This window comes from Caballeronia sp. J97, from assembly GCF_905220305.1.
Classification (GTDB): domain Bacteria; phylum Pseudomonadota; class Gammaproteobacteria; order Burkholderiales; family Burkholderiaceae; genus Caballeronia.
Genome location: NZ_CAJMZL010000048.1, coordinates 1 through 40,506, shown reverse-complemented (window position 1 = coordinate 40,506; position 40,506 = coordinate 1). Strand labels below are relative to the sequence as shown.

General features: G+C 63.6%; 42 protein-coding genes. 19 read left to right on the top strand and 23 right to left on the bottom strand.

The genetic code is table 11. The annotated features are described in order from the left end of the window. Positions 1-162: 162 nt before the first annotated feature. From U4Y90_RS33990 to U4Y90_RS33965, 6 genes are all read right to left on the bottom strand, one after another. On the bottom strand, positions 163-642 hold the full coding sequence (locus U4Y90_RS33990) for an Lrp/AsnC family transcriptional regulator (protein ID WP_321801310.1): 480 nt from the start codon (positions 640-642) through the stop codon (positions 163-165). 4 nt (positions 643-646) lie between these two features. Then, on the bottom strand, positions 647-1,669 hold the full coding sequence (gene doeB, locus U4Y90_RS33985; protein ID WP_321801301.1) for a N(2)-acetyl-L-2,4-diaminobutanoate deacetylase DoeB: 1,023 nt from the start codon (positions 1,667-1,669) through the stop codon (positions 647-649). Between the two features lie 4 nt (positions 1,670-1,673). Beyond that, complete coding sequence (gene doeA / locus U4Y90_RS33980; RefSeq protein WP_321801299.1) at positions 1,674-2,900, bottom strand: ectoine hydrolase DoeA; 1,227 nt, start codon at positions 2,898-2,900, stop codon at positions 1,674-1,676. Positions 2,901-2,911: 11 nt separating this feature from the next. Then, positions 2,912-3,916 (bottom strand): cyclodeaminase, encoded by a 1,005-nt coding sequence (locus tag U4Y90_RS33975; RefSeq protein ID WP_321801297.1) that lies wholly within the window; start codon positions 3,914-3,916, stop codon positions 2,912-2,914. 4 nt (positions 3,917-3,920) lie between these two features. Continuing rightward, the gene (eutB, locus tag U4Y90_RS33970; protein ID WP_321801296.1) at positions 3,921-4,886 is read right to left on the bottom strand and encodes a hydroxyectoine utilization dehydratase EutB; all 966 of its coding nucleotides are present in this window, start codon (positions 4,884-4,886) and stop codon (positions 3,921-3,923) included. A 79-nt stretch (positions 4,887-4,965) separates the two neighbouring features. Beyond that, entirely contained in the window at positions 4,966-6,363 is a 1,398-nt protein-coding gene (locus U4Y90_RS33965) for a PLP-dependent aminotransferase family protein (protein ID WP_321801295.1), read from the bottom strand. A gap of 235 nt (positions 6,364-6,598) precedes the next feature. Here U4Y90_RS33965 and ehuB point away from each other — a divergent pair, with 235 nt between their 5' ends. From ehuB to U4Y90_RS33935, 6 genes are all read left to right on the top strand, one after another. Further along, a complete protein-coding gene (gene ehuB / locus U4Y90_RS33960) occupies positions 6,599-7,453 on the top strand; it encodes an ectoine/hydroxyectoine ABC transporter substrate-binding protein EhuB (RefSeq protein WP_321801293.1) in 855 nt (284 codons plus the stop codon). 50 nt (positions 7,454-7,503) lie between these two features. Next, on the top strand, positions 7,504-8,187 hold the full coding sequence (gene ehuC / locus U4Y90_RS33955) for an ectoine/hydroxyectoine ABC transporter permease subunit EhuC (RefSeq protein WP_321801292.1): 684 nt from the start codon (positions 7,504-7,506) through the stop codon (positions 8,185-8,187). Continuing rightward, positions 8,184-8,852: an ectoine/hydroxyectoine ABC transporter permease subunit EhuD gene (ehuD, locus tag U4Y90_RS33950; protein ID WP_415749443.1), complete on the top strand. Its 669-nt coding sequence runs from the start codon at positions 8,184-8,186 to the stop codon at positions 8,850-8,852. Before ehuC ends, ehuD begins: the two co-directional genes overlap by 4 nt. Positions 8,853-8,925: 73 nt before the next feature. Beyond that, positions 8,926-9,750 (top strand): ectoine/hydroxyectoine ABC transporter ATP-binding protein EhuA, encoded by an 825-nt coding sequence (gene ehuA / locus U4Y90_RS33945; RefSeq protein ID WP_321801290.1) that lies wholly within the window; start codon positions 8,926-8,928, stop codon positions 9,748-9,750. A gap of 76 nt (positions 9,751-9,826) precedes the next feature. After that, positions 9,827-11,389 carry an FAD-dependent oxidoreductase gene (locus U4Y90_RS33940; RefSeq protein WP_321801289.1) on the top strand — a complete coding sequence of 521 codons (1,563 nt, stop codon included), beginning with the start codon at positions 9,827-9,829 and terminating at the stop codon, positions 11,387-11,389. Positions 11,390-11,417: 28 nt separating this feature from the next. Beyond that, entirely contained in the window at positions 11,418-11,798 is a 381-nt protein-coding gene (locus U4Y90_RS33935; protein WP_321801288.1) for a DUF3175 domain-containing protein, read from the top strand. A 67-nt stretch (positions 11,799-11,865) separates the two neighbouring features. On the opposite strand, the gene U4Y90_RS33930 is transcribed toward U4Y90_RS33935, so the two are convergent. Continuing rightward, on the bottom strand, positions 11,866-12,048 hold the full coding sequence (locus tag U4Y90_RS33930; protein WP_321801287.1) for a hypothetical protein: 183 nt from the start codon (positions 12,046-12,048) through the stop codon (positions 11,866-11,868). Positions 12,049-12,322: 274 nt separating this feature from the next. Between U4Y90_RS33930 and U4Y90_RS33925 the strand changes: the two genes are divergently transcribed. Beyond that, entirely contained in the window at positions 12,323-13,642 is a 1,320-nt protein-coding gene (locus tag U4Y90_RS33925) for a PQQ-dependent sugar dehydrogenase (RefSeq protein WP_415749442.1), read from the top strand. Next, positions 13,643-14,101 (top strand): hypothetical protein, encoded by a 459-nt coding sequence (locus U4Y90_RS33920; protein WP_321801286.1) that lies wholly within the window; start codon positions 13,643-13,645, stop codon positions 14,099-14,101. A gap of 18 nt (positions 14,102-14,119) precedes the next feature. On the opposite strand, the gene U4Y90_RS33915 is transcribed toward U4Y90_RS33920, so the two are convergent. The 3 genes from U4Y90_RS33915 to U4Y90_RS33905 all read right to left on the bottom strand — a co-directional run bounded on the left by U4Y90_RS33915 (position 14,120) and on the right by U4Y90_RS33905 (position 18,571). Continuing rightward, positions 14,120-16,312 (bottom strand): hybrid sensor histidine kinase/response regulator, encoded by a 2,193-nt coding sequence (locus U4Y90_RS33915; protein WP_321801284.1) that lies wholly within the window; start codon positions 16,310-16,312, stop codon positions 14,120-14,122. A 140-nt stretch (positions 16,313-16,452) separates the two neighbouring features. Beyond that, complete coding sequence (gene nadE / locus U4Y90_RS33910; RefSeq protein WP_321801282.1) at positions 16,453-17,310, bottom strand: ammonia-dependent NAD(+) synthetase; 858 nt, start codon at positions 17,308-17,310, stop codon at positions 16,453-16,455. A 58-nt stretch (positions 17,311-17,368) separates the two neighbouring features. Then, positions 17,369-18,571 carry an ammonium transporter gene (locus U4Y90_RS33905; protein ID WP_321801280.1) on the bottom strand — a complete coding sequence of 401 codons (1,203 nt, stop codon included), beginning with the start codon at positions 18,569-18,571 and terminating at the stop codon, positions 17,369-17,371. Between the two features lie 353 nt (positions 18,572-18,924). On the opposite strand from U4Y90_RS33905, the gene U4Y90_RS33900 reads away from it, so the two are divergent. Both U4Y90_RS33900 and U4Y90_RS33895 read left to right on the top strand, forming a co-directional pair. Beyond that, the gene (locus U4Y90_RS33900) at positions 18,925-19,674 is read left to right on the top strand and encodes a crotonase/enoyl-CoA hydratase family protein (RefSeq protein ID WP_321801305.1); all 750 of its coding nucleotides are present in this window, start codon (positions 18,925-18,927) and stop codon (positions 19,672-19,674) included. 12 nt (positions 19,675-19,686) lie between these two features. Continuing rightward, positions 19,687-20,337 (top strand): phosphoribosyltransferase, encoded by a 651-nt coding sequence (locus U4Y90_RS33895; protein WP_321801278.1) that lies wholly within the window; start codon positions 19,687-19,689, stop codon positions 20,335-20,337. On the opposite strand, the gene mdeB is transcribed toward U4Y90_RS33895, so the two are convergent. Next, positions 20,334-23,042, bottom strand: coding sequence for an alpha-ketoglutarate dehydrogenase (mdeB, locus tag U4Y90_RS33890; protein ID WP_321801276.1), 2,709 nt, complete (start codon positions 23,040-23,042; stop codon positions 20,334-20,336). The two genes, U4Y90_RS33895 and mdeB, sit on opposite strands and share 4 nt — an antisense overlap. A 138-nt stretch (positions 23,043-23,180) precedes the next feature. Here mdeB and U4Y90_RS33885 point away from each other — a divergent pair, with 138 nt between their 5' ends. The 3 genes from U4Y90_RS33885 (at position 23,181) to U4Y90_RS33875 (ending at position 24,929) form a co-directional block, all read left to right on the top strand. Beyond that, on the top strand, positions 23,181-23,711 hold the full coding sequence (locus U4Y90_RS33885) for an Lrp/AsnC family transcriptional regulator (RefSeq protein WP_321801274.1): 531 nt from the start codon (positions 23,181-23,183) through the stop codon (positions 23,709-23,711). 158 nt (positions 23,712-23,869) lie between these two features. Further along, a complete protein-coding gene (locus U4Y90_RS33880; protein WP_321801272.1) occupies positions 23,870-24,682 on the top strand; it encodes a mechanosensitive ion channel family protein in 813 nt (270 codons plus the stop codon). 82 nt (positions 24,683-24,764) lie between these two features. Beyond that, a complete protein-coding gene (locus U4Y90_RS33875; protein WP_008353004.1) occupies positions 24,765-24,929 on the top strand; it encodes an FmdB family zinc ribbon protein in 165 nt (54 codons plus the stop codon). A gap of 4 nt (positions 24,930-24,933) precedes the next feature. Here the strand turns inward: U4Y90_RS33875 and U4Y90_RS33870 are convergent, their stop codons facing one another. The 9 genes from U4Y90_RS33870 to U4Y90_RS33830 form a co-directional block, all read right to left on the bottom strand. Then, entirely contained in the window at positions 24,934-25,836 is a 903-nt protein-coding gene (locus U4Y90_RS33870) for a LysR family transcriptional regulator (protein WP_321801303.1), read from the bottom strand. A gap of 187 nt (positions 25,837-26,023) precedes the next feature. Then, on the bottom strand, positions 26,024-26,707 hold the full coding sequence (locus tag U4Y90_RS33865) for an isoprenylcysteine carboxylmethyltransferase family protein (RefSeq protein WP_321801269.1): 684 nt from the start codon (positions 26,705-26,707) through the stop codon (positions 26,024-26,026). A 16-nt stretch (positions 26,708-26,723) separates the two neighbouring features. Next, complete coding sequence (locus tag U4Y90_RS33860; RefSeq protein WP_321801302.1) at positions 26,724-27,488, bottom strand: ParA family protein; 765 nt, start codon at positions 27,486-27,488, stop codon at positions 26,724-26,726. Between the two features lie 876 nt (positions 27,489-28,364). After that, positions 28,365-28,874: a DUF1269 domain-containing protein gene (locus U4Y90_RS33855; RefSeq protein ID WP_321801267.1), complete on the bottom strand. Its 510-nt coding sequence runs from the start codon at positions 28,872-28,874 to the stop codon at positions 28,365-28,367. Between the two features lie 84 nt (positions 28,875-28,958). Next, the gene (locus U4Y90_RS33850; RefSeq protein WP_321801265.1) at positions 28,959-30,080 is read right to left on the bottom strand and encodes an ABC transporter ATP-binding protein; all 1,122 of its coding nucleotides are present in this window, start codon (positions 30,078-30,080) and stop codon (positions 28,959-28,961) included. Between the two features lie 5 nt (positions 30,081-30,085). After that, positions 30,086-31,123, bottom strand: coding sequence for a carbohydrate ABC transporter permease (locus U4Y90_RS33845; protein ID WP_321801263.1), 1,038 nt, complete (start codon positions 31,121-31,123; stop codon positions 30,086-30,088). A 2-nt stretch (positions 31,124-31,125) separates the two neighbouring features. Next, entirely contained in the window at positions 31,126-32,271 is a 1,146-nt protein-coding gene (locus tag U4Y90_RS33840) for a sugar ABC transporter permease (protein ID WP_321801262.1), read from the bottom strand. Positions 32,272-32,325: 54 nt separating this feature from the next. Continuing rightward, the gene (locus U4Y90_RS33835; RefSeq protein ID WP_321801261.1) at positions 32,326-33,804 is read right to left on the bottom strand and encodes an extracellular solute-binding protein; all 1,479 of its coding nucleotides are present in this window, start codon (positions 33,802-33,804) and stop codon (positions 32,326-32,328) included. A 50-nt stretch (positions 33,805-33,854) separates the two neighbouring features. Further along, positions 33,855-34,583, bottom strand: coding sequence for a GntR family transcriptional regulator (locus tag U4Y90_RS33830; RefSeq protein WP_321801260.1), 729 nt, complete (start codon positions 34,581-34,583; stop codon positions 33,855-33,857). A 131-nt stretch (positions 34,584-34,714) separates the two neighbouring features. Between U4Y90_RS33830 and U4Y90_RS33825 the strand changes: the two genes are divergently transcribed. Genes U4Y90_RS33825 through U4Y90_RS33815 form a run of 3 tightly spaced genes read left to right on the top strand, consistent with a single transcriptional unit; the run spans position 34,715 to position 37,959 of the window. Then, a complete protein-coding gene (locus U4Y90_RS33825) occupies positions 34,715-36,013 on the top strand; it encodes an L-fuconate dehydratase (RefSeq protein WP_321801258.1) in 1,299 nt (432 codons plus the stop codon). Next, positions 36,001-36,876 carry an ATP adenylyltransferase family protein gene (locus tag U4Y90_RS33820; RefSeq protein WP_321801256.1) on the top strand — a complete coding sequence of 292 codons (876 nt, stop codon included), beginning with the start codon at positions 36,001-36,003 and terminating at the stop codon, positions 36,874-36,876. Before U4Y90_RS33825 ends, U4Y90_RS33820 begins: the two co-directional genes overlap by 13 nt. 54 nt (positions 36,877-36,930) lie before the next feature. Further along, positions 36,931-37,959 (top strand): S1C family serine protease, encoded by a 1,029-nt coding sequence (locus tag U4Y90_RS33815; RefSeq protein WP_321801254.1) that lies wholly within the window; start codon positions 36,931-36,933, stop codon positions 37,957-37,959. A 55-nt stretch (positions 37,960-38,014) separates the two neighbouring features. Here the strand turns inward: U4Y90_RS33815 and U4Y90_RS33810 are convergent, their stop codons facing one another. Then, complete coding sequence (locus tag U4Y90_RS33810; protein ID WP_321801252.1) at positions 38,015-38,305, bottom strand: hypothetical protein; 291 nt, start codon at positions 38,303-38,305, stop codon at positions 38,015-38,017. A 280-nt stretch (positions 38,306-38,585) separates the two neighbouring features. Between U4Y90_RS33810 and U4Y90_RS33805 the strand changes: the two genes are divergently transcribed. Then, complete coding sequence (locus tag U4Y90_RS33805; protein ID WP_321801250.1) at positions 38,586-38,759, top strand: hypothetical protein; 174 nt, start codon at positions 38,586-38,588, stop codon at positions 38,757-38,759. A 53-nt stretch (positions 38,760-38,812) separates the two neighbouring features. Here U4Y90_RS33805 and U4Y90_RS33800 read toward each other — a convergent pair whose 3' ends face one another. Further along, entirely contained in the window at positions 38,813-39,187 is a 375-nt protein-coding gene (locus U4Y90_RS33800) for a hypothetical protein (protein WP_321801249.1), read from the bottom strand. Positions 39,188-39,445: 258 nt separating this feature from the next. Between U4Y90_RS33800 and U4Y90_RS33795 the strand changes: the two genes are divergently transcribed. Beyond that, a complete protein-coding gene (locus tag U4Y90_RS33795) occupies positions 39,446-39,880 on the top strand; it encodes a hypothetical protein (protein WP_321801248.1) in 435 nt (144 codons plus the stop codon). A gap of 11 nt (positions 39,881-39,891) precedes the next feature. On the opposite strand, the gene U4Y90_RS33790 is transcribed toward U4Y90_RS33795, so the two are convergent. Then, on the bottom strand, positions 39,892-40,098 hold the full coding sequence (locus U4Y90_RS33790) for a hypothetical protein (protein WP_321801247.1): 207 nt from the start codon (positions 40,096-40,098) through the stop codon (positions 39,892-39,894). 108 nt (positions 40,099-40,206) lie between these two features. Here U4Y90_RS33790 and U4Y90_RS33785 point away from each other — a divergent pair. Continuing rightward, positions 40,207-40,506, top strand: a 300-nt coding sequence (locus tag U4Y90_RS33785; RefSeq protein WP_321801246.1) for a hypothetical protein, incomplete at its 3' end; no start/stop codon positions are given.

Genomic DNA, 40,506 nt, shown 5'->3' with positions numbered 1-40,506 from the left:
GACGCGAATTCGGGATTCCACGAGAGCCGTGGTGAACACAGCAGCAAAGTAAGCAAAGAAAGTGACTGCCGCCCCGCACAGGGGCAGTGCTAATAGACCACCGCGAATACGGGATCCAGCGAAAAAGCCCCCAAGCCCCCGCCCCCCGGCGACAAGAAAAACTCAACCCCCTTCATCGCCCCAACCCAGCCCCCCTTCCGCAACATCCTTCACGACCTTCGTGACGATATAAGTAAAGTACCTCTCGATCCCAACCTCTTCCACAAGCAACGAATCGATGAAACGCTGATAGTGATCGATATCCCGCGCCACGACGTGCATCACATAATCCACGCCCCCTCCCGTCGCATAACATTGCACGACTTCCGAAGCCCCCGCGACGCGCTCTTCGAAGCGCCGCATATCCTGCGCCGTATGACGCGAAAGCGTCACCTCAACGACGATACGGCTGCCCTTGAAAGCAGCCGTCCAGTCGATATCCGCGCGATAGCCCTTGATGAGCCCGCTGTCCTCGAGTTTCTTCACGCGCTCCCACGCAGGCGAGATCGACAGATTGACCTCCTCCGCCAGGCGCGATTTCGTGATGCGGCCATCCCGCGCGAGAATGCGCAAGATGGCCAGGTCGTAGCGGTCGAGCTTGATCAACTTACACGCTCACAGCAATGTTGCGTTCGACGATATCCGCAATCACCGCCACGGTATCGCCCGTTTGCACGAGGCCCGGAAAATGCCGCGCCGCAAGCAATCCGTCCCGCTTCGCACGATAGTCGACCGGCGCCGCGCCCGTGCGCGTGATGTCGTACACGCGCGCAAGCACATCGCCTGCCTTCACCATGTCGCCGAGATCGCGGCACATTTCGAGCAGACCCGTATGCTCGCTCGTCGTGTAGCAGGAACCATTCGGCATGTCGAGCAGTGTCGTCGTGCGCGCTTCGCCGCTGACCACTTCCTTGTCGATGATGCCCGCACACGCGAGAAAGCCATACACGCCGCGCTCCGCAATCGCGACGCTCTTCGCAGTCGAAGAGCCGCCGCCGCCCAGCTCCGTCGATACGAACACCTTGCCCGCCTCTTCGGCCGCGCTGTCATAAAGACCGACGCTGTCGAGCTCCAGCATGCGCATCGAATACGGCGCGCCGAATGCGCGCATCGCGGCTTCGCAACGCGACTGCTGCTTCGCGTCGTTCAGCACGTGAATCGCCGCGAACGGCAGGAAGTCCAGCGTGCGTCCGCCCGCGTGAATATCGAGCACGTAATCGGCAAGCGGCAACAGATGACGCTGGAAGTAATCCGCGATCTTTTCGGTTACCGTGCCATCGGGTTTGCCCGGAAAGCTGCGGTTCAGGTTGCCCGCATCGATCGGCGAAATGCGCGAACCCGCGCGAAACGCGGGATAGTTCATGAACGGAACGACGATCACGCGCCCATGAACATCGCTTGCCTTCAACGTCGACGCGAGCTTCGCCAAAGCGATCGGCCCCTCGTACTCGTCGCCGTGATTGCCGCCCGTGAGCAGCGCGGTCGGCCCGTCGCCGCGCTTGATCACGGTGACCGGAATCATCACGGCGCCCCATGCGGAATCGTTGCGCGAGTAAGGCAGCTTCAGAAAGCCGTGCTGCTCGCCCTCGGCGTCGAAATCCACGGTGGGGCTGATCGGTGACGCGCGCATCGTGCTACTCCTTCACGAACAATTTGCGAGGCGTGTTGCAGAAGGTCTCGACGCCGGTATCGGTAATCAGGATGCTCTCCGTGATTTCGAGGCCCCAGTCGTCGAGCCACAGGCCCGGCATGAAGTGAAACGTCATGCCGGGTTCGAGGACGGTCTTGTCCCCCGGACGCAAACTCATCGTGCGCTCGCCCCAGTCCGGCGGATAGCTCGCCCCGATCGGATAACCGCAACGGCTGTCTTTCTCGATGCCGAACTTGCGCAGCACCGCAAAGAACGCGTTGGCGATATCCTCGGTCTTGTTGCCCGGCTTCGCCATCGCAAGGCCGGCTTCAATGCCTTCGACGACCGCTTTCTCGCCTTCGATGAAGTGCTGCGGCGGCTTGCCCAGATACACCGTGCGCGAAAGCGGACAGTGATAACGCTTGAAGCATCCCGCGATTTCGAAAAACGTGCCCGCGTTTTCCGTGAACGTCGAGTCATCCCACGTGAGATGCGGCGCGGCGGCGTCGGAGCCGGTCGGCAACAGCGGCACGATCGCCGGATAGTCGCCGCCATAGCCTTCGACGCCGGTGATGCCCGCCTCGTAGATCTGCGCGACGAGATCGCTCTTCTTCATGCCCGGTTCGACCTTGTCGAGAATGCGCGCATGCATCTTCTCGACGATGCGCGCCGCGACGCGCATGTATTCGATCTCGCGCGGCGACTTCACCGCGCGCTGCCAGTTCACGAGCGCGGTCGCATCGACGAACTTCGCGTTCGGCAGATGCTGTGTCAGCGACGCATACGCCTTCGCGCTGAAGTAGTAATTGTCCATCTCCACGCCGATGCGCTTCTTGTCCCACCCACGCGCGGCGATGACTTCAGCGGACAGGTAATCCATCGGATGGCGCACCTGAGATTGCACGTAATGATCAGGATAGCCAATGATATTTTCACGGGACATGAACACCGTGCGCTTCGCGCCGTTCGCGTCCTGGCCGCGCCCGTACCAGACCGGCTCGCCGTCCATCGCGAGCAGCACGCACTGATGCACGTAGAACGACCAGCCGTCGTAGCCGGTGAGCCACGCCATGTTGGTCGGGTCGGTCACGATCATCAGATCGATGCCTGCCTTCTCCATCGCGCGCCGCGTCTTCGCAATGCGCGCGTCGTACTCGCCGCGCTCGAACGGGAGGCGTACCACGGGCGCCTCTCGTTCATCCGGCTTCGTCTGTTGCATGATTTCGGACATGGTCCCCTCTATCAAGCGGTCACATCGTTGTGGAAAATGGTTCCTGCCTGCGCTGCGCGCGCACGCTGAACCGCGAGCGTCGCTATCGCGGTGTCCTGTGCGCCGGTGCCGGTCAGATCGCACACGGTGATTTCGTCGTCGCTCGCGCGGCCCGGCGCCTTGTTCGCGATGACCTCGCCGAGTTCGGCAAAGGACCGACCCGCATCGATCACGCCTGCTTCGATCGCGTGATGCAGTTCGCCCAGCACGCGCACCTGCTGCAAGCGGTCGCACACGTAGCGCGCTTCGGCAAACACATCCGGCGCGATTTCGTTCTTGTGCTCGGCATCCGATCCCATTGCGGTGATATGCAGGCCGGGATGCAGATCGCGCGCATGAATCAGAGGCTCGCGGCTCGGCGTCGTCGTGATCGCGATGTCGGCGTTCCGGAGCGCCAGATTGACGCTGTCCGCGACGTCGCACGGCAAGTCCCGGCAATCGCGCGCGAACTGATGCGCGCTCCTGGCATCGCGCGCCCACACGGTCACGTGCTCGATCGCGCGCACCAGACGCAATGCCTTCAGTTGCAGACGCGCCTGCTCTCCCGCACCGATGATCGCCACGCGCTTCGCATCCTTGCGCGCGAGCCAGCGTGCCGCGACCGCGCCCGCCGCCGCGGTGCGCACCGCGGTGAGATAGCCGTTGTCGAGCAACACGGCTTCGGTCAGACCGGTGCGCGCGGACAGCACGAGCATCAGGCCATTCAGACTCGGAAGACCGAGCGAAGGATTGTTGAAAAAGCCTGGGCTCACCTTGATTGCGAAGCTCGAAAAGCGCGGCAAATAAGCGGTTTTCACGTCGACTTCGCCCGCGTGCTCGGGAATGTCGAGACGAAGGATCGGCGGCATCGCGACGGCTTCGGTCGCGAGCGACTTGAACGCGGCTTCGACTTGCTCGATTGCGTCGAGGTCGAGCGGCACGAGCTTGCGCAGTTGCGCCTGGCCGAGCAGCACGGTGGAGGTATCGATGTTGGACATGAGTTCAGGCCGCTCCGATCAGGCGGCGATGCGTTTCGATATCGATGTTGCTGCCGCTCACGACGACGACGATCGGCCCGTCTTGCGCCTTCACCGAGCCGTCGATCAGCGCCGCGATGCCGACCGCCGCCGCGCCTTCGACGACGAGCCGTTCCTCGCGATACGCGTGCACGATGCCGCGCGCGATGGAAACTTCGTCGAGCAGCACGACCTCGTCGATGAGATCGCGCGTCATCGCGAAGGTATGGCGGTTCTCGAGGCCGATGCCGCCGCCGAGCGAATCGGCGAGCGTATCCAGCTCATCGACGAACACGGGCTTGCCTGCCGCGAGACTCGCGTGCATCGCGGCGCCGCGTTGCATCGACACGCCGATCATCTTCACGCCGGCGCGAATGTTCTTCGCCGCGAACGCGACGCCGCTGAAAAGCCCGCCGCCCGACAAGGGCACGACGATGCTCGCCGCATCGGGCAGCGCTTCGAGAATCTCGAGGCCGATGGTGGCTTGTCCCGCGATCACGCGTTCATCGTCGAAAGGCGGCACGAATGCATACCCTTCCTCGCGCACGAGCCGTTGGGCTTCGACCTGCGCATCGTCCTGGCTCTTGCCGACGATGACGACGCGCGCGCCGAGCGCGGCCACCGCGTCGACCTTGTTCTTCGGCACGAGCGAGGACATGCACACCGCCGCTTCGATGCCGAGCTCGCGCGCCGCGTGTGCGACCGCGCGGCCATGATTTCCGGTCGATGCCGTGACGACGCGCTTGCATCCTTCCTCGGCGATCTGTGCGAGCGCGTTGGTCGCGCCGCGCAATTTGAAGCTGCCGGTAGGCTGCAGCGTTTCGAGCTTCAGATGCACCGGCACGCCCGCGACGCGCGAAAGCGACGGCGAATGGACCAGTGGCGTGACGAGCGCGCGGCCTTCGATGCGCTGGCGGGCGCGGTAGACATCGGCGAGCGTGAGTGCGGACATGTGCGGCTGAGTGCGTTGAAGCTGACGATGAAACTCAGTCTAATGTCCTAAAAAATCGTTTTCGATTGTCCTAGTTCATTTAGTTGAAGTCGTGCACGTGCGGGTACTGGCCGAAGACTTCGCGCATCGTTTCAATCGCGCTGCGGAACGTGCCTTCGCCGACTTCCGCGCCCACGCAAAGCCGCACCGCATTGGGCCGGTCCGCGCCGCGCACGAGGAAAGGATCGGGCGATGTCACCGCGATATTGCGATTGCGCAGCTCACGCGTGATACGTTCCGCTTCCCATTCGTCGGGCACGCGCAGCCATACCGACAGCGCGTTGGGATGACTGCCGAGCACGTACTCGCCGAGCACTTCGCGCACGACGCTCTGACGCGCCGCGAGCCGCTCGCGCTGAATCTGCACGAGACGCTGCGCCGTGCCGTCCGTGATCCAGCGCGCGGTGACTTCCGCAATGGGCGATGTCGCCATCCAGCAACTCACGCGCAGCACGCTTTCCGCGCGCAACGCGAGACGCCGCGGCACCGTCATGAAGCCGGTGCGCAGGCCGCTCAACACCGACTTCGTCATGCTCGTGCAATAAAACGCCAACTCGGGAATGAGGCTCGCGATGGGTGTCTGCGTTTTCGCGGGCAACGCGCCGTAGACATCGTCTTCGATCACATAGACGCCATAGCGCTCGGCGATGCGCGCAATCGCGCGGCGGCGCGAATCGGGCATCAACGCGACCGTGGGATTGTTCAACGTCGGCGTGCAGACGAGCGCGCTCACGCGCTCGCTGTCGCAGACTTCCTCGAAGTGCTCGGGGCGAATGCCGTACTCGTCGATCTCGAGTCCCTTGAGCGTAAACCCCAGCACGTTCGCCGAGCCGATCACGCCGTGATCCGTGAGGCTCTCGCACAGCACGGTATCGCCGGGACCGACGATGCTCGCCAGCGCAAGAAAGATGCTGTGCGCGACGCCGTTGGTGACGAGCAGCGTCTCCACTTTCGCGGGCATATTGAGCGACGCGAGCCATTCGACGCCCGCCTGACGATGACTGTCGAAGCCCGCGATCGGCCGGAACGCGCGTATCCACGGCTGATCCTCGATGGTCGAGAGGGTCGCGCAAACCTTGCGCCACATCGCGTCATGCTCGGGCGTATGCACGATGCGCGCGATCGAGAAGTCGACGACCGAGCGCTCGGCGGTGTCGAGCATGTAATTCGACATCGTTTCGGTCACGCGCGCGGTGACGAAGCTGCCGCGTCCGACCTCGCAACGAATCAGCCCTTGCCTTTCCAGCTCCTTGTATGCGTTCGTGACGGTCTGCACGCTGATCGCGAGATCGGCCGCCACTTCGCGCTGCGGCGGCAAACGCTCGCCCGAGGCGAGCGCGCCGCTTTCTATGTCGGCGGCCATCGCCTTGACGAGCCGCTTGTACTTGGACTGCACGCCCTGCACCGTGCGCACGGCGTCGCGCCATCTTTCATTCACTTCCCGCTCCTCGCATGCCTGGTTCCATGCGCAATAGTGGCGCAAAAGCGCGCGGGAAAATAATTGTCCTAGAGCAATCGGAACAAATATATGGCTTTGTATTCTGCGTCGGTGGCTGCAATGCGAGTGGCTTCAAAGCCCTGCGGAATAAGGGTTTTCTCTGCCTCTCGCTGTTTCGCCGCGATGGATTGCCCTCACTCGACCACGCTTGAAGAACCATTACTACGGGAACGATATGAACACGAAGCGACTGTCTGGAATGCTGGCAGCGGCGTGCGTCGCGGCAGCGAGCCTTGCCGCCCATGCCACGAGCGCAAGCGCGGAAACCACGTTGCAGCGCATCCAGCGCACCGGCGAGGTGCGCATCGGCTACGCGAACGAAACGCCTTTCGCGTACACGACACCCGACGGCACCGTGACCGGTGAATCGCCCGAAATTGCAAAGAAGGTGTTCGCGAAGCTCGGCGTGAAGAAGGTCGATGCGGTGCTGACCGAATGGGGCGCGCTGATCCCGGGCCTGAAGGCCGGCCGCTTCGATGTGATCGCGGCGGGCATGTACATCACGCCCGAGCGCTGCAAGCAAGTGGCGTTCGCGGACCCGCAATACCAGATACCCGACACGTTGCTGACGATGAAGGGCAACCCCAAGAACCTGCACAGCTATGCCGATGTCGCGAAGCAACCGGACACGAAACTTGCTGTGATGGCAGGAACGGCGGAGCTGGGCTATGCGCGCCAGGCAGGCATCAAGGATGACCAGATCCTTCAGGTTCCGGACACCACCGCGCAATTGCAGGCCGTGCGCGCGCGCCGCGCCGATGCGGCCGTCGGCACCGCGCTGACGATGAAGGGCCTCGCCGGAAAGGGCGGCTCGTCGGTCGAAGCGATCAGCCAGTTCAACGACGATCCGAAGCACACCGGTTATGGCGCGCTCGCGTTCCGCCCCGAAGACGCCGATTTGCGCGACGCCGTGAACAAGGAACTGCATCAGTGGCTCGGCACCGACGATCACCTGAAGACGGTCGCGCCCTTCGGCTTCGACAAGTCCAATGTGACGACGAAGAAGGCGCCGGAACTGTGCGCCGGTTAAACATCGATGCATAGCGACGCGCAACGTTCATCCATTTGCGAGGAACCGTCATGAGCGACCTCAATGAGCTTCTCCCCCTGATGATGAAGGGCACCCTCGTCACGATCCAGATCGCCGTCATCAGCATCCTGCTCGCGATCGTCATGGCGGGTGTCGCGACGGCGTTGCGCGCCGCGCCATACCGCGCCGTGCGCTGGGCCGGCAACGTCTATGTCGAAGTGTTTCGCGGCACGTCGCTGCTGGTGCAGTTGTTCTGGCTCTTCTTCGTGCTGCCGCTGCCGCCGTTCAACGTGCAGCTGACGCCCTTCACGGTCGCCATCGTCGGGCTCGGGCTGCACTATGGGGCATACGGCTCGGAGATCCTGCGCGGCGCGCTGCGCTCGGTGCCGGGCGGGCAATACGAAGCAGCGCTCGCGCTGAACATGCCGGCCGCGGCGCGGCTGCGCCGCATCGTGCTGCCGCAGGCGATGATCAACGCGCTGCCGCCCGCGACCAACCTGATGATCGAGCTGTTGAAAGGCACGTCGCTCGTCTCGCTGATCACGCTCTCGGACCTCACGTTCCGCGCGCGCCAGCTCGACGAAGCGACCTTCAAGACGGCGGAGATCTTCGGGCTCACGCTTCTCATCTACTTTGTGCTCGCGCAGGTGATCGTCGCCGTGATGCGCGTGTTCGAGCGGCGCGTGAGCAGTCATGTCGCGATTCGCCGCAGTGTTCCGAGGGCCGCATCATGACGTCGCTGGGTCAGCTCTTCGATGTGAAGTACGCGCTGCATATCCTGCCCGAGCTCGCGCGCGCGGCGACCTATACGATCGGCATCACGCTGGTCGGCTTCGCGATCGCGCTCGTGCTCGGCCTCGTGCTCGCGATCATGCGGCGCAGCGATTTCGCGCCGCTCGCGAAGACGACCGCGTTCTTCATCGAGTTCATTCGCAGCACGCCGCTCCTGATTCAGGTGTATGTGCTCTTCTATGTCGCGCCGCTCTATGGCTTCACGATGTCCGCGCTGACGGCGGGCACGCTCGGCATCGCGGTGCACTATGCGTGCTATGTGTCCGAGGTGTATCGCGCGGGACTCAACGGCGTCGCGCGCGGACAGTGGGAAGCATCGTGCGCGCTGTCGCTCAATCCGTGGCGCACGTATACGGGCGTGATTCTGCCGCAGGCGATTCGCCCGGTGATCCCAGCGCTCGGCAACTATCTCGTCGCGATGTTCAAGGACACGCCGGTGCTTTCCGCGATCACCGTCGTCGAACTGATGCAGCAGGCGAAGAACATCGGCTCCGAGACCTTCCGCTATCTCGAACCGATCACGATGACCGGCATCTTCTTTCTCATCATCAGCGTGACGTTCGCCTCGGGCGTGCGTCATCTCGAACGGCGCGTGAGGCTGCCATGATCGTCAAGCCTCGCGTATCGACCACTCAGACCCCGCTGGACGGCGCACGGTAATGCAACTCCAGGAGCAGCAGATGAAACGAGACCTCGACCCGGCGCTCGGCGCGGCAGCCGAAGCCAGCGCGAACACGCCGATGGTGCGCTTTCGCAACGTCACCAAACGCTACGGCCCGCTTACCGTGCTCGACGGCCTCGATCTCGATGTCGCGCCGAACGAGAAAGTGGCGATCATCGGGCCGAGCGGCTCGGGCAAGTCCACCTTGCTGCGCGTGCTGATGACGCTCGATCCGCTCACCGACGGCGTCATCGAAGTGGATGGGCAACCGCTCACGCACGAAATGCGCGGCGGCAAGCTCGTGCCCGCATCGCCGCGACATATTCGTCAGGTGCGCAGCAAGATCGGCATGGTGTTTCAGAGCTTCAATCTCTTTCCGCACATGACCGCGCTCGCGAATACGATCGAGGCGCCGATGAGCGTGCTCGGGCTGTCCAGAAAGGAAGCGACCGAGCGCGCCCGCGAACTGCTGTCGATGGTGGGTCTTGCCGAGAAGTGCAATCACTATCCGTCGCAGTTGTCGGGCGGTCAGCAGCAGCGCGTCGCGATCGCGCGCGCGCTCGCCATGCGCCCGAAGATCATGCTGTTCGACGAAGTGACCTCCGCGCTCGATCCCGAGCTTTGCGGCGAGGTGCTCAACGTGATCCGCCGTCTTGGCGCCGAACACAACCTGACGATGTTGATGGTCACGCATCAAATGGGCTTCGCAAAAGAATTCGCCGATCGCGTGTGCTTCTTTTCGCAAGGCAAGATCATCGAGCAGGCGCCGCCGCAGCAGTTCTTCTCCGCGCCGCAGCACGAGCGCACGCGACAGTTCCTGCGCGCCGTGACCGAGGCGCTTTGATCGGGCGTCATTTCGCGGTCCGATAATTGCTTCGCGCTCTCCGTATGGCCCGATGCTTCAGCCAACGGAGAGTGCGATGTCCCCCACCCTGCATAAAGTCGCGCGCTTCGCGGACCTTTCCGCCGAGCGCGGCACACGCGTGTGCGTCAAGGACAACGACGAGAACGCGAAGGCAATCCCCATTTTGCTCGTGCGCGATGGCGACACCGTGCGCGCCTACACCGCCGAGTGTCCGCATGCGGGCGGCCCGCTCGACGAAGGCGCGATCTGCAACGGGCGCATCGTGTGTCCATGGCACAAGGGCACATTCGAGGTGCGCGACGGAAGTCTCGTCGAACCGCCGCCTTTGAAAGCGTTGACGCGTCATGAGGCGACGATCAAGGATGGCGACGTGTACGTGTCCGCGCAACCCGTCGACAGCGGCGAGGCGACGAAGAAGCAGGGCGGCGCGAGCCGGACCATGCTCATCGTCGGCGCGGGCGCGGCGGGCGCGGCCGCATGCGCCGCGTTGCGCGAAGCCGGCTTCGATGGGCGCATCGTGCTCGCGGGCGGCGATGCGCGCGAGCCTTACGATCGCACGTCGCTGAGCAAGTTCACGCTGGCGGGCGACATGCCGCCCGACGACGTCCCGCCGCTCCTCGACGACGACTTCTTCGCGAAGCACGACATCGAGCGCGACGAGTCACCGGCGGTCCGTCTGGACGCAACGGAGAAGCGCGCCGAACTCGCGAGCGGACAGAAGATCGATTACGACGCCGCGCTCGTCTGCACCGGCGGCGTTCCGAAGCCGCTCACGATGCCCGGCGCGAATCTGGAACACGTGCATCTGCTGCGCACGCGCGAGGATGCACGCGCGATCCTCGCATCGCTCGAAGGACGCAAGCGCGCGGTGATCGTGGGAGCGAGCTTCATCGGGCTCGAAGTCGCTTCTTGTTTGAGGAAGCGACGGATCGACGTGACCATCGTCGCGCCGGGCAAGGTGCCGTTCGCGAAGCAATTCGGCGAACGCATCGGCGGCATGTTCAGGAAACTGCACGAAAAGAACGGCGTGACGTTTCATATGAATGCGCGCGTCAGTGCATGCCGGGGCGGCAACGCGGTCAGCGAAGTCATCCTCGATTCTGGCGAGAAGATCGCGGCCGATGTCGTCATCGCCGGCACGGGCGTCGAGCCGGCGACGTCGTTCTTGTCGGGTGTCGCGCTCGCGGACGATGGCGGCATCGACGTCGATGCATCCATGCTCGCCGCGCCCGCGCTCTACGCTGCCGGCGATATCGCACGGTTTCCGTTGCCACGCTCGAATCAGATCGTGCGCATCGAGCACTGGCGCGTCGCGCAGCAGCATGCGCGCGTCGCCGCCTACAACATGGCGGGCAGCGCGCTTCAGTATGTCGGCGTGCCCTACTTCTGGACGTATCACTACGAGAAGACTTTCGACTATCTCGGGCATGTCACGGAGCCGGACGGCATCGAAATCGACGGCGATCTGGACGCGCAGCACTTCATTGCCTATCTGATGAAGGATGGACATGTGGGCGCGGTCGTCGCGTGCGAGCACGATGCCGCCGTGTGCCGTCTCGCGGAAGCGATGCGCGAGCCGCTCACGCTCGCGCACGCGCGTCGCATCGCGGACGCGTGAGCATCGGAAGGAGCGTTGAGGCAAGGCTATGGCAACGAGCACGAGAACGCCAAAGAAAAAGACCTCGACCGGCAAGCGGACCGGCACGCGGCAGCGGCATGCGCTCGCGCACGCCCGCAAGAAACCGACGCGGTCGACGCATCGCTGGTCGCATCATGTGATGGAAACGAGCGATGCAATGGATATTCAGCGCGATATCTTCAAGACCGGCAACGCGCAGGAAATCGCCGACTCGCTCAAGCGATCGTCGGCGCGCAGCACGCGCCGCAAGGGTTCGCCGTTTCAATCGGCGATGTCGATGCTGAACTTCTATATCAATCGCGCGGGACGCAATCTGCCGAAGTCGCGCAAGAGTACGCTGGAACGCGCGAAAAAGCGCCTGCGCGAAGCATTCGGACGCAAGCCCTGAAAAAATCGCGCGCGGCCCCGCCGAAACGGGACCGCGCGCGTTGCTTGCTACCGCTTCGCGAACACGATCAAGGCTGACGTTGGCCGTCCTTCTGTTGCGGTTGCGGCTGATTTGGCTGCCGCTGGCCGCCCTGCTGATCCTGTTGCGGTTGCCCCGGTGATTTTTCTTGCTGGCCAGGCTGCCGCTGCGACTCATTCGACTGATTCGGAGACGACGGCTGGTTGCCCATCTGCTTCTGGTTTTCGCTCATGAAGTCCTCCTGCGGTGATTGAATCCGCGGCTCGCGCCGCATGATTAGCTCAGCATCCCGCGTACCAGAACCCGCATGCCCATGTGAAAGAAGCGCCGACTCCCGATCGCCGCAACGCGTGGGCAAAAACTGCCCGACGAATGCAAGCCTTGCAAGGCAATGAGGAACGTCGTTTGCTTCGGTACGAGACGGTGATGATGCAAAAGCCTCTGCCGACACATTCTGTGCGGCATAGCGGCTGAATTGCTCTCTCCTCTCTCGTCAGGAGTCACGCTTGAATTCGCACTCGAATCGTCGTGTCCGCAATGCCGCATTCGCACTTTTGCTCGCGAGCGGCGTGGCCGTCGCCGACGACTACCCGCAAGGCTTCGGCCCCGATCCGACCCTGCCCGCACCGCACAAATCGCTGCTGCCGACGGTCAACATCGCGCCGGCGAAACCGTGGGCGCAAGGACAAAAGCCCATCGCGCCCGCAGGCTTCGACGTGACCGCGTTCGGCTCAGGCCTGGAACATCCGCGCTGGCTCGCGACGCTGCCCAACGGCGATGTGCTCGTCGCCGAAAGCAACGCGCCCGCCAGGCACGACGAAAACGCCGGCATCAAGGGCTTCGTGATGAAGAAGGTGATGAAGCGCGCGGGTGCGGCGGTGCAAAGCCCGGATCGCATCATGTTGCTGCGCGATGCCGACGGCGATGGCGTCGCTGAAACGCGCACGGTGTTCATCGACAAGCTGCATTCGCCGTTCGGCATGGCGCTCGTCGGCGACGATCTTTACGTCGCGGATACCGATGCGATCCTGCGCTTCAAGTACGAAAACGGCGCGACGCAAATCACGACGCCCGGCGAGAAGTTCATGGATTTGCCGGCCGGCGACATCAACCATCACTGGACCAAGAACATCATCGCGAGCCGCGACGGCAAGAAGCTCTATGTCACGGTCGGCTCGAACAGCAACGTGGCAGAGAACGGCATCGGCGCGGAGAACGGCCGCGCCGCGATCATGGAAGTGGATATCGAATCGAAACAATCGCGGCTATTCGCAACGGGTTTGCGCAATCCCAATGGCATGTCGTGGGAGCCGCAAAGCGGCGCGCTCTGGACGGTGGTGAACGAGCGCGACGAACTCGGTAATGAACTCGTGCCGGACTATCTCACGTCGGTAAGAGATGGCGCGTTCTATGGCTGGCCATACAGCTATTACGGCCGGCATGTCGATGATCGAGTGAAGCCGCAGCGCGCGGATCTGGTGCAATCGGCGATCGCGCCGGACTATGCGCTCGGCGCGCATACGGCTTCGCTCGGGCTCGCGTTCTACGATGGCAAGGCGTTCCCCGAGCGCTATCGCAATGGCGCGTTCATCGGCCAGCACGGCTCGTGGAATCGCAAGCCGAGAAGCGGCTACAAGGTGATCTTCGTGCCCTTCGACAACGGCAAGCCCTCGGGACCGCCGGAGGATATCCTGACGGGCTTTCTGTCGTCGGATGGTCATGCGCTCGGGCGGCCCGTCGGCGTGGCGGTCGACGGCAAGGGTGCGCTGCTCGTCGCCGACGATGTCGGCAATACGGTATGGCGGGTCGCGCCCGCCGCGAAGTGAATGGCCGCGAAGAAGCCGCAAAGCCGCGCGCGGAGTCTGTTCGCGCTCGCGGAAAAACAGATCGTCGGGCTCTACGATGCGGGCGTGATGTCGCCGGCGGTGCTGCATCATGTCGTCGCGGCGTATGCGGATAGCGGCGTCGACTGGAACGAGGACGGCGCACTGCAAACCGTCGATGGACATACGGTGCACGAAGCCGTCGTGCTCGTCATGATGCCCGGCCGCGCGCTGAAGAATGCGCGCAAGGATTTCTTGTCCGTGGTCGACCATCTCGCGGGCAGCGAGCCTCGGACGCAAAACGAAGGAGCGCAAGACGACGAAGACCTTCTGAGTCAGTTGAGCGGCCATGCATCGCCTTCGCGTTCGAAGACGCGGGACGCGAAGAAGAGCACGCAAACTGCGGAGCCGAAGCGTGCTGGCTTCAACCCGCTCGTCGGCGCGCGAGCCGTGCGGAAGTAACGAAAGCGCCACGTGCGCTCAATGCGGCACGCCCGGTGCGATCAATGCCAGCAAATCGTCCATGTCGAAGGGCTTGGCGAGAATCGGCACGCCCAGATGCTTCGCGCGCTCCAGTTCGTCGGCATAACCCGTCATCAGCACGAGCTTCTGCGATGGCAGGCGCTGCATGATCTGCTCGGCCAGATCGATGCCGTTCATGCGGCCAGGCATCTGCACGTCCGACAGCACGAGGTCGAAGCCGTAGCCCTCGCCCAATAGCGCAAACGCGGCGTCCGCGCTCTCCTCGTGATGCACCGTGCAGCCGAACACTTCGAGCACCGCCGTCACGCCCGCCGCGACATCCGCGTTGTCCTCCACCAGAAGCGCCGACGTGCCCCGCAACGACGCCTCTCCATTCGACGCGAGCACGATCGATGTCGCGTCGACATCGGGCGGCACGTAGGCTTTCGATTCCCTCGGCGCCGGTCCATGATGGCGCGGCAGATAGAGCCGCACGGTCGTGCCAGAACCCGCCACGCTCGTGATGCGCGCAGTGCCGCCTGCCTGCTCGCACGCGGCGAGCACCTGCGTGAGACCGAGGCCCGTGCCCGCGACGCCCTGCTTCGTCGTGAAGAGCGGCTCGAACGCGCGTCTCTGAACCTGCTCGGTCATGCCTTCGCCGTTGTCGGTGATCGAGACGAGCACGTATTCGCCATCGGGGATATCCGTCTCCGCGCCGCGCACGCGCGCGTTCTGGCAGCGGATCAGAATACGCCCGCCGTGCGGCATCGCATCGTTCGCATTCACCGCGATATTCACGAGCGCGAGTTCCAGCTCGACCGGATCGGCCATCACGTTCCACAGATCGGGCGACAGCTCCAGCGTCACCATCACGGACGGATGCACCGACTTCTTCACGAGATCGAGCACGCTTCTCAGCCAGTCGGCGGGATCGACGAGTTCGTGTTTCAGCGGCTGCTTGCGCGCGACGCTCATCAGCCGGCGCGCGAGCGATTCGGCGCCGGCCGCGGCGCGTTCCACCGCGAGCACTTCGCTCTCGACGTCGTTGAAGTGCTTGCGTCGCGCAAGCTCCATATTCGATCCGACCACCATCAGCAGATTGTTGAAGTCGTGCGCGACATTCGCGACGAGATTGCCGAGCGCGCCCATGCGCCGCGATTGCCGGCTCGACGCTTCGATGGAAAGGCGCGTCGCGACTTCGGCCTGCCAGCGCTCCCATGCGGCCTGCTCGGCATCGAGGCGTCGAATGGAGAACGCGATCAGTAGCCACACCGCGATGCACGGCACCAGCGCGATCCCCGCGACGAGCGCGAGATTGTTGCCCCAGCGCGCTTCGACGGCGGAGGACGCATAACCGGTCGCGACATAGAGCGGATAGTCGCCCACGCGTCTGAAGGCGAGCAAGCGGTCGACGTGATCGATGCTCGAGCGCATGCGCATGCTGCCGTAGAGTTCGTTGTTGCGCAATGCGTCGGTAAACGGCGTGTTCATTGCAGGTTGCGTGCTGTCCGTGCTCGCCGGAAAGCGCGCGAGGATGTTGCCGTCGCGCCGATACAGCCCGATGACGACCGCGCGATCGCCGGACGCGAGCTCGCGATAGAAGTCGGTGAAATAGCCGCGCTTCAACGCGATCGACACCACGCCGAGGAACCGGCCGTTGCCGCCGATGCGCCCCATCGTGGTCGTGAACACGTCCGAGCGCGCCACCTTGCCGCGCAACGGCAGCGAGAAGTACGTCACGGGCGCGACCGCGCGCGCGGACTGAAAATCGTCGCGCTCCATAATCGATACGGCGGGCGACGGATACCATCGGCTGTTCGCGAGCAGCGCGCCTTTTTCGCCGAACACGGAAATCGCCGCGATCTGCGCGAGCGGGTCGCTCATGTCGTCGAGCGTGCGATGCAGCGCTTCTTCACGGCCCTTGATGAGCGCGTCGTCGCTGTCGCCGAGCAGATCGACGATGCGCGTCTCCAGTTGCTGATTCAGGTCGAAGACCTTCTGCGCATGCTCGTTGGCGACGCGCGTCAGGCGCTCGGTCAGTTCCTGCGCTTCGGCAAAACGGCGCTGATGATCGTAGTAGCCGTATATGCAAAGGCACGCGAGCGGAATCAGGACCGACGCGCACAACACCAGCAGCAACATCTTTCGCATCGACGCGAAATTGCGGGCGGGCAGCGGCAGATCGAGTGTCGCGGTCTCTGTGGAGTTCAAGCGTTGCGCCTTCGAGGAAGTCGACCGCTATATCCTAACCGGCGCGCGCCCGGAACGATATGACCAATGAAAATAGCGCCGGCCAGGCACGGTCGTTCGACGCAGCCAGTGCGTCAGCCGACGCAAGCTTTCATTCCCGTTCAGCGAAGCGCATGTCTGCGCCAGTCGTCGTAGGGCGTGACGGGCAGCGCGCGTTTGTGACGGGTCGCGTCGTAGAAACGATAAATGGTCGTGTAGACCTCGTCGGAAACATGCTTGCCTTCGAGAAAATCGTCGATGTCGTCGTAGCCGATGCCGTAGCTGTCTTCGTCGGGCTTCATCGGCGTGAGCGTCTCGAGGTCGGCGGTCGGCACCTTTCGCGCGACTTCGATGCCCGCGCCGAGCGCTTGTGCGAGCGCGCGCACGCGGCGCTTGTTCAGGCCGTAGAGCGGCAGCACGTCCGCACCGCCATCGCCGAACTTGGTGAAGAAACCCATCAGCGATTCGGCCGCGTGGTCCGTGCCGATCACGACGCCCGAATGCGCGGCAGCCACCGCGTATTGCGCGATCATCCGCTGGCGCGCCTTGATATTGCCGAGCACGAAGTCCTCGTGCTTCTCGTCGCGATACAGCACGCCCGATGCGCCCAGCGATTCGCGCATCGCGTCGGCGGCGGGCTTGATGTCGACGGTGAGCGTCTCGTCGGGCCGGATGAACGCGAGCGCGCGTTGCGCATCGGCTTCGTCGCGCTGCTCGCCGTACGGCAGGCGCATCGCGATGAAGCGCGCGTCGACGTTACGCGCGCGCAGACGTTCGACCGCGAGTTGCGCGAGGCGTCCGGCCGTCGACGAATCCACGCCGCCGCTGATGCCGAGCACATAGGTCTCGAGTTTCTGCGCTTCGAGATAATCGGCGAGAAAGGCGATGCGGCGTTCGCGTTCCGCGTCGAGATCGAAGACCGGTGGCACCTTCAGTTCTTCGATGATGCCGGGCTGGCGGGAGACGTAATCGTTCAACATCGTGTGCTCGCTTGGCTGCAGGACTTCGCTACGCTACCGCAAAGCGCGAGCCCTTGCGTCAGCCCGCCATTTCGCGGTCGGGCGTGGCCGAGATGCGATGGATCGCGAGATCCGCGCCATTGAACTCGGCTTCGCGATCGAGCCGCAGACCGACCGTCATCCTGATCGCGCCGTACACCGCCGCTCCGCCCGCGAGCGCGAGCGCCACCGCGCCCACGGTGCCGATGACCTGCGAGCCGATCGACACCCCGCCGATGCCGCCGAACGCCTTCTGTCCGAAGATGCCCGCCGCGATGCCGCCCCACGCGCCGCACATGCCGTGCAGCGGCCACACGCCGAGCACGTCGTCGATGCGCCAGCGGTTCTGCACGCATGTGAACATCTGTACGAAAAGCACGCCCGCCACTGCGCCGACGATCAGCGCGCCGAGCGGATGCATCAGGTCCGAGCCCGCGCATACCGCGACGAGCCCCGCGAGCGGTCCGTTATACGTGAAGCCCGGATCGTTGCGGCCCGCGAACCACGCGGCCAGCGTGCCGCCGACCATCGCCATCAGCGAATTCACCGCGACGAGGCCGCTGATCTTGTCGACGGTCTGCGCGCTCATCACGTTGAAGCCGAACCAGCCGACCGCCAGCACCCACGCGCCCAGCGCAAGAAACGGAATGCTCGAAGGCGGATGCGCGGCGATGCGCCCGTCCTTGTGGTACCGCCCGTGACGCGGCCCGAGCAGCAGCACCGCCGGCAACGCAACCCAGCCGCCGAACGCATGCACCACGACCGAGCCCGCGAAATCATGAAACGGCGCGCCGAATGCATGCGTCAGCCATCCCTGAATGCCGAAGCGCTCGTTCCACGCCACGCCTTCGAGCAACGGATAAATGAAGCCGACGATCACGCAGGTCGCGAACAATTGCGGATTGAACTTCGCGCGCTCCGCGATGCCGCCCGACACGATCGCGGGAATCGCCGCGGCGAAGGTCAGGAGGAAGAAGAAGCGCACGAGCGCGTAGCCGTTGTGCTCGGCGAGGATATCGGCGCTGTGCATGAACTGCACGCCATACGCGATGTTGTAGCCGATGAAGAAGTACGCGAGCGTCGACACGGCGAAGTCGACCAGGATCTTCACGAGCGCGTTGACCTGATTTTCGCGGCGCACCGTGCCGAGTTCGAGGAACGCGAAACCTGCATGCATCGCAAGCACCATGGCGGCGCCCAGCAGCAGAAAGAGAGTGTCGGTTCCGGATTGAAGTGCCTGCATGATTCGAGCGGTCGGTCTGAAAGAGGCGCTGATAAGGCAAGTTCCGGACCAAGTTGGCGCAGCCAGCATCGAAACGGTGCAGACGCCATGCGCGATGCGGATGAGCATGGTGCAACGTCGACCGGAAAGACATTTTTCGGTGCGCCCGATGTTGGTGCAATGCCCCGCCGCATTGCATCGAATGCACCTTCATCGAGCCAAAAATTTCAGCCCGATGGGTAATCGTAGGGCTATCGCAAGCCTGCGATCGAGTGCGCGCTCGCGCCATGCGGCGACTATTCTGGAATCTGGTCCGCGCAATATTGGAGTGGTCCGTGACCTCTCGCATCGAACGGCTCGGCGAGCATGTGCGCATGGAGTTGCATGCGGGCGATCTGCGCGTCGTCACGGTCGTGCTCGATCGGCCCGCGCGGCGCAATGCTGTCGATCGTTCCGTTGCCGACGCGTTGCGCGAGGCGTTCGAGCGCTTCGACGCGGACGATGCGCTCCACGTCGCCGTGCTGTGGGGCGCGGGCGGCACGTTCTGCGCGGGCGCGGATTTGTCCGCACTCGGCGACGATGCGCGTCGCAACGAGATCCATCCCGATGGCAGCGGCCCCGGCCCGATGGGACCGACGCGGCTCGCGCTGACGAAACCCGTGATCGCGGCGATCGCCGGTCATGCGGTCGCGGGCGGGCTCGAACTCGCGGCATGGTGCGATATGCGCGTCGTCGAGGAACGCGCGGTGCTGGGCGTGTTTTGCAGGCGCATCGGCGTGCCGCTGATCGATGGCGGCACGATACGGCTGCCGCGTCTCATCGGCATGTCGCGCGCGCTCGATCTGATCCTGACCGGGCGCGCGATCGATGCGCACGAAGCGCTCGCCGTCGGCCTCGCCAATCGCCTCGCGCCGCCGGGCGAAGCGCGCAGCGTCGCGGAAGCGCTCGCCTGCGAGCTGGCAGCGCTGCCGCAGGCCGCGTTGCGCGCCGACTTGCGCTCGGCGCGCGAGAACGCGTTCGATGCCGATCTCGCGCGGGCATTGCAGCGTGAAGGCGCGAACGGATATCGCGCGGTCTTCGATGAAGGTCTCGACGGCGCGGCGCGTTTCGTCGCGCGGGACTGAAAGGACAGCGACATGGACTCAGTGTTCGAGAACCGTAGGGCAGCGGGCCGCGAACTCGCGCAGCATCTCTTCGCTTATGCGGGCCGCGATAACGTCACCGTGCTCGCCCTGCCGCGCGGCGGCGTGCCGGTCGCGTATGAAGTCGCGCGCGCGCTGCATGCGCGGCTCGATGTGCTCGTCGTTCGCAAGCTCGGCGTGCCCGTGCAACCGGAGCTCGCCATGGGCGCGATCGCATCCGGCGATACCTTTTACCTCGACGAGCGCATCGTGCAATACGCGGGCGTCACGAAGGGCGAACTCGATAGCGTGATCGCGGAGGAGCGCGCCGAGCTTGCGCGGCGCGAGCGACTCTATCGCAGCGACATGCCGCCGCTCGATGTGAGCGGCCGCGTCGCGATCATCGTCGATGACGGCATGGCGACCGGCGCGACGATGAAGGCCGCGGCCATGTCCTTGCGACACGCGCAGCCTTTGAAGATCGTCGCGGCGCTGCCGGTCGCACCGCTCGATTCGGAGGCGCGCGTGGAAGAAGTCGTCGACGAGTTCGTCTGCGTGATGCGGCCGCATCGATACTTCGGCGTCGGGCAGTTCTACATCGACTTCGATCAGACGAGCGACGACGAAGTGCGCGAACTGCTCGATGCGGCGCGCAAGCATGCTTAACGAAGCCAGGGCGGTTCGTGGGCTTCCTGTGTCTTGCCGTATTTTTCGCGCGCGGCTTTCAGCGCTTCCTTGTCGATGACGCCTTCGTCCACGAGCGACTTCAGCGCGGCGATGACGATCGACACGCGATCCACTTCGAAGAATGCGCGCAACGCCTGACGCGTGTCGCTGCGGCCGAAGCCATCCGTGCCCAGCGTGACGTAGCGCCGCGGCACATGGGCGCGAATCAGTTCGGGCACGGCGCGCACATAGTCCGTCGCCGCGATCACGGGACCGCGCGATCCTTCTAGCGCGCGCGTGACGAACGGCACGTTCGCCTCGTCGTCATTCAAGCGCGCGAGACGCTCGCACGACGCGCCATCGCGATGCAGTTCCGTATAGCTGGTCACGCTCCACACGGCGGCATCGATGTTCCAGTCCTCTTTCAGCATCGCGCGCGCGGCGATCGCTTCGTTGAGAATCGCACCGGAGCCGAGCAATTGCACTTGTGCATCGGCATCGCCGCCGATGCGATAAATGCCGCGCAGAATGCCCTCACGCGTGCGGGCGGCGAGCGCACCGCCGGGCGCGGAAGGCTGCGCGTAATTCTCGTTGGTCACCGTGACGTAGTAGAACATGTCGTTCTGGCGGTCCATCATCTCCTGCATGCCTTCGTCGACGATGGCCGCGACTTCGTAAGCGAACGCGGGATCGTAGGCGCGGCAGTTCGGAATCGTCGATGCAGAAAGATGGCTCGTGCCGTCCTGATGCTGCAGGCCCTCGCCGCCGAGCGTCGTGCGCCCCGCCGTCGCGCCGATCAGAAAGCCGCGCGAACGTTGATCCGCCGCCGCGAAAATCAGGTCGCCGATGCGCTGAAAGCCGAACATCGAGTAGTAGATGTAGAACGGCAGCATCGGCAGATCGTGGACGCTGTACGAAGTCGCCGCCGCGATCCAAGACGACACCGCGCCCGCCTCCGAGATGCCCTCTTCGAGAATCTGCCCGCGCGTGTCCTCGCGGTAATAGAGCATCGAGCCCATGTCTTCCGGCTCGTACAACTGGCCGAGCGGCGAATAGATGCCCACTTGCCGGAAGAGATTCGCCATGCCGAAAGTGCGCGCCTCGTCGGCGACCACCGGCACCACGCGCGGCCCGAGCGTCTTGTCCTTCAGCAGACTGCCGAGCATGCGCACAAAGGCCATCGTCGTCGACATCTCCTTGCCGGATGCATCGAGCGCGAACTGGCCCCACGTATCGAGCGCCGGCGGAGTGACGCCCTGCGACGCCTTCGCGCGACGACGCGGCAGATACCCGCCCAATGCTTCACGACGCGCATGCAGATAGCGCATCTCCGGCGTGTCATCGGCGGGCTTGTAGAACTTGAGCTGCTCGACGTCATCGTCGGAGAGCGGGAGGCGGAAGCGATCGCGGAACTGCTTGAGATCGTCGAGATCGAGCTTCTTCTGCTGATGCGTCGTCATGCGGCCCTGTCCGACCGCGCCCATGCCGAAGCCTTTCATGGTCTTCGCGAGAATCACGGTCGGCTGGCCCTTGTGCGAAAGCGCCTTCGCGTAGGCCGCGTGCAGCTTGCGCACATCGTGACCGCCACGGCGCAAGCGGTCGATATCTTCATCCGACATATGCGCGACGAGCGCGGCGAGCTCGGGGTTCTGTCCGAAGAAGCGCTCGCGGTTATAGCGGCCGTCGTTCGCGGAGAAGGTCTGGAACTGGCCGTCGACGGTATGCGCGAACGCGCGCAACAAGGCATTGCTGCTATCGCGCGCGAACAGCGCGTCCCAGTCCGAGCCCCATAACACCTTGATCACGTTCCAGCCCGCGCCGGTGAACTGCGCTTCGAGCTCGTCGACGATACGTCCGTTGCTGCGCACGGGACCGTCGAGCCGTTGCAGATTGCAGTTGATGACGAACACGAGGTTATCGAGCTGCTCGCGCGCCGCGAGCGACAGCGCGCCGATCGATTCGGGCTCGTCCATCTCGCCGTCGCCGAAGAAGCCCCACACCTTGCGCCCTTCCGTGCGCAGCAGATCACGGTTCTGCAGATAGCGCATGAAGCGCGCCTGATAAATCGAGTTGATCGGGCCGATGCCCATCGAGCCGGTCGGGAACTGCCAGAAATCGGGCATCAGCCACGGATGCGGATACGAGCACAAACCCGGCCCCGCGATCTCGCGCCGATAGTGCTTCAGATGCGCTTCGCCAAGGAAGCCTTCGAGAAACGCGCGCGCGTAGACGCCCGGCGACGAATGCGGCTGAAAGTAGACGATATCGCCGCCGTTGTCGGCATTCGCGGCTTTGAAGAAATGATTGAAGCCGACTTCGAACAGATCCGCCGCCGACGCATAGCTCGCGATATGTCCACCGAGTTCGCCGTATGCGCGATTCGCGCGCACGACCATCGCGAGCGCGTTCCAGCGCAGCACGGCGGCGAGCTTTTCCTCGATGTCGAGATTGCCGGGATAGGGCTGCTGCTGCGATACGGGAATCGTGTTCGCATAAGGCGTCGCGCGCGCCCGCGCCGATTCGACGCCCACCGACAAGGCGTGCTCCGCGAGCCTGTCGAAGAGATATTGGGCGCGCTCGCGACCGACATGCGCGACGACCGCATCGAGCGCCTCCAGCCATTCGGCCGTTTCGCCGGGATCGGTGTCCTCACGTCCCTTGGCAATCGAAAGAAGCTGGGTAGTACCGCTCGACAAGTCGGTCATGGGGCGACTCCGCTTTAGCTGAAGGATGGTTCAAGCATATCCATTGATCCGCAGAATGTGCGTCCCATTTGGCTGCATCCGCGGTTTGCGGTAGTGTGTTTATTCTTCGAAAACGCCAGAAACCGGAATCTTTCGACTATGACGGCAAACGCCAGGCAGCGCCTCGACCGCATCGACATCGGCATACTGAATCAGCTTCAGCAAAACGCGCGCATCACCAATTCGGAACTCGCGCGGGCGGTCAATCTCTCGCCGACGCCCTGCTTCAATCGCGTGCGCGCGCTGGAAAAAGCCGGGCTTTTCAAGCAGCACGTCACCTTGCTGAATCCGGAAGCGCTCGGTCTTTCCATCAATGTCTTCATTCAAGTCAGTCTGGAAAAACAGATCAAGGACGCGCTCGCGCGATTCGAGCAGGCGATCAGCGAACGGCCCGAAGTGATGGAGTGTTATCTGATGACGGGCGATGCCGATTACCTGTTGCGCGTCGTCCTGCCGGACGTGGCCGCGCTCGAGCGCTTCATCCTGGAGCGGCTCACGAAAATGCCGGGTGTCTCCAATATTCGTTCGAGCTTCGCGCTCAAGCAGGTGCGTTACAAGACCGCACTGCCCTTGCCCGCATCCGGGCTGACGCTGCCCGACCCGAATGCCGACGAAGCAGAATGGACGTGATCGTTTCGCGCGAGCGGTCGATCCTTCCGATCAAACTTAAACGTTCCTGTAATTCTTGCGATGACGCGGTGCGTCGTCTATAACTCGTGTGGCCTACGCGGTATGTTTTCCCGGATCGATCTATTCCTTTGTCGAACTGCCACGCGCGCGAGAAAGACATGAACCTAGAAACCGTACGTGTATTCATCATGACACGAGGCGTCGACTTCGCGATCATGGTCATCGGCGCGATTGCGCTGTGGATCATCGGGCGATGGCTCATCAACCTCGTCACGAGCACGATGCGCAAGCTTCTTTCGCGCAACGGCCGCGTCGATCCGACGCTCGCGCATTACCTCGGCTCCATCGTCGGCGTCATTCTCAATCTGCTGCTCGTACTCGCGATTCTGCAGGTCTTCGGCGTTCAGACCACCTCGTTCGCGGCGCTGCTCGCGGGTCTCGGCCTTGCCATCGGCACGGCATGGGGCGGGCTGCTCGCGCACTTCGCGGCGGGCGTGTTCATGCAGGTGCTGCGGCCCTTCAAAGTGGGCGACTTCGTGACGGCGGGCGGCGTAACCGGCACCGTGACCGAGCTCGGCCTGTTCGGCACGACGATCACGACGCCCGACAACGTCGCAGCGATCATCGGCAATAACAAGATCTTCTCCGACACAATCTGGAATTTCAGCCTGCTGCCGCATCGGCGTGTCGAATTGACGGCGAAGATCGCGAACGGCGTCGATCCGCTCGACGCGATCGCGCGCCTGAAGGACGCGATCGCGAAGATCCCGAACGTGGCGACCGAGCCGCCGCCGGATGTCGAAGTGCTGTCCTTCACGCCGGAAGGGCCGCTCTTGTGCGTGCGTCCATACACCAACACGAGCGACTATTGGCAGGTCTATTTCGACACCAATCGCGCGATCATCGAAACGTTCAAGCAAGCTGGCTATCCCACGCCGGAAACGCCGCTCGTGCGCCGCGTCGTGAACTGATTTTCACGCGCGATTGCTGAACTAGAATGAGTGGAACCGGCGCTGCCCGCGCCGGATCACCGGTCGCGCGCGGGAGGATGCCATGCCGACTTATCAATACCGTTGCCAGGATTGCGGCGAGACCTTCGAGCACGCGGAGCACATCGTCGAGCACGCCACGGTGCAGCTCAAATGCCCCAAGTGCGGCAGCGAGAAAGTTGCGCACGCGCCCGCGCCCTTCGTCGCGAAAACCACGAAGAAGAGCTGAAGCGCTATGCCGCGCGGAATCGCACCTCATGCGACGGCAGGCCGCCCAGACCCTGCGCGACGTGATCGATGAACGCGCGCAGGCGCGGCGCTTCGTGACGGCTCGGCGGCCATAGAATCTGGAACACGCCTTCCGTGCGCGTATGCGTGCCGAGCACCGCGCGCAACAATCCGCCTTCGAGCGCGCCCTTGGCGACGAAATCCGGCACGCAGGCGAGCCCCAGGCCGGAGATGCACGCAGCGAGCACGGCTTCCATGTCGTTGAAGGTCAGCGTCGCATGCGGATCGATGGCGAAGGTGTGATCGTCGCGCGCAAAGCGCCAGGGCTCGGCGCGGCCGCTCACCGGCGAACGGAAGCGGATGCACGCGTGGCCTTCGAGGTCGGCGGGCGTCGCGGGTTCGCCGTGACCCGCGAAATAGGCGGGCGCACCCACGACGACCGGACCGTATTGCGCGAGCGGCCGCGCGAGCAATTGCGAATCGGCGAGACGTCCCGTGCGAATCACGGCGTCATAACCTTCCTGCGTGACATCGACGACGCGATCGCTGAAATCGATATCGAGTTCGATATCCGGATAGCGCCGCCTGAATTCCGGCACCAGCGGCATCAGCAGACGGCTGCCGAGCGTCGGCGCGCTGATGCGCAGCCGTCCGCGCGGCGACGAGGTCGAATGGAACAGCTCGCTTTCGGCTTCTTCCAGATCGGCGAGCATGCGTTTGCAGCGCGCGAAAAAGCGCGCGCCTTCATGCGTGAGGCCGATCCTGCGCGTCGTGCGATTGAGCAGTTGCACGCCGAGCTTCGCTTCGAGCCGCATCACGCTCTTGCCCACCGCCGAAGCCGACAGCCCGAGCGCGCGCCCCGCCGCCACGAAACTGCCCGATTCGGCCGCGCGCACGAACGCCACCATGCTGGAGAGACTTTCTGTCGAAGGAGGCGCGCCGGAGGAAGCGCCCGTCAGAGAGCCGTGCGAAGCCTGCGATGGAACGGTCGTCATATTCATGAGCTGGCGAGAAGTAAGGCGCGACGGATTGCGCCTTCTCTTGCATGAACGTCCGCGACGCCGATTTATTCCGTCGACTCGATGCAGCGAGCGCTTACCAGACGAATGGCACGAGCCGATAGCGCACGCGTCGCGCATACTGCGCATAGCCTTCGAGATGCGCGACGAGCTCGCGCTCCTCCATCACCGTGCGCCAGACGAGTCCCGCCAGCAGCAGCACCGAGAACGCAAGTCCCCACCACGAGCCGAGCACGAGCGCGCTCGCCGGAATCATGATGCAGGCGGCCGCATAGAGCGGATGGCGCACCACCGCATACGGCCCGCTCGAAATGACGCGATGCCCGCGCTCCGTCTGAATCTTCACGACGGGCGCGAGAAACGTGTTCTCGAGAAACACGCGCGCGACGAGCCAGAACGACACGGCGACGAGCGCCGATCCGGCCGAGGCGAGCCACAGCGGCATCGCGGACCAGCGAAAGCGGACGGCGTCGAGACCCATCAGGACGAGCCACGCGCACCACAGCATGCCCATCACGATGAGGAACACTTTGTCCCAGAGCGGTTGACCGGGCTGGATCGGCGAGCGCATGCGCTCCGCGAGCAAGGCGGGATCGCGCCGCGCGATGAGCACGGTCACCACGCCGCCGCCTCCGAACATCAGGCACATCCACGCCCAGCCCGCGCCCCATTCGAGCGTGCCTGCCGCGCCGAACAGCAACGCGATGAACAACGCGGCTTCGACGATGAATGAGATCGCAACTTTCGACGCGAGCCGCATGACGTGACGCGGCGCGTCAGCCGTTCAGTTCCTCGTGCAGCGCGACATACTCCTGGGCGAGCTTGTGACGCGGCTCGAAGTAGATCATCGGGCGCGCGTGCTGATGGCTCTCGCGAATTTTCACGGAGAGCGACAGATGCGAATTGAGCACGGGCAGATCCTCGCCGCGCAATTCGTCGACGAGTTGCTGCGGCAGGCTCGCGCGTGGCTGAAACTGGTTGATGACGATGCCTTCGACACTCAGATCCGGATTGTGATCGTGGCGGATTTCCTGAACGTTATCGAGCACCGAATAAAGCGCGCGGCGCGAGAAGTCGTCGCAATCGAACGGAATCAGACAGCGCTCGACCGCGATCAGCGCCGAGCGCGTGAAAAAGTTGAGCGCGGGCGGCGTGTCGACATAGACGGCGTCGTATTGTTGCAAGCCCTTCAATGCATCGCGCAGCTTGTAGATCTTGTAGCGCGATTCGAGCTTGCTTTGCAGCGCTTCGAGATTCGGGTGCGACGGCACGATGTCGAGATTCTCGAACGGCGTCGAATGGATGAAGGACTCGAACGCCGGTTCGCGAAAGCTATAGCTCAACGCGGATTCGAAGAAGCTCGCGAGATTCGGCTGCGCGTCGCGGGCCTGCGCGCCCAGCAGATATTGGCTCGCATTGCCCTGCGGATCGAGGTCGACGACCAGTGTGCGCAGGCCGCGCGAGGCGCTGATCGCGGCAAGATTGCAAACGATGGTGGACTTGCCTACGCCACCCTTTTGATTGAAGACCACACGGCGCATCGGGTTTTTCATCCTCGGTTTGTGAACGCTCGTTCTTTTACGCGTTCTGTCTGGGTCGATCGGTTCCCGGGGTGTGATCTTATCGCATCAAAATGACACGGGGTTTGGGTGGCTTGCTTGGGTGCTTTTCGCCGGATCGTGTGGTCGCGTCGGGCAATTGGCATTGCTTTGTGCGGGGCGGCAGTCACTTTCTTTGCTTACTTTGCTGCTGTGTTCACCACGGCTCTCGTGGAATCCCGTATTCGCGTCGGTCTATTAGCACTGCCCCTGTGCGGGGCGGCAGTCACTTTCTTTGCTGCTGCAAAGAAAGTAACCAAAGAAAGCAGCTCTCCCCATCCAAAGTACTCCACACCGGCCGCGGCACAGGCGATTGGCCTAATGGTCCACCAGTAGCGAGTGCCCTCACAAGCAGAACACGGCTTGGATCGCGCACGATCCGTCTCATCGCACAGCAATCCTTGCGGGTTCAGCACGAAATAGCGCCGGCCCGCTTCGCGGCCGACCGGTCCATCGGGTCTGCGTGTGCTTCTTTGCTAACGCTTCCATCTCACTGCATGCGCAGCCCGCTGGTTTCCCTTGTGGGCCCGGCGGCAGCGCGTAGCGCTGTGCCGATGCTCTTTTGTGCTGAACCAGTGTCCTTGAACGACTGGCTTGTCAGACCGTGTGCGAGCCAAGCCCTGTTCTGCTTGTGAGGGCGCTCGCTACTGGCGGACCATTAGGCCAATCGCCTGTGCCGGGGCCGGCGTGAGGTACTTTGGATGGGGATAGCTGCTTTCTTTGGTTACTTTCTTTGCAGCAGCAAAGAAAGTGACTGCCGCCCCGCACAGGGGCAACGCCAATAGACCACTAAAAAATCGGGATCCGGCGAAAACCCCATCAAGGAAACGCCGGAATAGTAGGATCGGCCCCTTCCACATCCGCCTCCGGATGATGACTCTTCACGAGCGCCTCGATTTCCTCGACGCGATCCTTCGGCACATCGACCATCATCAGCAATTCGCCGTCTTCAATCGCGTGCTCGAAACGCCGCAAGCGCGTATTCGGAATGCCCACGCCGATCATCGTCGCGGCCCAGGCGCCGAAACCCATGCTCGCGAGCGTCATGCAGACGACCGCGCCGCCCGCAATCGTCAATCCCGCCGGCGGAAACGCCATCGCGACGAGTCCGGCGAGCGCGCCCGTCACGCCGCCGGCAGCCGTTCCGCGGGCGAGCGCCGGCAAAAGATCGGTGCGTTGAACGAGCGTCGCCTGCGGCAAGTCCTCCAGCGGTTCATGAGGCCGCGCGAGCACATGAATATGCCGCCATTCGATTCGCTTCAGCAGCAGTTCGTCGATGATCCCCTTTGCGCTCGCCACACTCGGGAGCAAGAAATAGATGCGCCTCATGTCGCACCTCCCTATCGGATCTTTATAAATCCAATATAGACGACACGCACAGGAACGCTTTGCAGCGTGCGCAAACGCTTACGGTTATCCGACAGTCTGGCGAATGCGCGCGCCGTGCTCATCGAAGAAGTAGATGCGTTCGCGGTTCACGCGCACACCCGCAGCGCCGCCGATCTCGCCCGCGAACGTATTCGGCACCTTCACGATCATCTGTTGCTCGCCGACGTTCATCGTGACGAGCGAGTGATCGCCGATCAGTTCGACCGAATAGATGCGCCCCTGCCATTCGCCCTCACCTGGCGCGACCAGCGAGCATTCCTCCGGACGCACGCCGAGCGTCGCTTTGCCCTCGTGACGAATCGACGTCGCAAGCGAGACACCGGACGCATCGAAGCGTCCTTGCGTCAGCGCGCCGCGCAGAAAATTCATCGGCGGCGAACCGATGAAACCCGCGACGAACAGATTCGCCGGATCCGAATAGATGCGCGCGGGCGTATCGAGTTGCTGCAGCGCGCCCTTGTCGAGAACGGCCACGCGATGCGCGAGCGTCATCGCCTCGATCTGATCGTGTGTCACGTAGATGGTCGTGATGCCGAGCTCGTGCTGCATATGCTTGAGCTCCGCGCGCATGTGGCCGCGCAGCTTGGCATCGAGATTGGAGAGCGGCTCGTCCATCAGAAACGCCGCGGGCCGCCTCACGATCGCGCGCGCGAGCGCCACACGCTGACGCTGCCCGCCCGACAACTGCCGCGGCAATCGCGACAGCAACGGCTCCAGTTGCACGCTCGCGGCCACTTCACGCACGGCGGCATCGATCTCGGCCTTCGGGCGCTTTCTGACGATGAGCGGATATGCAATGTTCTCGAACACCGTCTTGTGCGGATAGAGCGCGTATGACTGAAACACCATCGCCACATCGCGGTCGCGCGGCAGTTGATGCGTGACATCGGTTTCGCCGACGAAGACCGCGCCTTCCGTCGCGGATTCGAGCCCGGCGACGATGCGCAACGCCGTCGTCTTGCCGCAGCCCGATTCGCCGAGCAGCACGAGAAATTCGCCCGCCTGCACGTCGAGCGAAAGGTCTCGCAGCACGCGCGTGTCGCCGAACATCTTGCCGACGTTCCTCAACGACACGCTCTTCGACTGGCGCGCCGCCGCGATCTTCGAGAGGCGAGCGTCGTCGACCTTCACCGCCTCGCTATCCATGACCGTCATCCTTTCACGGCTCCCACGAGAATGCCCCGCACGATGAAGCGCTGCAGCGTGAGCGTCAGCAACATCACCGGCAGGATCATGATGAGTATCAGCACCGACATGTTCCACCATTGCGGCCCGCGCGTCGCGTTCTGCGCGGCGACGAGCAGCGGCATCGTCTGCGCGTTCGCGGTCGTCAGAAAGAGCGCGAAGAGGTACTCGTTCCACGCGAGGATCAGCACGAGCAGGCTCGTTGCGACGAGTCCCGGCGCGACGAGCGGCAGCACAATGCCGAAGAGAATCGAGAAGCGCGTCGCGCCGTCGATCTGTGCGCTTTCTTCGATCTCGCGCGGCACGCCGTCGAAGAAGTCGAACATCAGCCAGACGACGATCGGCAGGTTCGCGGTCGCATAGGTGATGATGAGCGCGAGATGCGTGTCGAGCAGGCCGGCATCCTTGAAGATGAGATAGATCGGGATCACGGTGACGACGGGCGGCAGAATGCGCTGCGACACGACCCAGAACAGGATGTCATCGTTGTTCAGATGCCTGCGCGCGCGCCGCACGATCGGGCGCAGGGCGAGGAAGAAGAGCGCGAGCGCGACGGCCATCGCGATGCGCAGATCGACATGCCCCCATGCGACCGCCGCGATCAGCAGCGCGATCAACAGCACACCGAGACCGACCGCCGCGACCGGCGGACGATACGCGATGCGCGCGAGCGCATATGCGGCCATCGAGCCGAGAAAGACCGATGCCGCCGTGCCGCACGTCGCGATGATCAGCGAATTCATATAAGGGCGATACGTGTCCGGCCCGAGATCGACGAAGATGTAATGCCATGCATCGAGATGCGGCTTGAAGTCGACGAACGGAATGTAGAGCGGCCCCGTCGATACATCGACCGGCAGTTTGAACGAGGTTATCGCCATCCAGTAGAGCGGAAACAGAACGACGATCGACCATACGCCGAGCAGCAGATAAGCGATCGCCTTTGCGCCGATCGGCAACTCATCCAGACGCGCGGGCACGAACCAGCGTTTCAGCGAACTCATCGCTACTCTCCTCGCGCGCGCCGCACGACGAACTGGAAGAACGACACGCACGCGATCGTCGATACGAAGAAAAGCATGTACGCCACCGCCGATGCGCCGCCGAGATTGAGCGCGCGCCATTCGATGAATGCGTGCAGCGTCATCGATTCCGTTGCGATGCCGGGGCCGCCGTTGGTCAGCACGTTCGGCAAGTCGACGATCTTGAACGCCTCGATCAGGCGGATCAGCACGGCGCTCGCGGCCACCGGCGCGATCGACGGCCAGGTGACATCGCGAAACACGCCCCAGGCCGATGCGCCGTCCAGTTGCGCCGCCTCGATCTGCTCGCGCGACGTGCCTTCGAGCGCGGCGAGCATCACGAGGAACATGAACGGCACCCATTGCCACGTATCGCCGATCACGACCACGAGCCGCGCGAGCCACGGGTCCGCCGCCCACGCGATCTGCCCGAGGCCGAGCCACGACCAGATCGGGGCGAGCGGTCCGACCGACGTATCGGCCATCATGCGGAACATGTACGCGATGCCGACAGGCGTCACCATCAGCGGCAGAAAGAACAGCAGGCGAAAGAAGCGGCCGCCCGCGAGCGGCAGCGTGCATAGATACGCAAGCCCGAGCCCGATGAAAAATTGCAGCGCGACGCCGAGCACGACATAGAAGATCGTCACCATCAGGCTGCCTAGCGCGCCGCCGCCGCCGAGCGTATTCGCCGCGAGCCACACGAGCGCGAGGAATGTCGCGGCGGCAATCACGCGCCCGAGCGCGCCCATGATCGAGCGCCGGCCGCTTCCGACATAGCGATAGAACCAGAAGATCACCGCGAGCACCGCGATCGCGATGGTCGCGATGCTCACGATTCCCGGCGCACGGAACACGCCGGTGAAGTGATATTGCTGGCTGCCGGAGAAGAGCCGCACATAGTTGCGCAGGCCCGTGAAGGTCAGTTGATATCCGCCCTCGCCCAGCTCGAAACGCGTGAGCGAAAGATAGGCCGAAGTCACGAGCGGAAAGATCGAGAACGCGAGAATCAACAGCACGGTCGGCAGCACGAATACGAAGGGCGCCTGCCGGTCGAGCCAGTTCGCGACACGCGCGCGCGAGCCTCGCTCGTTTGCGACCGCTGCCGATGCATGCGACGGCGTATTCATCGAGTCTCCATGGTGAAGCGAGCGCGTCGCGCACCGGCGCGCTCGCCTTCCTCTTCACTTCGCGCCGATCGACGCCTTGTACGCGCGCAACTGCGTGTCCTTGCCGAGATCGTCGGTGATTTCGCTCCAGCCCGTGTCGATGGCTTTCATCGTCGCGTCCGCATCGATTTCGCCCGCGACGAAGCGCGCGACCGCCGTATCGAGCACGACCTGCTCATAGCGCTGATTTTGCGGAATGCGCAAATCGATGATCATGTTCGGGCTTTGCAGGCTCTGCTGAATCGCGCCGAGATACGACTTCGCGGCCGCGTCGCTCATGCCGGCTTTCTTCCATGCCGACATGTCCGTGAACTGCGAACGCCGGTAAGGATTGAAGCCCGATGCGCCGATCGTCACATCCACGTTCGACTGCGCCGGCTGACTCATGAACGAGAGGAACGCATAGGCCGCGTCTTTCACCTTCGGCTTCGCCTTCGCGTTGACGCCGCCCGACCAGCCGCCGAACGCCGCGAACGGTGCGTGATTCACGCCGTCGATCGCATACGGGCACCTCGTCTTGTCGCACGGCACGAGCTTGCCCGTGTCGCGGTCGACGACCTTGCGAGAGCCCGGCAGAATCACCGCACCGACCTTGTCGATCACCTTCGACTGTTTCGGATCGATTGCGAGCACGCCGACATCGCCCCAGTCGAGTGTCAATGCGCAATGACCGGAGATGAATGCACTGCGCGTATCGCCGACATCGAGATTGATTTCGTTGGGCGGCCCGTAGGTTGTCGATTCCTTGTAGACGCGCAGCGCTTCCTTGAAGCCGTCGTTGTTCACGAGCGACTTGAAGTTACGCGGATCGAAGAACGCGCCTTGCGCCGTGCCCTTCGATTGCAGATAGCCGCCCGCGATGGAGATGATCGCCCAATAAGCCTGCGCGTTGCGCTTCTTCGAAATGCACGAGCCCGCGACCGGCTTGCCGTCGCCGCCGAATACCTTGCCGTTGGCGGCCTTCGCGATGTCGAGGTAGTCGTCCCAGGTCTTCGGCGGCTCCTTGCCGAGTTGCTGAAGAATATCCGTGCGGTAATAGACCATCTGAAAATCGCCATCCAGCGCGACGAGATAGGTCTTGCCGTTGAACTTCTGCGAGAAGTCGACGAAGAACGGCATCACGTCGTCCTCCTTCAACGCCGCGTCTTTCGCGACGCGCTGCGTCAGGTCTTCGAGAAAGCCGCCTTTCGTGTAATCGACCATCCATTGCGGCGCGAACACGGCGGCATCGACGGAGTTCGTACCGGAAGCCCAGTCCGTCAATAGCTTCTGATAGAGATCGGAGAACGGCACCGTCAGCACGTTCACCTTCGCGCCCGTCAGCTTCTCGAACTCGGGCGCGCGGCGCTGCAGCGGCTCGGCGATCTGCGGACCGACGAAGGTCATCACGTTGACGGTCACGCCCTTGAAGTCCTCGGCCGCCATCGCCGGCGCTGCGGCGAGACATGCGGCCGCGAGCGCGGTCACCGCGCCCACTTGCTTGATCAGGTTCATCGTGTGTCTCCTCCATTGCGGTTGACTACGCTTCTTGTCTTCCTTGTCTCCTACTCCCTGAACAGGTCCGGTCTTTCAGCGGAGAAGCGCCGCAATTCCGCGACGACTTCATCCAGATGCCCATGCATCGCGCGCGCGGCGGCATCGCCATCGCGCGCGCGAATCGCATCGGCAATGCGCCTGTGCTCCGCGAGCGTATGTGCGTGGCGCTCGGGACTCGCCATCAGACGGCGCGCACGATCGAGCGCATTGCGCGATGCCGCGACAATTTCCTTCACGCGCGGCAGATTGATTGCATCGAGAAGCAGTTCATGAAACGCGAGATCGAGCAGATGAAACTCGCGGCGCAGACCTTGCTGCACGGCATCGCGTTCGCGTTCGAGATTAGCGTCGAGCGCATCGAGCGTTGTGTCGTCGCAAGTGGCGGCGAGCGTGCGCACGGTCTCCACTTCGAGTGCGCTGCGGATGAACAGATGCTGTCGTATGTCGTGCATGACGATAGGCATGACGCGCGTGCCGCGTTGCGGCAAGACTTCGACGAGGCCCACGGCCGCGAGCTTCGCCAGTGCGGACGAAACCGGAAAGCGCGATACGCCCATGCGCTCGCACACCGCGAGCTTGTCGATCATCATGCCGGGCTCCATCGCCAGATTGACGATGGCCGCGCGCAGCGCCTCCTCGACGGCGTCGGTGAGGCTGCCGCGCTCTGAACCGTGCAATCGGGGCAACGCGCGGTAAGGGTCGGCGGCGAGGCTGTTTTCATTCGTCGATGAGCTCACGCCGCCCTTGATTTCGCACTAACATGCTAGCAGGCTAGGAGGCGAAACAAGCCTTGTCAATGTCGTTTGCGCGAGTGCATTGCAGCATATCCGTACCTTCATGAAAGGCTCCGTTCAACGAGGAGATGAACATGACCCGCATCACGAAACTCTTCGTGCGCGATATCCGCTTTCCCACTTCGAGATCGCTCGACGGCTCGGACGCGATGAATGCCGCGCCCGACTATTCGGCCGCCTACGTGATCCTCGAAACCGATGCGCCCGGACTCGCCGGTCATGGCCTCACGTTCACGATCGGGCGCGGCACCGAAGTCGTGGTCGCGGCGGTCGAGGCGCTCGCGCCGCTCGTCGTCGGCAAGACCGTGGAAGACATTGCCGCGGACATGGGCGGCTTCTGGCGCGCGTTCACGTCGGACAGTCAGTTGCGCTGGATCGGGCCCGAGAAAGGCGTGATTCATCTCGCGACCGCGGCGGTCGTCAATGCCGTATGGGATCTCTGGGCGAAGAGCGAGCAGAAGCCCGTGTGGAAATTGCTCGTCGACATGAGTCCGGAGGCGCTCGTGAGCTGTCTGGACTTCCGCTATGTGACCGACGCCATCACGCCCGCCGAAGCGCTCGCCTTGCTGAAGCGCCTGCAAGGCACGCGCGGCGAACGCGAAAAGGAAATGCTCGCGCAAGGCTTTCCGGCCTACACGACATCCGCCGGGTGGCTAGGTTACGACGACGACAAGATTCGCCGGCTCGCGCGCGAAGGCGTCGCGGCGGGCTGGACGCATTTCAAGCAGAAAGTCGGCGGCAGTCTTGAAGAAGATATCCGGCGCGCACGCATCCTGCGCGAGGAAATCGGCCCGGACCGCAAGTTGATGATGGACGCGAATCAGGTCTGGGAAGTCGATGAAGCCATCGCGAACATGCGCCGTCTCGCGGAATTCGATCCGTGGTGGATCGAAGAGCCAACAAGCCCCGACGATGTGCTCGGCCATGCCGCGATACGCAGGCGCCTCGCGCCGATGATCGGCGTCGCGACCGGCGAGCATTGCCAGAACCGCGTGATCTTCAAGCAGTTGCTGCAAGCCGAGGCGATCGACTTTTGTCAGATCGATAGTTGCCGTCTCGGCGGACTGAACGAAGTGCTCGTCGTCCTGCTGATGGCCGCGAAGTTCGGCGTGCCGGTGTGTCCCCATGCAGGCGGCGTCGGCTTGTGCGAGTATGTGCAGCATATTTCGCTGTTCGATTACATCTGCGTTTCGGGCTCGCTCGATCATCGTGTCCTCGAATACGTCGATCATCTTCACGAACATTTTCTCGATCCCGTCGTCATCAGGAACGGACGATATATGCCGCCGCAGGCACCCGGCTACAGCATCGAGATGCATGCGGCATCGCTCGAACGATACGAGTTCGGCAAAGGAGAAGCATGGCGCGAATGAACACCCCTTCATGGCAGGACGTGGTTGCTCAAAGCGAACGCGCGCTCGCATGCGGCGCGCTGCGTTCGTTCGATACGGCGCAAAGCGTCATCGAAGACGGCGGCGTGCGCTTTCTCGTGCGCCAGGCCGCGAATCTCGCGCGCAAGGAGCAGGCATCGAAGCTCGCGGCGAAGTCCGCCGCCGATGCGGCGAGCGAATGGCGCGATCCGTTCTCGCCGTGCGAGGAAGCCTTGCGTGTCGGCGATATCGGCGAGCGGCACTTTCTGTTGCTGAACAAGTTCAACGTGCTCGCGCATCATCTGCTCATCGTGACGACGGACTTCGAGCCGCAGGAGTCGCTCATCGGCGAGGATGATTTCGCCGCGCTCCTCGCCTGCCTCGATCGCTTCGACGGGCTCGGCTTCTACAACGGCGGCAAGGTCGCCGGATCGAGTCAGCCGCACAAGCATCTGCAGATGGTGCCCCTGCCGCTCGATGGTCACGCATTGCCGATCGAAGCGGCCATCGAAGCGGCGCGCACGAACGGCATCTTTCGCGTGCCGCAACTCGCGTTCGCGCATGCGGCCGCATGGCTCGACGACGACAGCGCCGCCAACGTGCGCGCAACCTATCTGCAACTGCTGGATGCGATCGGCGTACAACCGCTCGATGTAATAGGGGTCGCGCATCAGGGCGCGCCCTACAACCTGCTCGTCACGCGCCGCTGGATGCTCGCCGTGCCGCGCAGCGTGTCGCATGTCGAAGGCGTCGCGGTGAATGCGCTCGGTTTCGCGGGCTCGCTCTTCGTACGCGATGACGCGCAACGCGACGTCATCGAAACGCTCGGTCCGATGAAGCTGCTCGCAAGCGCAACGATCTCTTGAAATCGGCTGCGGCGGCCCGCATGTCGGCTTCCAGACATCGGGAGTTCACAGCACATGGGAAGCCGGCCTCAATTCATCGACGATCTTGCGCGCGGCGCACAGAACGCCGCGCCCGCCGCCGCGCTCGACGATACCGCCCTGCTCGACGCCTATTCGCGCACGGTCATCGGCGCGCTCGAGCGCGTCCAGCAAGCGGTCGTGTTCATTTCAGTCGAGCGCCAGCTCGCCGACCCGCGCGGTGCGCGGCGCAACGTCGGCGGCACGGGCTCGGGATTCATCTTCACGCCCGACGGTTATCTGCTGACCAATAGCCATGTCGTGCACGGTGCGACACATATCGTCGTCACGCTCGCGGATGGCGCGCGCTTCGATGCGGATCTCGTCGGCGACGATCCCGCGAGCGATCTCGCGGTGCTGCGCATCGGCTCGCCGGAGCCGCTGCCGCACGTCGAGCTGGGCGATTCGGGCAGCCTGCGCGTCGGCCAGATTGCGATCGCGGTGGGCAATCCGCTCGGGCTCGCGCAAACCGTCACGACGGGCGTCGTGTCCGCGCTCGGCAGAACGCTGCGCTCCACGTCGGGCCGCATGATCTACGACGTCATCCAGACCGATGCCGCGCTCAATCCCGGCAACTCGGGCGGCCCGCTCATCAACTCGGCGGGACAGGTGATCGGCGTGAACACCGCGATCATTTCCGGCGCGCAAGCGATCTCCTTCGCGACCGCGATCGATACGGCGAAGTGGGTCATCATGCAGATCTTCGCGCATGGACGCGTGCGGCGCGCGTATATCGGCGTGGCGGGGACGACGACGCCGATCTCGCGGCGCGTGCAGCGCTTCTTCGAGCTCGCGTCCGCGAGCGGCGTGCATGTGATGGAGATCGTGAAAGGCAGCCCGGCCGCGCTCGGCGGATTGCGCACGGGCGATCGCATCGTCGCGGTGGATGGCATCGCCGTCGATAGCGTCGACGGCCTGCAGCGCGCGCTGGACGCATCGCGCATCGACAAGACGGTGAAGATCGCGGTGCTGCGCGGCACGCAGAAGCTCGATATCGACGTGACGCCGGTCGAGCAGACCGGTTGACGCTGCAGCGGCGCATGTCGTCAAGCCCATGCGCCGCCACGCACGTCGCTTCGCTTCATTTTCTGCTGCCGGTCTCCCGCGCCCGTTCCCCCGCGTGCCCCGTATCCCGTTCGCGCGCCTCGGCGAATGCATCCGCCAGGCGCTCGCGCAATGCAGCGGCATCGCGCCGCAATGGCTCGTTGGTCGACGCGACCATCAACGCATCGATGCGCCGCAGCCAGTACTCCGGCCGCATGACAGCATATCGCGTGGATTCGCCGCGCCCGTTCGTCGCGACGCGCTCCAGCTCCGCGATCATCCGCGAAATGTGCGCGAGTTCGTCCTGCGCGTGTTGATCGACGCTCACAGGGTTCTCCTCCCGGGTCCCGCGTCTCGATTGCAGCGCGGGTTCACCCATGCTAAACGGCACAGCCGAAAGGTTTATTCCAGCCGTGAAAGCAAACGAAGTCACGATGCGGTCCGCGCCTTGCGCTATCTGCGATGTCTCGACGGCTATGTGCGCTAACAGCCGGTCGCGCTCGCGTGGCTCCGGCTTAATGTGAAAGCAGCAGGCAGCGTTCGCGCGCACGGGCCGCCCCGTCGAACGACCCTGCCCTGTCGGGGAAGGTCCTAGAAAAAGGATTGCCATGACCACGCACAAGAAAAACCAGACGGCCATGCGCCGCGAAGCGTTCCGTTGCACGGGCGCACAACTCGATGCCATCTTGCGATTCGCCGAGGAACGCAAGCTCGATCATCAGCCGTTGCATATCGTCGTAGCCGAATACTGGCGCTATCAGGCGCACGCGAAAGCGGCCTGATCGTTCGTATTTCCCGCGGGTTTCGATGCATCGTCCGTGCGGGCCATGCGGCGCTATTGTCCCGAAAGCACCCGCTGCTTGAGCACCCAGATCGCGGTGGGCACCGCGTAATAGCCGCTGACATTGCCGGTGACGAGCTTGCCCGTCAACTGAATGCGCGCGTTCTCCGTGGGCGTCGCGTCGATGATCTGCACCGCCGACACGTTCGACTGTTGCCGCCCGCCTTGTCCCGTGCCCGCGCTCAGCACGCACACCGGACTCGCCAGCGAAAGCACCCACGCGGACTTCGCAGATGCATCGCCTTCATGCGCGGCCTGGCGCGTTGCCGTGCCTTCGAGCGTGACGACATCGCCGTCGTTATAGCAAGGCGCCGCCGCCGCGGAGCCAGCCATCAGCACGAGCAACCAAGCACTGGCTTTCGCAATCATGCGAACCTCGCGAAGAGCGCGTCGCAAACGCGCGGATCCGGGAAAGAAGTTCAGCTACTTTAGGTGATAGCCGTGGGGGTCGCAACCTGCGGCCAATGCGTGATCGCCGCCTCTCCTTTCAAAACCATCATGCGGGAACGCGCGTTGCTGAAGTTCTTCTGACGAATCGAAGAGCGCGGATCACGAATCGAACACCGCGCACGGATGACATCAGTTGCTTGGTCTGCGAAGCGCTGCGGACCAACAGAGGGGGCGACGATGAATCAGGTCATAGTTGGCGTGTTCGGTTCCTATCGGGACGGACACGACGCGCTACGCGCATTGCAACTCGCAGGCTTGCGGCGCGACGACGCGCATCTTTACCGGGCGGGACGCGGCGAAATCGACATCGATGCATTCCTGCCGCCCGCGCACGACGAGGACGATGCAGAATATGTCGCGCATGGCGAGCATCAGGGCGTGATCGGCGCGCGCAACCGGTTCGCGCCGCAGGAGCCGGTTCCACAGCGCCCAGGCACGCTGCCCGCCAGCGATGACGCCGCGCCGCAGCGCACCTTGCTCGTCATCCGCATCACCGATGACATCAAGCCGGGGGCCGTCGGCGAAGTGCTTCATGAGCACGGGGCGATCGCGGTGAAGGACGCGAGCGGCCACTGGCGCTTTTCGCCGTTCAGGAATCCGACTGGCGTCTGAGTGCGCGCGTGTCAATGCATGCCCGGGTGAGGCTTGCGCACGGCGGACCGCATATCGGATTCGGTGCGTTCGTCCTCTTCGGTCGCATCGTCCTGCAAGGGCTCATTGGCGAGATCGCGCGCTTCCTGCGCCGCCGCGGCCGCGCGCAGCCTTCGACAGTGCGCCGAATGGCGGAATGTCGCGAGCATGCGGACGACTTCGCGGGTTCTCGTTCTCATTGTTGCCTCCCTCGAAGCAGTTGAGAAACTACTTTAAGTGTAGGCGGCAAATCCTCAGGTGCAAGGCGATCGAGCGAAATAATAGGCGCGCGTGAAAAAGCCGGACGGATGCTCGCGCACACGTCCGGCTTTGGGTCACTGCTGCAGCTACTCACTTTTACGTCACGGTTTGATGCTACTGCGGGTACTGTTGATACATTTGCTGCTGTAATTCTGTTGCTGTGCTTCTGCTGCTTCATTTCTATTGCCGTACTTCTGTTGCTTCATTTCTACTGCGGTATTTCTGCTGCCGTACTTCTGCTGCCGTACTTCTGCTGCCGTACTTCTACTGCTGCACTTCTGCTGCTGCACTTCTACTGCTGCACTTCTACTGCTGTACTTCTACTGCTGTACTTCTACTGCTGTACT

Bases quoted from the DNA above. Each gene is read 5' to 3' on its own strand.
- U4Y90_RS33905 (WP_321801280.1), bottom strand. From the start codon at position 18,571: ATGCAGGCACTTCAATCCGGAACCGACACTCTCTTTCTGCTGCTGGGC.
- U4Y90_RS33820 (WP_321801256.1), top strand. From the start codon at position 36,001: ATGGCGCGAATGAACACCCCTTCATGGCAGGACGTGGTTGCTCAAAGC.
- doeB (WP_321801301.1), bottom strand. From the start codon at position 1,669: ATGCGCGCGTCACCGATCAGCCCCACCGTGGATTTCGACGCCGAGGGC.
- U4Y90_RS33855 (WP_321801267.1), bottom strand. From the start codon at position 28,874: ATGAGGCGCATCTATTTCTTGCTCCCGAGTGTGGCGAGCGCAAAGGGG.
- mdeB (WP_321801276.1), bottom strand. From the start codon at position 23,042: ATGACCGACTTGTCGAGCGGTACTACCCAGCTTCTTTCGATTGCCAAG.
- U4Y90_RS33825 (WP_321801258.1), top strand. From the start codon at position 34,715: ATGACCCGCATCACGAAACTCTTCGTGCGCGATATCCGCTTTCCCACT.
- U4Y90_RS33805 (WP_321801250.1), top strand. From the start codon at position 38,586: ATGACCACGCACAAGAAAAACCAGACGGCCATGCGCCGCGAAGCGTTC.
- U4Y90_RS33865 (WP_321801269.1), bottom strand. From the start codon at position 26,707: ATGCGGCTCGCGTCGAAAGTTGCGATCTCATTCATCGTCGAAGCCGCG.
- U4Y90_RS33850 (WP_321801265.1), bottom strand. From the start codon at position 30,080: ATGGATAGCGAGGCGGTGAAGGTCGACGACGCTCGCCTCTCGAAGATC.
- ehuC (WP_321801292.1), top strand. From the start codon at position 7,504: ATGAGCGACCTCAATGAGCTTCTCCCCCTGATGATGAAGGGCACCCTC.
- U4Y90_RS33880 (WP_321801272.1), top strand. From the start codon at position 23,870: ATGAACCTAGAAACCGTACGTGTATTCATCATGACACGAGGCGTCGAC.
- U4Y90_RS33815 (WP_321801254.1), top strand. From the start codon at position 36,931: ATGGGAAGCCGGCCTCAATTCATCGACGATCTTGCGCGCGGCGCACAG.
- U4Y90_RS33920 (WP_321801286.1), top strand. From the start codon at position 13,643: ATGGCCGCGAAGAAGCCGCAAAGCCGCGCGCGGAGTCTGTTCGCGCTC.
- U4Y90_RS33860 (WP_321801302.1), bottom strand. From the start codon at position 27,488: ATGCGCCGTGTGGTCTTCAATCAAAAGGGTGGCGTAGGCAAGTCCACC.
- U4Y90_RS33790 (WP_321801247.1), bottom strand. From the start codon at position 40,098: ATGAGAACGAGAACCCGCGAAGTCGTCCGCATGCTCGCGACATTCCGC.
- U4Y90_RS33940 (WP_321801289.1), top strand. From the start codon at position 9,827: ATGTCCCCCACCCTGCATAAAGTCGCGCGCTTCGCGGACCTTTCCGCC.
- doeA (WP_321801299.1), bottom strand. From the start codon at position 2,900: ATGTCCGAAATCATGCAACAGACGAAGCCGGATGAACGAGAGGCGCCC.
- ehuB (WP_321801293.1), top strand. From the start codon at position 6,599: ATGAACACGAAGCGACTGTCTGGAATGCTGGCAGCGGCGTGCGTCGCG.
- U4Y90_RS33930 (WP_321801287.1), bottom strand. From the start codon at position 12,048: ATGAGCGAAAACCAGAAGCAGATGGGCAACCAGCCGTCGTCTCCGAAT.
- U4Y90_RS33885 (WP_321801274.1), top strand. From the start codon at position 23,181: ATGACGGCAAACGCCAGGCAGCGCCTCGACCGCATCGACATCGGCATA.
- nadE (WP_321801282.1), bottom strand. From the start codon at position 17,310: ATGTTGAACGATTACGTCTCCCGCCAGCCCGGCATCATCGAAGAACTG.
- U4Y90_RS33845 (WP_321801263.1), bottom strand. From the start codon at position 31,123: ATGAGTTCGCTGAAACGCTGGTTCGTGCCCGCGCGTCTGGATGAGTTG.
- U4Y90_RS33835 (WP_321801261.1), bottom strand. From the start codon at position 33,804: ATGAACCTGATCAAGCAAGTGGGCGCGGTGACCGCGCTCGCGGCCGCA.
- U4Y90_RS33900 (WP_321801305.1), top strand. From the start codon at position 18,925: ATGGAGTTGCATGCGGGCGATCTGCGCGTCGTCACGGTCGTGCTCGAT.
- U4Y90_RS33895 (WP_321801278.1), top strand. From the start codon at position 19,687: ATGGACTCAGTGTTCGAGAACCGTAGGGCAGCGGGCCGCGAACTCGCG.
- U4Y90_RS33800 (WP_321801249.1), bottom strand. From the start codon at position 39,187: ATGATTGCGAAAGCCAGTGCTTGGTTGCTCGTGCTGATGGCTGGCTCC.
- eutB (WP_321801296.1), bottom strand. From the start codon at position 4,886: ATGTCCGCACTCACGCTCGCCGATGTCTACCGCGCCCGCCAGCGCATC.
- U4Y90_RS33795 (WP_321801248.1), top strand. From the start codon at position 39,446: ATGAATCAGGTCATAGTTGGCGTGTTCGGTTCCTATCGGGACGGACAC.
- U4Y90_RS33870 (WP_321801303.1), bottom strand. From the start codon at position 25,836: ATGGTGGCGTTCGTGCGCGCGGCCGAATCGGGCAGTTTCGTGGCGGCG.
- ehuA (WP_321801290.1), top strand. From the start codon at position 8,926: ATGAAACGAGACCTCGACCCGGCGCTCGGCGCGGCAGCCGAAGCCAGC.
- U4Y90_RS33840 (WP_321801262.1), bottom strand. From the start codon at position 32,271: ATGAATACGCCGTCGCATGCATCGGCAGCGGTCGCAAACGAGCGAGGC.
- ehuD (WP_415749443.1), top strand. From the start codon at position 8,184: ATGACGTCGCTGGGTCAGCTCTTCGATGTGAAGTACGCGCTGCATATC.
- U4Y90_RS33975 (WP_321801297.1), bottom strand. From the start codon at position 3,916: ATGTCCAACATCGATACCTCCACCGTGCTGCTCGGCCAGGCGCAACTG.
- U4Y90_RS33875 (WP_008353004.1), top strand. From the start codon at position 24,765: ATGCCGACTTATCAATACCGTTGCCAGGATTGCGGCGAGACCTTCGAG.
- U4Y90_RS33935 (WP_321801288.1), top strand. From the start codon at position 11,418: ATGGCAACGAGCACGAGAACGCCAAAGAAAAAGACCTCGACCGGCAAG.